This window comes from Entomomonas asaccharolytica, assembly GCF_016653615.1.
Classification (GTDB): domain Bacteria; phylum Pseudomonadota; class Gammaproteobacteria; order Pseudomonadales; family Pseudomonadaceae; genus Entomomonas; species Entomomonas asaccharolytica.
On the sequence record NZ_CP067393.1, the window covers coordinates 3,167,128 to 3,224,798 of the forward strand.

Below are 57,671 nucleotides of genomic sequence, written 5' to 3' on the forward strand. Positions count from 1 at the left end.
AAGTAAACACCTATCCATACTTTGATAATAAAACTTTGAGTGTTAATTTTGAAGAAATGGTAACTTGTATTAAACAAGCAGCAGCCAATGATATTATTTTGCTACACCCATGTTGCCATAACCCTACTGGTGCTGATTTAACCAACCAACAATGGGACACTTTAATTCCTATATTACAAGAACGCCAACTGATTCCTTTCCTAGATATCGCTTACCAAGGTTTTGCAGAGGGTTTGAATGAAGATGCTTATGCTATTCGAGCTATGGCTAAAGCTGGACTTTCTTTGTTGGTTTCCAACTCTTTTTCTAAAATCTTTTCGCTGTATGGCGAACGTGTTGGTGCATTAAGTGTAGTATGCAAAGACCAAGAAACAGCAGAGCGTGTGTTAGGACAACTGAAAGCAACGGTACGTCGTAATTATTCTAGCCCACCCTGTTTAGGCGCTACCATTGTTGCTCACGTATTAAATGATGAACAGTTAAGTAATACTTGGCGTATGGATTTACAACAAATGCGTTTACGTATTCTAAATATGCGTAAATTGCTTGTAGAAAAATTACAGCAGTACAATATTACTGATACTGAACATTTTATTAAACAACGTGGCATGTTCAGTTATACAGGCTTTTCCAAAGAGCAAGCGGTTAGTCTACGTAAAGATCATGGTGTTTATATTCTTGATAGTGGGCGGATGTGTATGTCTGGCTTAACTGAAAATAATATTGATTATGTAGCGAAGGCTTTTGCAGCTGTCAGTTAATTTTAATAAAACCAATCCAAAAAAATTGCTCCTTATATCATCAAATATAAAGGAGCAATTTTTGCTTAAGTACTATTAATTAACGTCTAATTTTCTTTGCTTCAATATCTATTTTCTTTGGTGTTGTTGTTTGAATTGCAGCCTCTTTAGCCTCTGCACTCTGCTGAGATTGATTACTTACTTCCTGCCAACCACCACCTAATGCTTTATACAGATTAACTTCACTGGTCAATTGCGCTAAACGTACATTAATTAAGTTTTGTTGTGAGCTAAATAGCTGACGCTGTGCATCCAACAAGGTAATATAGTTATCAATCCCTGCCTGATAACGTTGATCCGCTAAATCATAATAGGTCTGGTTAGCTTCAACAAAATTACTTTGAGAGATCACTTGCTCTCTATAAGTTTCACGATCTGCTAGACCATCAGCAACTTCTCTAAAAGCTGTTTGAATGGTCTTCTCATAGTTCGCTACATTAATATCCTTTTGTATTTCAGCATAATCTAAATTACCTTTTAAACGACCTGCTGTAAAAATAGGTAAATTAATTGTGGGCTGGAACAACCAAGTGCCTTGACCATTACTAAATAAATTAGAGAAGTTAGCACTCATTGTGCCCACATTACTGGTTAAAGAAATACTTGGGAAAAATGCTGCACGAGCCGCACCAATATTTGCATTAGCCGCCATCAACTGGTGTTCGGCAGAAATAATATCGGGTCGATTTTGCATTAAGTCAGAAGGAAGACCCGCAGGTATTTCTTTAACATATTGCAGTTTAAAACTATTATCTTTCATGTTCTTAATATTATCTGGTAAATCACTACCTAATAATAATGTTAATAGATTTAAATCTTGCGCAACCTGACGTTTATAGGTGGCTAAATTAACTTTAGCTCCCTCAACCGCGGTTCGTGCTTGTGCTAAATCTAAACTTGAAGAAACACCTACATCATTACTACGCTTAACAAGATCATAATTATATTCGTAGTTTTGTAATGTTTCCTCTGTTAACCTGAGTAATGCTCTATCAGCCTGCAACGTTAACCATGCATTAGCAACACTCGCTATTAAACTAATTTGGGTATTACGTTGTGCTTCTTGTGTGGCTAAGTATTGTTGTAATGCCGCTTCATTTAAGCTACGAATACGCCCAAAGAAGTCCAACTCATAAGAAGTAATCCCTAAGGTTACACCCCAAGTACTATTAACTCTAGACTGTCCTGTTCCAGATAAATCTCCTGGTAAATGCTGACGAGTACCTGTGCCTGTAGCATTAATATTTGGATAAAGCTCAGACCGTTGAATACGATACTGTGCTTCATAGGCAGCTACATTTAAAGCAGCTACACGTAAATCTCGATTATTTGCTAAGGACATTTCTATGAGTGACTGTAATTCTTTATCACTAAAAAACTCACGCCAACCTAAATCAACATATGCCCCTTGCTGACCTTTGGGATAAGCTTCGCCAGTTGGCCATGCATTAGTTACTGGTAAATTAGGCCGTTGATAATCAGGCATTAAGGTACAACCTGTTAAGGTAACCGTCATAACCATAATTGATAATAATGACTTTCTCATTCGTATTAATCCTTCAAATGTTCATGTCTAAGCTGTTCTTTTTCTTTGTTTGTTTTAATCCTAAACAATGAACTGACTAGCACATAAAATAATGGAATCCAGAAAATAGCTAAGGTCGTTGCTGATAACATACCACCCACAACACCTGTACCAATAGAATGCGCACTACCAGCACCTGCTCCACTTGTAATTGCCAGTGGCACAACACCTAAAATAAAGGCTAATGACGTCATTACAATAGGACGTATCCGCATACGACATGCCTCTAATGCTGCATCCACTAAATTTTTACCATTTTCATGGAAAGCCTGCGCAAACTCAACAATTAAAATAGCATTTTTCGAGACAAGTCCTATGGTTGTTAATAACCCCACCTTAAAGAATACATCATTGGTTAATCCTCTTAACTCCGTAGCAACAACTACACCTAAAATACCCAGTGGTGCTACTAAAATAACCGCAAACGGAATAGCCCAGCTTTCATAAAGAGCAGCTAAACAAAGGAATACAACCACACCAGCTAATGCATATAAGGCAAGCTCTTGCGCACCAGCCAATTTTTCTTCATAAGATAAACCTGTCCAAGAAAAACCAACACCTTTTTCAGACAATTGACCAACTAAACGTTCCATTTCATTCATGGCATCACCAGAACTATAACCTTCGGCTGGCTCACCTATAATTTCTACAGCTGGCACACCATTGTAACGTTCTAATTTAGGAGAACCTTTTATCCATTCACCTCTAACCAAATTAGCTAAAGGCACCATTTCTCCCTGATTATTACGAACATACCATTTTTTGAAGTCTTCAGGTGTCATCCGAGCATCAGCACTAGCTTGCACATATACTTTTTTGACACGTCCACGATCAATAAAATCATTAATATAACTACTACCCCAAGCTATAGATAATGTTTGATAAATATCAGACAACGCTATGCCATAGACGCTAGCCTGCTCTTCATCAATATATATTTTATACTGTGGTTCATCATCCATACCGTTAGGACGCACAGTAGCTGGGTTTAATATTTTACTTTTTCGTGCTAAGCCTAATAACTCATTACGTGCTTCCATCAAAGCTTCATGTCCAATACCACCTTGGTCTTGCAGGAACATATCAACACCACCAGAGTTACCTAACTCCATAACCGCAGGAGGAACAACAGCAAATACTTGGCCACCTAAAAATCTTTCGTCAGTAAAGAAAATTCTCATAAGACGACCTGATATTGCCTGAACACTTTGATCCGCACCTGAACGTTGATCCCAATCTTTTAGCATGACGAACGCAATAGCAGAACTTTGACCACGACCAGCAAAGCTAAAGCCCGTTACTGTAAATACTGAATCAACATTGTTTGCTTCTGTTTTTAAAATAGTTTCACGCATTTCATCCACTATTTTCTGTGTTTCCTCTGCAGGTGTACCCGCTGGCGTTTGTACCATTGCAAACAGGACTTTCTGATCTTCTTGAGGCAACATTTCTGTAGGTATTGCTCTAAACATAAAGACAATAACTACACACACACCTGCATAAAGCAACACAAACAACACTCTATTTTTTAATACTTTAGCAACCCCAGCCACATAAAGTTTAACTGACTTTTCAAAGGTTCTATTAAACCAACCAAAAAAGCCTTTTTTGTGCTCTCCATGCGCATCACCTTCTTTTGGAGGGCTAAGCATAGTTGCACAAAGGGCAGGTGTTAAAATTAATGCAACTAATACTGAGAGTACCATTGCGGAAACGATAGTGATAGAAAACTGCCGATAAATAATACCTGTTGCCCCACCCAGAAACGCCATAGGAACGAACACGGCTGAAAGCACCATTGCGATACCAACTAGCGCACCTTGAATTTCATCCATGGACTTTTTGGCAGCTTCTTTTGGCGGTAGTTTTTCTTCCTGCATTACCCGCTCAACGTTTTCTACCACAACGATAGCATCATCCACCAACAAGCCAATGGCTAATACCATCGCAAACATGGTTAAGGTATTAATCGAGAAACCAAAGGCTGCCAGCACTCCAAAAGTACCTAGTAATACAACAGGTACAGCAATGGTAGGTATCAGCGTTGCTCGGAAGTTCTGTAAGAATAAGAACATCACAAGGAATACGAGGACGATGGCTTCAAATAAAGTGTGTACCACCATGGTAATAGAAGCAGATATTACTGGCGTACTATCATAGGGATAAACAACTTTTACACCATCAGGGAAGAAAGGCTCTAACTCGGCAACAGTTGCGCGTACAGCCTTTGCAGTGTTTAGTGCATTTGCTCCTGTTGCTAACTTAAGCGCTATACCAGAGGCAGGATTGCCATTATACAAAGCTGTAACAGCATAGCTCTCACCCCCTAAGTTGATATCATCTGTTACATCTTTTAGGCGAACTTGTGAACCATCAGATTGCACTTTTAAGAGTATATTGCCAAATTCTTCTGGCGTTTGCAGTCTTGTTTTACTAACAATGGTTGCATTAAGTTGGGTACCTTGCAAGGCAGGCAAACCACCCAATTGCCCAGAGGAAACCTGAATATTTTGTGCTTTAATCGCATTACTAACATCAATAGGTGTTAATTTATAGTTATTTAATTTAGATGGATTTAACCAAATACGCATCGAATATTGCGCACCAAACACTTGGAAATCACCCACACCTTGGGTACGGGCAATACTATCTTGCATATTGGATACAATGTAGTTACTAAGGTCATAGTTGGTCATTGTTCCATTGGTTGACACTAAACCTACTACCATTAAAAAGTTAACGGTTGATTTAACAACACGGATACCTTGTTGTTGCACTTCCATTGGTAATAATGGTGTGGCTAATTGCAACTTATTTTGAACTTGTACTTGGGCAATATCTGGATCTGTACCTTGCTCAAAAGTAACCGTAATGGTCATACTACCATCAGAGTTACTCTGTGATGACATGTAACGCAGATTATCAATACCATTCATTTGTTGCTCAATAACCTGTACAACGGTATCTTGAACAGTTTCTGCTGAAGCACCAGGATATACAACAGAAACACCAATAGCAGGTGCTGAAATACTTGGGTATTGGTTCACAGGCATACTAACAAGTGATAAACCACCTGCCAGCATAATGACCAAGGCAATTACCCATGCAAAAATTGGGCGGTCAATAAAAAACTTAGACATAAATTATTTTCCTGAATTACCTGTGTTTTGCTCATTACCCATTGAGTCAGAGTTATCATTTTGTTTACTATCAGCCTGCCCTTGCTCAATGGGCTGAACTTTAGTACCTGGCTGAATTTTTTGTAAGCCTTTAACAATAATTCTGTCGTTTTCTTCTAAGCCTTTATTAACCAACCATTGGTTATAATTAGCTACTCGTGAAACATCTAATACACGTTGTTCCACATTATTTTCCTTATTTACTACCATTGCCACTGCTTCCCCCTTTACGTTACGAGTAACGCCCAATTGAGGTACAAGAATAGCTTGTTGGCGAACACCTTCTTTTAAACGAGCATGAACAAACATGCCAGGCAATAATTTATTATCTGGGTTTTTAAAGATTGCTCGCAGTGTGACACTACCTGTGGATTCGTTAACAGATACTTCAGAAAACTCTAACTCACCTTCATGCTCATAAATAGTGCCATCTTCTAAAATCAATACTGTTTTAGCAGCATTCTCACCCACTTTTTCTAATTGGCCCTTCGCTAATTCTTCGCGTAATTGCAGAATATCCTTAGAAGGCTGAGTAATATCTACATAAATAGGATCTAGTTGATTGATGGTAGCCAACGGATTCGCCTGCCCAGTGGTAACCAATGCACCTTCTGTAACTAAGGAGCGACTTATGCGTCCCGAAATGGGTGCCAACACTTTGGTATAGCGTAATCTTACTTGTGCTGTTTGCAAACTTGATTGCGCTTGTAATAAGGCGGCTTTAGCATCATCATATTGTTGTTGACTAACAGCCTTTGAAGAAACTAGTGACTTATAACGTTTTTCTAATGCTTGTGCAGACGCAGAGTTAGCCTGAGCACTTTTTACATCTGCTTCATAAATAGCTGGATCAATTTGATACAGTTGATCCCCCTCTTTAACCTCTCCACCTTCTTTAAAGAGACGCTTAAGAATAATACCTTCCACTTGCGGCCTGACTTCTGCCACACGATAAGCCGAAGTACGACCAGGCAAATCTCTTGTTAATGTATATGGCTGAGTCTTAATAGTAACAACTTCAACTTTTTGTGGTGGCTGCTCTTGTTGTTGTTCATTACCTTTACCACAACCTGTTAATAGCAATGTAGATAATGATAACGCCGAAATCCATATAGAAAGAGTTGGTTTTAGTTGCATAGAGAAAACCTCAGCCACAGAAGAGGACTAAAAAACAGAATTTGAAAACAAAAACAATAAAATGTTTGCTAACTTTACTTACATTCAGCAGTGTTTGTAAATAACTTCTTTTAATAATTCTCTGTTATTTTGCTAAAGAATATTTCAAATAGTTTCAAACACTAGTTAGAATAATAAATACAAAACATACAACAGTAGTTGATTCTACATTGTCTTATAGGAAGTTTACGCTCATTATAAACAATATTGTTTAAAAGCTTAATAGAATAACACTATTGTCTTAATAGATTTAGGAATTTTTACAAACTTGCTCAAACACCATTACAAAAAGTGGTACACTTAATTATAAAATGGCACTTCCTTAACAGAGCTATCTCATGAAATATATCTTAATGTTTGGTTGTATATTATTCGTTGCTGCTTGTTCACCACAGTCAACCAAACCCTCTACAGAAGATACTCAACTACTAGCAGAACAGTCTAATAACACCGATATGACTGTTATAACGTATCAACAAGGTGACAATACTATCGAAGAGCGTCGTATAAAAGGTTTTATTTATTCCGTTAAAGTTACTCCTAAACTTGGTAAACCTTATTATCTGGTTAATGCAGATGGAGATAACAACACTTTAAAAAATAGCCGCCCTCAAGAAAAAATCCCCTCATGGACATTATTTAGTTGGTAGAAAAATGACAAGGTTCCCTTATTTACTAATATTTTTTTTACTACTGCTCCATTTAGGAGGTTGTAGTTATTTAACAAGGGATAACAATTCCTCCAAAAACTTAAATATTGATCCAATTAATTGGCAACAACAACAAGCTGATTGCACAGCTTCAGCTCAAGCTGATAAATCTTGTCCTAGTTTCAAACTTTCCAGTATTTTCTTTAAAAAGATACCAGTCCTAAATAAATTAATTGAAACCCGTCTTTTAGATTTAATGAATGCTCCAGATAATATTACTTTACATGATTATTTAACTAATTTCTTAGCTAAAGCTAACAAAGGTGATCATTTAATAATTACGGTTGATTTATTAGAAGAAAGCAGTGTATTTATCGTATTAGAGCTTTCTGTTCAAACAACACACGCCACTAACCAATATAATCCTAAAAAATTTACCATTATTAATTTTGACAAGCAAAAACAACAGGATATTACACTAGCCAATGCGCTACATCCTGATAAGACACAAACTTTCTGGTCTGTTGCACAAATCTCGTATAATCAATGGCTTGAAGCTAACCAACTGCTCAATAATAAAATGTTTCAAGAAGATTGGCCATTCGTTGAAACCACACATATTGCGTTATTGTCTAAACAGGCAATACTTAAATACGATGCTAATACCTTAGCTCCATATGCCATGGGTGAACCTCAATTGTTTATTTCTTATGAGCGATTAAGAGATATTATCAAACCCATCTATACACCGCGCTAAATTAACTAATTTACTTAAGGTTTAAACTGTGACTCAAACAAATCCTCTGTTAACTAATTTTGATTTACCACCTTACTCAGCCATTAAAGCGGAACATATTGAGTCTGCTATTGATAGTGTCTTAGAAAATAATAGAAAGGCCATTAAAAAGTTACTAGAAAACCCAGCTACTGAATTAACTTGGGAAAATACCGTTTTATTATTGGATGAAATTGGCGAAAAACTAAGCCATGCTTGGAGTCCTATCAGTCATCTTAATGCGGTAATGAATAGCGCTGAACTACGCAACGCTTATGAAGCTTGCCTTCCTAAACTCTCAGAATACTCCACAGAAATGGGGCAAAATAAGCAGTTATTTGAACGTTATCAAGCGTTAAGTAATAGTCCTGTAGCTAAACAATTTTCCACCTCACAACAAACTATTTTAAAACATACCTTAAGAGACTTTCATTTATCAGGGATTGATCTACCTGATGATAAACAAAAGCGTTACGGTGAAATTCAAACAAAATTATCAGAACTTAGCAGTAAATTTTCTAATCAACTGTTAGATGCAACTCAGGCATGGACTAAACATATCTCTGACGAGCAAGAACTAGCAGGTATTCCTGCTTCAGCTAAATCACAAATGGCACAAGCAGCACAAGCTAAGAACTTAACAGGTTGGCTAATTACCTTAGAATTTCCTTGCTACTATGCCGTTATCAGTTATGCTGATGATAGAAAACTTCGTGAGGAGATTTATCAAGCCTATTGCACCCGTGCCTCTGATCAAGGACCTGTCGCAAATAAATTTGATAATGGTCCAATCATGCAAGAAATCTTAGCATTAAGATATGAACTAGCCGAACTACTTGGCTTTGCTAATTATGCAGAGCTGTCTCTAGCTGATAAAATGGCTGAGAACCCTCAGCAAGTACTAAACTTCCTAAATGATTTAGCTCAGCGCAGTAAGCCTTTTGCTGAGCAAGACTTAAAAGAATTACGTAATTATGTGGCGGAGCAAGGTATTACAGACATGCAAAGCTGGGATGTTAGCTACTATAGTGAAAAACTAAGAGAAGATCGCTATAGCATTTCTGATGAAACATTACGGGTTTATTTTCCCATTGATAAAGTATTAACAGGTTTATTTAAACTAGTAGAAACACTTTACAACATCCAAATTTCAGAATTACACAATTTTGACACATGGCACCCTGATGTAAGGTTATTCGAAATCAAAGAACAAGGCAAAACCATTGGTCGCTTTTACTTTGATTTATATGCGCGCTCTAATAAAAGAGGGGGAGCGTGGATGGATGGCGCCCGTGATCGTTATCAAAACAGCCAAGGACAGATGATTACACCTGTTGCCAATTTAGTTTGTAATTTTATGCCTGCTAGCGAAGGCAAACCAGCGCTATTGACACATGATGAAGTCACAACGTTATTTCATGAGTTTGGCCATGGTTTACATCATATGTTAACCCGCGTGGAACACTTAGGCGCTTCTGGTATTAATGGTGTCGCTTGGGATGCTGTTGAGCTACCTAGTCAATTTATGGAAAACTGGTGCTGGCAAGAAGAAGGATTGGCGCTTATCTCTGGTCATTATGAAACAGCCGAACCTTTACCTAAAGACCTACTAGACAAAATGCTAGCAGCTAAAAACTTCCAAGCTGGCTTAATGATGATACGCCAGCTAGAGTTTTCTCTATTTGATTTTGAGTTGCACACTTTTTATGGTGATAAAACTGTTGAACAAGTATTAAATGATGTTCGTGAGCGAGTTGCTGTATCAAAACCACCTGCTTACAATCGTTTTGCTAATAGTTTTGCACATATTTTTGCAGGCGGTTATGCCGCTGGATATTACAGCTATAAATGGGCAGAAGTACTATCCGCAGATGCATTTTCTCGCTTTGAAGAAGAGGGTATACTGAACCCAGAAACAGGCCGCTTATTCCGTGAAACAATTTTAGCTAAAGGTGGCTCTCAAGAGCCTATAGAGTTATTTATTGAATTTCGAGGTCGTGAACCAAGTATAGAGCCTTTATTGCGTCACTCTGGTTTTATAGAAGAGATTGCCTGATGAAAACACCTAAACGTTTTATTGCAGGGGCTGTTTGCCCCTCTTGCAAAGAAATGGATAAGTTAATGATGTGGTCAGAAAATAATGTACCCCATAGAGAGTGCATGGCTTGTGGTTTTATGGATACATTAGATGAGCAAGGGCTAAGTGTACCTTCTGAGCCCGCAACACGTATTGCTCAACCTATGCCTATACCGCAAGAGTCAAAACCTATTCGCTTTTTTCCCAATCCTAAGCTAACCAAGAAGTCACACTAGCCATCAGCAAGGAGGCATCAATGGGATTTTTTTCAAAACTGTTTAGCAAGACAAGTTCACAAGCAAAGCTAACTAAAAAAAAGCTTACAGAAGACCTTGTGGAACAACTTAAACAGTATATTCCTGAAATTAAAGCGACTATTAGCCATGCTGATGAGCCTGACAATATAAGTGTCAGTATTGAACGTCCTGAGGGCGACCCCATTATCTTTTATCCTGATAACCTATATTATGCCTATCTACAAGGTAATGAAGACTTCACTGCCTATAAAAATAATATTATTCAAAATATCTGTGATATATTCCATGCAGTTGATGAAGAGCCGATTTTGCTTCCTACTATTAAACCTATTAGTTGGCTTGATGAAGTCTATCGAGCCATTTATCAGGCTAACCCTAATGCCAAAGAAGATCCTTTAGTTTATCTTCCTCTGGCAGGAGATTTAATTATTGTTTTTGCTTTAGACATGTCTACCCGTATGTCCTATCTGTACCATAGCCAACTAGCAGATTATTCAGCAGATAATGATCTACAAGCCCTTTATCTACAAGCCTTAGAAAATTTCAAAACAAAGCTTGATCATATAGAAATATATAGCTCAGATATTGGTTACACCCTTACGCTGGATGGCAATTACGACGCCAGCTTAGTCTTAACGCTTGAGCAGCTACTACCAAGCCTAGAGCTAAAAGGTGAACCCATTATTGCTATAATTGCTCGAAATCAGTTGATTATTGCTGATAGCTACAACTCCCAACAAGTCTCTATGCTTAATCATTACGCTAAACAACAAATGCAAGAGGCCCCTTACGCACTCTCTGCCGAGTTATTTTGTCTAAAAGATAATAAGCTTAGCCTATATAACTCACTGCAATAAAATATAAATGATCTCTTTAATTCTAAAATGTATTATGGGCGTAATTGCCGTACTGCTAATCGCCCTTTTATCCAAATCTAAAAGTTTTTATATTGCAGGCTTAATTCCCTTATTTCCAACATTTGCATTAATTGCACATTATATTGTTGGAACAGAAAGATCACTAAATGATTTACGAGCCACTGCATTATTTGGTATATTCTCCCTGATTCCATATGCTATTTACCTACTAGCTGTATATTGGTTAAGCATAAAAACAACATTAGCTATAACACTTATTACAGCTACACTTTTGTGGCTAATCGCTGCCATTATTTTGTTATGTTTTTGGCAATATTTTCATTAGTTGAGATTAACCGGCATTAATTTCTAACTGATGTATTAAAAGTTAAAGAACTATTGCTAAAGGATTATTATATGTTGTGGCACATTTGTATCATTATTACAGCGCTTGTGATCTATACAGTTTTACTTTATGGCTCTAATATATATGGTTCAAGTCGTTCGTCATCTTTATCTCCAACACCAAGAAAATTACTCTACAGTTTATCTTTTACAGTATATGGAAGTGGCTGGATATACCTAGGTATTACTGAAAGTGGCAATAAGCATTTATGGGATTTTCTCCCCTTATTTATCGGACCCATTTTTATATTCGTTTTTTTTCATCGTGTGCTGGTTAAAATACTCGTTATTAGTCAGCAAGAGAATGTAACCTCTGTTCCAGACTTTATTGCCAAACGTTATGGTAATTGTAAACCATTAGCAATCATTGTTGCTATGCTCTGCCTCGTAGCCTTTATTCCTTATATTACCTTACAACTTAAAGCAACTATTACCATCATTTACGTTTTTTTTGAACAAAGCACTAATTATTCTTTTAGCACCCAAAACTATTTAGTTTTAATCATCTTACTGATTTTTGCCTTTCTCATTATTACTATTGCAGGTAAACAAGGAAATATTATTGAGGGACAATATAAAAGTTTACTATTTACTTCTACTGTGGGTGCCCTATTAAAAATACTTGCTTTTATTAGTGTTGCTATTCTTGCGTGTTATTTACTGGCTTCAGGTATTAATAATACGGGACAACCATTTGATCTTGAGCTATTTAAACAAGTTTTCCAAACACATAAATTAAATCCTACAGAGCTTGTACTACAAACAATGATTATTATGATGGCCATTGTTTGTATCACCTACCTATTTCAAACGGGCGTTACCAAAGCCCAAAAGCCTAAAGATTTAGATTCAGCACGTTGGATCTTTTCACTTTATTTGCTCATTATGGCTCTATGCGTAATTCCTATCATTATGGCAGGTTTTCTACTCCATGATAAAGTTGGTGAACAGTACTGGCTTATTACCATACCCATCTACGGCTCATCAAACTTACTAATCCTGCTCGTTTTATTAGGTGGCTTTTCTGCAACAGTTGGCTCAACCATTATTTGCTGTTTTTCTTTATCAAGAATAATTTCTAATCGTGTATTTTTAAATAGCCAATCATCTTTATCTAACTTTTCCGTCCAGCAATTACAAAGATTTCGTTGGATGTGCAGTATTCTTATTCTAGCTCTGGCAACAGCTTGTTATCTTTGCCTTTCCCCTAATAATAGTTTAAGTGATATAGGTTGGATTTCTTTCGCTGGTATTGTGCAATTATCGCCAGCCATGGTAGGGGCACTGTATTGGAAAGCAGCTAACAAGCAAGGTGTACTTGCTGGCCTTATAACAGGTACTGCTATCTGGTGTTATACCCTGATGTTACCCTTATTGTTACAACAGGATATCAGTAATTTCACCATCAATAGTTTATTAGCATGGTTACAATATCTTTTACCCATTAAGTTATCCTATATTACTTTCTGTACAGTACTTGCCTTATTAGTTAATTTTACCCTCTTTGTTTTCTTCTCTCTTATCTCTAAAAAACGAGTAACCGAGCATTGGCAAGCCACTAAATTTATCAATCAAAATATTAATATTGATGACAGTACCCTAGTAGTAAAACTTGAAGATTTAATTGCGCTTACTGCTCGTTTTATTGGTGAACGAAACACCTTAGAACTATTTGAAAGCTTTGCTGAAAAACAGCAATTATCGTTTGATTTAGCGAGCAATGCTGATCCTGAATGGATCTATTACACAGAACATGTATTAGCAGAAAGGCTAGGCAGCTCTACAGCTAGAGCAATGGTTAAATCAGCCATTGAAGGCCATGAAATGCAAATGGAAGATGTTTTACTGATTGTAGATGAAGCATCTGAAGTATTACGTTTTAATCGCTCATTATTACAAGGTGCTTTAGAACACATTACACAGGGCATTAGTGTTATTGATAAATCACTGCATCTTGTAGCATGGAATCAGCGTTATATAGATTTATTTGAGTATCCTGAAGGACTTATCCAAATAGGTAGACCTATTGGAGATATCATTTACTACAATGCTAAACGGGGTATGTGCGGTACTAATAATCCTGAAGAAGCTGTTGTTACACGTTTAAAATGGTTATCTTTTGGTACCCCACACAAATCAGAGCGTGTCTTTCCAAATGGTAGGGTTATTGAAATAATTGGCAATCCTATGCCTGGTGGTGGATTTGTAACCAGTTTTACAGATATTACCGCTTATCGCCAAGCCGAACGTACCTTACAAGAAATTAACGAACACCTAGAACAACGTGTAAATAAACGTACTAAAGAATTATCTAAATTAAATACTGCGTTAATTAAAGCAAAAAGTAATGCTGAACAAGCTAATGAATCTAAAACGCGCTTCCTAGCTGCTGTAAGTCATGACTTAATGCAACCTTTAAATGCTGCTAGATTGTTTGCTTCTTCGTTAACACAAGAACATCTACCAGCCACTGCTAAAGAGTTAATCCATCATTTAGAATCATCCCTACATTCTGCAGAAGAATTAATCTCTGATCTATTGGATATTTCTCGCCTAGAAAGTGGTCGTATTACGCCAAAAAATGAAACCATCGCATTAAATGACCTGTTTAAGACACTTAATACAGAATTATCTGCTTTAGCTCCAGAAGATATCACTTTTAAAGTACATCCTTGTAGTCTCTTTATAAGAAGCGATAGTAAATTATTGAGACGTATTATACAAAACTTCTTAACCAATGCTTTCCGTTATGGAGAGGGTAGAGTTGTTTTAGGTGCTAAACGTGTTAAGGGTCATGTTCGAATTGAAGTATGGGATCAAGGTAAAGGCATCCCTGAAGATAAGCAAAAAATTATCTTTGAAGAGTTTAAACGATTAGATAGCCATCAAACGCGAGCAGAAAAAGGACTTGGTTTAGGTCTTGCTATTGCCGATGGCTTTTGCAAACTCCTTGATCATCCAATTACTGTTCGTTCATGGCTAGATAAAGGGACTGTTTTTAGTGTCACTGTGCCTATTGAAGAAACGCCAATAGTGCTTGATACAGCACAAATTGATGAAATCTTGGCACCTGTAGCTAACACCCCAAAACCTTCAGCTGTTACAGTATTATGTGTAGACAATGAAGATACGATTTTAACAGGCATGAAAACCCTACTAACCCGTTGGGATTGCATAGTAAAAACTGCTCGCAATCAACAAGAATGCTATGAAATATTAGCTGAAGGTTTCAAACCTCAACTATTATTAGTTGACTACCATTTAGATCATGGGCACATAGGCACAGAACTAATAAAATGGCTACGGGAACAATTAAATGATCCTAAACTACCCGCTATTATTATTAGTGCAGATAATTCACAAGAACTTGCTGAAGAGTTACAAAAGGCAGGATTGGATTTCATTAAAAAGCCGATTAAACCAGCACAATTAAGAGCACTGATCAGCCTCCATGTAACCTTAAAATAATAAAATGTACAATAATAAAAAAGGCATGTATAAAACATGCCTTTTTATTTATAAATTGCTACATTATGGCTTAGGAAATGCCAAACGTCTTACATTGGCAATGTTCTCAACAATACGGATAACTTGCGAGCTATAACCGAACTCATTGTCATACCATACATAAAGAACAGCATGATTATCGGTACAAATTGTGGCTGCAGCATCAACAATACCTGCATGACGAGAACCCACAAAATCACTAGAAACGACTTCAGTCGAATCAATAAAATCTATTTGTCTATGTAGTTTTGAATGTAAAGCAACATCCCTTAAGAAATCATTTAATTCTTCTCTAGTTGTTGATTTACCAAGATTTAAATTAAGAATAGCCAATGATACATTAGGCGTTGGTACACGAATAGCATTACCAGTTAACTTACCAGCTAACTCAGGCAGTGCTTTAGCAGCAGCTGTTGCTGCACCAGTTTCGGTAATTACCATATTTAATGGCGCACTACGCCCACGACGGCTTCCTTTATGGAAATTATCAATTAAGTTTTGATCGTTAGTGTAGGAATGTACCGTTTCAACATGGCCATTCTCAATACCAAACTTATCATTAATAACTTTTAACACAGGTACGATTGCATTGGTTGTACAAGATGCCGCTGACAGAATCTTGTCTTCTTTAGTAATTAAGTTATCATTAACACCATAGACGATATTTTTTAATTTACCTTTACCAGGTGCTGTCAGAATTACACGAGAGACACCTTTACATTGTAAATGTTGGCTTAAACCTTCTTCATCACGCCATTTACCCGTATTATCAATCACAATCGCATTATTAATACCATATTGCGTATAATCCACTGTGCTTGGATCACTTGAATAAATCACCTGAATTAGGTTACCGTTTATTGATAAGGTATTATTTTCTTCATTTACTAATACCGTACCTTTGAAGGCACCGTGTACTGAATCACGACGTAGTAAATTAGCGCGCTTTTCTAAATCATCATCTGAGCCTTTACGTACCACAATGGCACGTAATCTCACACCATCACCACTGCCTGTTCTTTCAATCATGATACGCGCAAGCAAGCGACCAATACGACCAAAACCGTAAAGTACTACATCTGTACCACAATCCGTTTGCTTATCTGCTGGTTTATCTATGATATCAGCTAACTCTTTACGTAAGAATTGTTCTGGCGATAATGATTGTTCTTCACGGTATTTAACAGCTAATCGGCCAAGGTCAATAGAAGCAGAGCCCAAATTAAGCTCAGTCATAACCTTTAATAAAGGATAGGTTTCTTTTACAGATAGCTCTGCTTCCTTGCCAAAACGATAATGGGTAGCTGCATGGGTTTGTAAAATAGAGACAACAGACTGATTGATTAAGCTAAAACCATAAATTGAAGTAACAACATGATTATTACGATACAGTTGACCAACTAACGGGATCATTGTTTCAGCTAAGGCTTCACGATCCGTCCAATCAGTAAGACATTGTTGTGATGTTTGAGACACTAGGCACCTTCCATTTGTTGATTAGAGGATAAATGGTTACCATATTATGCCAAAAATAAGGCCATTCCATCAATGAAAAGCAATGGCCTTTACTAGGAAATTTAAATAATCCAGATAATCCAAACCACCAAGGCTAGTAATAGCCACTGTTCTAGATAATAACGGAAACGGTTTCTTTTCTTTAATTCTTTACCACGTTCACGAACCTTATAGAGAACTCCAAAGGCTTTATTAATAACCCCTAATTTATCACCTTCTTCATTGGGCGAGGCAGCAGCACCCACAATATTTTTGCCTACCCATCGATTGAACTTAGTCGCCCATTTATATTTTAAAGGTCGTTCCATATCACAGAAGAAAATTAAGCGGCGATGATCTGTCATATTTTCAGCATAATGAATATAGGTTTCATCAAAGATAACACCTTCACCATCACGCCATGAGTAACGCTCACCATCTACTTCGATAAAGCATTTATCGTCATTGGGCGTATCAAGCCCTAGGTGATAACGTAAAGAACCAGCGTATGGATCACGATGGGTTACTAAACGAGCGCCAGGCGGTAACTCTGTAAACATGGCTGCTTTAACCGTAGGTATATCTTTTACCAATGCAGTAGTATACGGACATAACTCCATCGCAGAAGGATGGCTATCACCATACCATTTTAAATAAAAACGTTTCCAGCCTTTACGAAAGAAAGAATTAAAGCCAGCATCATCAAGCTTATCAGAACCTTTTACTTTACCCGCCTCTAATAAACGCTCACCTTCCTCTTTAATTTTCTGCCAATTTTCTTCAAAAACCTTTAATTCAGGATAAATATCTGTTGAATAATAGGGCTGACTGGGCAATTTAGACGTTAAATAAATAATAGAATTTAGTGGTGCTAAAAAAGTTGAATGATCTTTTATTTGTCGCGACCACTTATGACGAACACGACCACGATAATGAACAAATAGAACGCTAGCTATTAACAATCCTACGATGATTATTTTCAATTGTTGTACCCACCTACTACTTTAATCAAAATATAATAAGCTACTTCTATAGTACTTTAAATAAAGCATTATACTAATAGCGAATAAACTGTCCTCTGACTTTCTCAAATAGAACAACAAACAACTGTTAGATAATATGTGACTCTTTTGCTAATGCATTAAAAACAACCAGCTGTTTAGAAAAATCACCATATTGCTCTTTATCAGCATAATAATTGGCTTGGTGATCGGCTACATACTTAGCTATCTCAATGAGTTGTGGATAAATTTCTTGTACATCCATAGGGCTGATATGTAGTTTATTTTCTAATAGCGTAAACAAGCCTGCCGCCGCGCGAGCCCGATCTTCTGTCTGTAAGCCAGGTAGTTTCTCTGCTTGTAATACATAATCAGCAAAAATACAGGCATAATAATGAAAAACCTTTGGCGGCATAAAATGCAATCCATCTACACAACGCCCCACAGACTCCACAAAAACTGACTTTAAACTTTCAGCATCTTTTCCTGCATATAAGTCATACGCTTCTTGACAGTCCACTTCTGTTTGATAATCAGCCCAATCAGCTTCTGTTGGTATGGTAGTGTTAGTCACTATGACATCCTCAATCAATTAAATTATTACAAAACACGATATTAATTAAAATTCATTACTTATTTACAGGCGTAAATCAATGATAAAAACTAAACATCTAATAAAAAAGTCACTGGACCATTATTTATCAAATGAATTTGCATATTAGCACCAAAACAGCCCGTTGCAACAGGTGTATGTTGCTGTTGAGCTCGTACTAATAAATAATTAAATAATTCCTCACCTAAAATAGGAGAAGCAGCTGTAGAAAAACTAGGTCGTAATCCACTTTTAGTATCTGCCGCTAGCGTAAATTGCGATACCAACAACAAGCCACCCTTAATATCCACTAACGAACAGTTCATCTTATCATTTTCATCAGCAAAGATACGATAGTTTAATAACTTATGTAGCAACTTATCAGCTTTTGCTGGTGTATCATCTGGTTCAATTCCTACTAATGCAAGAATACCGATGCCAATTTCACCTATTATGTCATTTTCCACTGCCACACTGGCTTCAGTTACTCGTTGAATTAAAGCCTTCACTCACATATCCCTTATTTTTCAGTTAATAGCTTTTCAGCCATAGCATGTGTAGCTTTTACTAAGGCATCCACTGTACCCACCTCAAAGGCTGAATGACCTGACTCTCGAATAATATTAAGCTCACTACTTGGCCAGAGTTTATGAAGTTGCCAAGCATTATCAAGAGGACAAATCACATCATAACGACCATGCACTATAATGCCTGGAATATGGGCTATTTTGTGCATATCTCGCAGTAATTGATTGGGTTCTAAAAATGCGTTATTTACAAAATAGTGGCATTCTATACGTGCCATAGCTAACGCTTTTTTAGTTTCTAAAAAACTTTGGCTAATTTTAGGATTAGGCACTAAAGTTATCGTACTACCCTCCCAACCCGACCAAGCTCTTGCTGCATTTAATTGAGCAATTTCATCAGTACCTGTTAAACGCTTATAAAAAGCTTGTACTAAATCATCACGTTCAGCTTCTGGAATAGGCGCAATATAGTCTTCCCAATAGTCTGGAAATAAGTAACTAGCCCCTTTTTGATAAAACCATTCAATTTCAGCAGCTCTACATAAAAAGATGCCTCGCAAAATTAACCCTAAGACTTGTGCAGGATGTTTTTGAGCATAAGCTAATGCGAGCGTAGAACCCCACGAACCACCAAACACCACCCATTTATCAATAGCTAACTCTTGCCTAATAAGCTCAATATCTGCCACCAAGTCCCAAGTAGTATTATACTGCAAAGAGGCATGAGGTTTGGAGCGACCACAGCCTCGTTGATCAAAGGTAATAATTCGATAAATAGTAGGATCAAAAAAACGAGCGCTATTTTCGTCACATCCTCCACCAGGCCCACCATGTAAAAATAATACAGGCAAACCTGTTATAGAGCCACTTTCTTCAATATGCAGTACATGGGGCGCCTGAACAGCTAGTTTATGCGTTGCATAAGGCTTTATTTCTGGAAATAGCGGATGCATGATTTTTATTAGTCCCTTATAAATCCTACTGAGCTAAATACTTCTCAACAGCAACTTTGCCGTCTTCACCCTTCGTACTCTTAATACCCACTAGCCAATGATTAAGTACTTCTGGATGTTTCTTTAAATACTCTTTAGCCGCTTTTTTGGCAGGCACTTTATTTTCCAAAATCTCTGTCATTAATTCGCTTTCCATTTGCACTGTAAAACGAATTTGGCTAATTAAATTAGCTTCTGTAGGGCAGCGTTTTTGAAACTCAGGGGAAATAATAGTAAATACTTTAGCACTGCCATAATTAGGGCCAAAAACCTCATCTCCATCAGCCAAATATTTCAATTCAATTTGACTATTCATTGGGTGAGGTTCCCATGCCAAAAACACTATTGGTTTTTTAGCAGTAACCGCTCGTTTTACTTGGCTAAGCATAGCAGCTTCACTTGACTCTCTCAGTTTAAAATCACTTAAATTGAATAGATTTTCTTTAATCATTTTTTGAATCAATAAATTGCCATCATTGCCTGCTTCAATACCAAATATTTGAGCATTTAAATCTTTTTTAAACTTAGCAATATCCTTAAATGATTGCAAACCAGCATCATACGTATAAGCAGGTACTGCTAAGGTGTATTTAGCCCCTTCTAAATTCGCTTTTTCAGGAATAATGATGGTTTTATCTTTAATAAAAGGTGCTGCGATACCATCCATGGAAGGAGACCAATAACCTAAAAAAGCATCAACCTTGCCCTTAGCCACACTAGTAAAAGCAATAGGAACAGAAATAATGGGAGCACTCACCTCATAACCTAGCCCCTCGGCAACTACAGAAACCATAGCAGTAGTAGCACTAATATCCGCCCACCCTGTTTCAGCTAACTTAATATTCTGACAAGCCGAAACATCTTCTACGGGTTCATCTGCCCAACTTATTAAACTGGTTGCTAACCCTAATAATCCTACACTTATTATTTTACTGAGCTTATTCATTCTCTCTCCCCTGCTATCGCAGCAACTTAGTTAATGCTAAAACAACCATACTATGATTTTGGGTAAATAGCAAAATGGTCGGTATTAATTTAATATATACTTTAGATCATCAATCTTGTATTTTAACCTATCACTCTTACTAAACTGTGCTAATACTATGATCCATAATACTCCACCCTCAAGACCTATAGTCCTTTGTTTATCTGGCCATGATCCTAGTGGCGGAGCAGGTATTCAAGCTGATATTGAAGCTATTTTGGCACAAAATTGTCATGCGGCTCCAACAGTAACAGCCCTCACAGTACAAAATACAGTGGATGTTACTGATTTTAGAGTATTAGACAGAGAATGGGTATTAGCACAAGCCAATGCTGTGTTACAAGATATGCCCGTTTCCTCTATTAAATTGGGTATGTTGGGTAATATGGAAATGGTAGATACTATTATTGAAATAGCTAACCAACACCCTCACTTACCTTTATTGTGTGATCCTGTATTAAGAGCAGGTGGTGGTGGAGCATTAGGCAAAGGAGATATTGCTTACGCTATTCGTGAAAAACTATTGCCACTAGCAACAATTACAACCCCTAATTTGCCTGAAGCACGTATTTTAGCCGAATTACCTGATGGCTCCGCAGATGAGTGTGCTGAGAAACTATTAAAATACTGTAAGAATTTATTGATTAAAGGTGGCCATGAGTCAGATCCTGTCATCTCTAATCGTCTTTATACTCAACAAGGCGAAAAACATGTTTTTACCTGTGCGCGTTTACCAGGTAATTATCATGGTTCAGGTTGTACCCTAGCAAGCGCATTAGCAGGACGTTTGGCACTCGGAGAAGAATTAATCAGTGCTGTTAAATCCGCTCTTGATTATACTTGGCGAACACTTCGTGATGCAGAGGCACCAGGGCAAGGGCAATATATTCCGCGGCGTATTCCGTTGGATTTTTGTTCATGATATTAGCGGGACTGTATGGAATTACTGATAACCAGTTATTGGCTGGTGGTCGTTTACTACCCTATGTAGAGGCTGCTCTACAAGGGGGTATGAAAGTCTTACAATACCGTGATAAAACAAGAGATACACAACGTCGCCACCACGAAGCAAGTGCTTTACTAACACTTTGTGAACAATACCAAGCTCAGTTAATTATTAATGATGATGTACTGTTAGCGAAAGAATTAGGTGTGGGCGTGCATTTAGGGCAAGAAGATGGTTCCATCCAAAAAGCGCGAGAGTTACTGGGTAATAAAGCTATTATTGGCGCAACCTGTCATGGCAGTATAGAGTTAGCTCAACAAGCAAAAACAGAAGGTGCTAGCTATGTAGCTTTTGGTCGCTTCTTTGCCTCCAAAACCAAAACAGACGCTCAACCTGCTGATATTAGTGTATTACCTCAAGCAAAAGTTTTGGGTTTACCTATTTGTGTTATAGGCGGTATTACTTTACAAAATGCCCCTATTTTACTTAAACAAGGGGCTAACTTATTGGCTGTTGTTAATGAACTGTTTGCAGTCGAGTCACCCAAACAAGTTAAAGCCATTGTGGAACAATTTGTCCAGCTTATAGACCTTTCAAATTAAAGGTTAGACACCTGTTAACATTTTTTCTGCATGGGCTAATGATTCTTTGGTTAAATCAACCCCACCTAACATTCTTGCAAGCTCTTCGACACGTTGTTGTTTAGTTAAAGAAGTTACTGCTGTTTGAGTAGAGTTTTTAGTACGTTCTTTATGCACAAATAAATGATGATGTCCTTGTGCTGCCACCTGCGGTAAATGGGTTACCGTTAACACCTGTCCTTGCTCACCCAATTTTCGTAATAACTTACCGACAATCTCTGCTGTAGGCCCACCAATCCCTACATCTACTTCATCAAAAACTAATGTAGAAACACGGGATGTTTGGGCAGTAATTACCTGAATAGCAAGGCTGATCCTTGATAACTCGCCACCAGAAGCAACTTTATTTAACGCTCGAACAGGCTGCCCTGGGTTACCACTGACTAAAAACTCTATTGTTTCTAAGCCATGTAACTGTGGTTCAGAAGCCTTTATGGTTGTTAACTCTATAGTAAATTGGCCTCCTGGCATACCAAGTGTTTGCATTTCTTGCTGTACCGCTTTTGCCAATTTTGCTGCTGCTTTTTTACGTAATACAGAAAGTTTTTCAGCCGCTTGCTGATACTCATTAGCTAATTGTTGCAAGGTATTAGCTAATTCTTCTAACTTTTCATCTCCTGCTTCAATATTGGCTAATTCATCTTGTAATTTCTGAGTAAGCCCAGCCAACTCTGTAGGTTGGATATGATGTTTTCTTGCCAGACTATAAATGGCATCTAGCCTATCTTCTACTTGTTGTTGGCGTAGAGGATCCATATCAAAATGGTCTACAAAACGATTAATCTCCGCCACCGCTTCTTCCAATTGAATCTGTGCATTACTTAATAAATTAGCAGCATCTACCAAACCCGCCACTGGCTCTTTAAAACTCGCTAAACGACGCACACTCATATTAAGTGCTGATAAAACATTCGCCTCATCATTGCTGCAAATATCCAATACTTGCTGGCAAGCACTTAAAATAGTATCTGCCTGACTTAAGTTTCTTTGCTCGGTTTCTAACTGTTCTACTTCATTATCAACTAAAGCAAGTTTGTCTAACTCCTCAAGTTGATAACTTAATAATTGTTGTTTAGCCTGCTGTTCTTCACTATTACTGGATAATTTTTGCAGGGTTTGCTGTGTTTGTTTCCACTGTTGAGCTAATTGCTTAACCTGTTCAGCTAATACTCGACTGCCTGCATAATCATCTAGTAAATGGCGATGTGTTTCTAGCTTTAATAACGACTGGTGTTCATGTTGGCTATGGATATCTATCAGTAACTCACCTAATAGTTTCAGATGGGATAACGGGCAAGGTGTACCGTTAATATAACCGCGTGAGCGGCCATCTTGATTGATTACTCGACGTAATATACAAATTTCATCACTTACCAGATCATGATCAACCAACCATTGTTTAGCTTCTGGAATATTAGTTAACTCAAAACTTGCTAAAATATCTGCTTTATCTGCCCCTTGTCTAACCACACTGTTGTCACAGCGATCACCTAAGGCTAAGCCTAATGCATCTAACATAATAGACTTACCTGCCCCAGTTTCTCCTGTAATTACTGTCATTCCAGATAGTAACTCCAGATCCAGATGATCAACAATGGCATAATTTTTAATAGACAAATGCACTAGCATGAATAATTAACCTATGGATAATGCTATAAATACAATAAAGAAATTATTATAAGCTATTAGTCAACAAAACGTGATCCATAGCCCATAATTCTTTAGTAAATGTTAAAATAATAACAGTGATTAAAAACAAGAGTATTATTTGTGAAAAAATTTAAAGGCAAATTGGCGGTTGGCTTTCTTCGTTTACTCGCCTTATTACCTTGGGGTGGTATACAAAAAGTTGGTGGTTTTGTAGGCTATCTTATGTGGCTATTTCCTAATCGTTCCAAGCAAGTAGCCCTGATTAATTTAGCAAAATGCTTTCCTGAACTTTCTACAATAGAAATAGAAAAACTAGCTAAACAAACCTTAATTAACCAAGGTAAAACAATGGCAGAAAGTGCCTGCGCGTGGTGTTGGCCACCAGAGAAAACACTTAAATATATTAAACAAGTTGAAGGCTTAGATGTTTTACTAACGGCTATTAACTCAGGTAAAGGGGCTGTCGGTATCACTAGCCATTTAGGTAATTGGGAAATCCTCAACCATTTTTATTCCAGTTATTGTAATCCCGTTATTTTTTACCGCCCACCTAAGTTAAAGGAGCTGGATGAATTTTTAAAAAAACGTCGTGTTCAAATGGGAAATAGAGTAGCTCCCTCCACTAAAGAGGGAATTTTGAGCGTTATTAAAGAAATTCGTAAAGGTGGTTGCGCTGGTATTCCCGCAGATCCTGAACCCGCTAGATCAGCTGGTGTTTTTGTACCTTTTTTTGCTACTCAAGTGCTGACCAGTAAATTTGTACCTAGTATGGTGGCAGCTAAAAAAGCAGTTGCTTTCGTTGGACATGCCATTCGATTAGAAGATGGTTCAGGTTATAAAGTAATTTTTGAAAATGCTCCTGAAGAAATCTACAGTAAGGATACTGATGAAGGTGTAGCTGTTATGGGACAAATTATTCAAGGCTGTGTAAAAAGATGGCCTACTCAATATATGTGGAGTATGAAGCGTTTTAAACAGCGCCCAGAAGGTGAAGCCCGCTGGTATTAATTAACTTAATCTTACATTTTTTAATGATGCTAACACGTTGTTTATAAAAGACTTTATAAAAAATTAGCATTAAGTCTCATAGTATGCATACTATTTGTATTACTTATAATAAAAACTGATCTTTCAATTTATAAGGTATTATCATGTCTTTAACAGATATTATTTCACAATACACTAAACTCGCTGGACAGCACGCTTCTAATAATGAAGCAGATGGTGGCTTGTTAGGTATGGCTAAAAGCTTACTTGGCAATGAAGTTTCTGGAAATCTTATCCAAAAATTTTTAAGTAACCTTTCACCTGATATTATTCAAAAGTTATCCGCCCTAAAAGCACTAGGTAGCAATGAAACCAGTAATCCTGAGTCATCAGAAAATTTTGTAGCCATGTTTAAACAATTGGCTGGCCAGTTTGCTACAAAAGATACCGACCAACAAGTTTCTGAGTTAGCTGAACCTGATAATGCTAACCTTGTAGCAAAAGCATTAGATATGGCGAAAGGGTTTGGTATTAATTTAGATAAATTATTATGATCTGTAAACAGTAAGTAGTTAGCTGCAAGCCTGACTACTTTCTGTACTACTCACAAAAGTAGCTTTATCTTAACTTAGCCTCTAATTTATCATTGAAAATTCTACTTATTAATGATAATTCCACTATTCGCTAATAACCCTATGTCTCATATATTTTATTTGCTGCCTCTTTGTAGAATTGGGTACACAAACTGATTGTTTTAATCGTTGTTTTGAATAAATAGACATTGATTATTAACTAAACGTATGAGGAATTATTTATGTCTCAAGAAAAAATTGTAACCCTATTTAATAGTCCAGCTATTGCAAGACATGCTGTGACAGAATTAATAGAAGCAGATTTTGCAGAACACGATATTCAGTACCTTGATAGAGAATATTTAAAAGAAAGAGAACAAGCCATCCAAGAAAAAAATATTTGGGATGAGCTATTTGGTTATGATGTGATGGAAGAAAATGTTGATATCTATCGTCATGCAATCGAAAATGATGCGGTGATATTAATATTACTTACTGAAAACACCCTATTAGATAAGGCTATGCAAATCCTTGAGCACTATCACCAACTAGACAAATCAAAACTGCCTGAAGGTGCAAAAGATGTGAGTATAGCTCCTGCTTTACAGGGTTCACCCAACCAATCAAACCCAACAACAACCGTTCATCGATAAGCAATTACGGTAATCTTCATTGGTTTTATCAACGAAATTAATACAAGGGCTTAAAAGCCCTTTATTGATTAAATTTTTTTAGGCTTTTGCCAATTATCTTTTTGCACTTGATAGGCACGACTTATTGCTAATGCATTCGGTGCTACATCTTTTGTAATCGTTGAGCCTGCTGCTGTGGTAGCTGCATCACCAATAGTAACAGGAGCCACTAGTGAGTTATTAGAGCCTATAAATACTTCATTGCCTAAAATAGTTTTAAATTTATTAACACCATCATAGTTACAAGTAATAGTTCCTGCGCCAATATTACAATAGTTACCAACCTCTGTATCACCTAAATAAGTTAAATGACCTACTTTAGAGTACTCTCCTAAAGAAGTATTTTTTAACTCCACAAAATTACCCACATGAGCTTTTGCGTGAAGCACAGTACCTGGACGTAAACGAGCGAAAGGTCCTGCATCACTTTCTTCTTCTAAAATAGCGCCTTCAATATGACTATTTGCTTTAACCTTAACGCCCTTTTTTAAGATACTGTCTTTAATAATACAGTTAGCACCTATCGTTACCCCGTCCTCAATAACTACTTTACCTTCTAAAATAACATTGATATCTATTTCAATATCAGAACCTATCTCTACCTCTCCCCGTAAATCAAAACGGCTAGGATCAAGTAAAGTAACACCTTTTCTCATCAGCATTTGAGCCGCATTATATTGATAATAACGCTCTAATTGGGCTAACTGTATACGATCATTAGCACCCTGCACTTCCATTTCTGTTGCTGGTTGAGCTGTTGCTATAGCAAAACCGTCATTAACTGCCATGGCAATAATATCGGTTAAATAATATTCACCTTGCGCATTTTGATTGGATAATTTTGATAACCATTTTCTTAATGGTTCGCTAGATAAAGCCAGAATGCCTGTATTACCTTCTTTAATTTGTTTTTGCTGTTCCGTAGCATCTTTTTGCTCAACGATCGCTGTAACATTACCTACTTCATTACGAATAATACGCCCATAGCCAGTAGGATTAGCTAAATTAACAGTTAATAGCCCCAAAAATAACGGCTGTATAAACCCAAGTAGATTTTCTAAGGTTGTGGTTTCAATTAATGGTACATCACCATAAAGAATTAATACTTTTTCACTTTCCACAAAAGGCATCGCAGCAGCAACTGCATGCCCCGTACCTAATTGTTGTTCTTGTAGAACAAAATGTATATCATCAGCTGTTAATAATTGTTTTACTTGTTCAGCACCATGACCGATAACCACATGTATTTTTTGAGGTTTTAATCTTCTAGCAGTATCAATCACATGGCCTAGCATAGTTTTACCTGCTACTTTATGTAAAACTTTAGGGAGTGTTGAACACATGCGAGTACCTTTGCCCGCAGCAAGAATAATTACTTCTAATGACATAATTAATACCCCAAAAAAACAAAGGGCAGCCTAAGCCACCCCTTTTTATAAACTAAACCACTTCCCCAACAATTATTTAAACTTTCTTCTAAGTTCAGTAATTGTTCGTAATTGTGCTGCTGCTTGCGCAAGACTAGAAGCTGTTTTACTGTAATCTTGGTGCGATGATTTATCATTCAACTCATGTTCAGCACTAATCATGGCAGCTTTTGCTGCTGCTTCATCAAGGTCTTCTGCACGAATACCTGTATCAGCTAGTACCACTACTTCTAAGGGTTGAACTTCCAAAAATCCACCTGAGATATAGAAAATCTCTTCTGTATCATCTTCTTTAACAACACGCACAGGGCCTGGTAACAAACTAGTTAATAGCGGTGCATGGTTAGGTAATATACCTAGATCACCCATACTACCATGAGCTACTACTCGTTTAACAGTACCAGTAAATAATGATTCTTCTGCACTGACTATGCTACATTTAATCATTGCCATATCTATAATACCCTCTACTTTATGCCCATAATACCATTATGGGTACACCCATTATAGGGTCTTAGCCTTTTCAATGACTTCGTCGATAGTACCTACCATATAGAACGCTTGTTCTGGTAAGTGATCATAATCGCCATTTAAAATGCCTTTGAAAGCACGAATTGTTTCTTTAAGTGGTACATATTTACCTGGAGAACCAGTAAACACTTCCGCAACGAAGAATGGTTGAGATAAGAAACGTTGCATTTTACGAGCACGAGCTACTAATTGCTTATCCGCTTCTGATAGCTCATCCATACCTAAAATAGCAATAATATCTTTTAATTCTTTATAACGTTGCAATACATATTGTACACCACGTGCTACTTCATAATGCTCTTGGCCAATTACATGTGGATCAAGCTGACGTGAAGTAGAATCCAGTGGGTCAACCGCAGGATAAATACCTAATGATGCAATATCACGTGATAATACAACTGTCGCATCCAAGTGAGCAAAGGTAGTTGCTGGTGATGGGTCAGTTAAGTCATCCGCAGGAACATATACTGCTTGAATAGAGGTAATAGAACCTTTCTTAGTAGTAGTAATACGCTCTTGTAATACACCCATTTCTTCCGCTAGCGTTGGCTGATAACCTACCGCTGATGGCATACGACCTAAAAGTGCTGATACTTCAGTACCTGCTAAGGTATAACGATAAATATTATCAATAAATAATAATACATCGCGGCCTTCATCACGGAATTTTTCTGCAATGGTTAAGCCTGTTAACGCTACACGTAAACGGTTTCCTGGAGGCTCGTTCATCTGTCCGTAAACTAGCGCCACTTTATCAAGTACGCTTGATTCTTTCATTTCGTGATAGAAGTCGTTACCTTCACGAGTACGCTCACCCACGCCTGCGAATACAGAGAAACCACTATGCTCCATCGCAATGTTACGGATAAGTTCCATCATGTTAACGGTTTTACCAACACCAGCACCACCGAACAGGCCTACTTTACCCCCTCTTGCGAAAGGACAAATCAAGTCAATAACTTTGATACCTGTTTCTAATAGGTCACTACCACCTGCTTGCTCTTCAAACGAAGGTGCTTCACGGTGGATACTCCAACGCTCTTCTTCGCCAATAGGACCAGCTTCATCGATAGGGTTACCTAATACATCCATAATTCGACCTAAGGTTTTTATACCTACAGGTACAGAAATTGGAGCGCCTGTATTAGCTACATCAAGACCACGCTTTAGACCTTCAGTAGATCCCATTGCAATGGAACGGACAACACCATCACCTAACTGTTGTTGAACTTCCAGCGTTGTCTCAACGCCTTGTACTTTTAATGCGTCATAAACTTTAGGTACATTGTCACGTGGAAATTCCACATCAATAACAGCACCGATAATTTGAATGATACGTCCGCTACTCATAGCTGGATATCCTCTGAATTTATAAACCTTTCTTACGATACAGCAGCTGCACCGCCAACAATTTCGGAAATTTCTTGGGTAATGGCCGCCTGACGAGCCTTATTGTAAATTAACTGCAATTCACCAATAAGATCTTCGGCATTATTAGTCGCATTCTGCATTGCAATCATACGTGCTGCTTGCTCTGCTGCCCCATTTTCCACCACCGCTTGATACACTAGTGACTCAATATAACGTATCAATAATGTATCAAGTAATTCTTGCGCATTGGGTTCATAAATATAATCCCAATTACTTTCAACAATTTTTTGATGTACTGCAGCATCATCTTTTGCTGTGGAAGTAGTTGGCAGTGGTAATAGTTGCAATAGCCTTGGTTTTTGAGTCATCGTATTAACAAACTCATTACCTGCTAAATACACTCTGTCTAAACGCCCTTCATCAAAGGCATCTAACATTACCTTAACACCACCCACTAATTCTTTAATAGAAGCTTGCTCACTAATATTGGTTATTGCGGCAGTCACTTTCGCACCAAAATGATGGAAAAAACTAATACCTTTCGATCCCACCACACAAAGCTCGACTTCTACACCTTCATCATGCCATTTTCTATAATCTTTGATTACTTCTTTAAACAAGTTAGTATTCAAACCACCACAAAGACCACGGTCAGTAGATATAACAATATATCCAACTCGTTTAACAGGTCTTTCTGTCATAAATGGATGATGATACTCAGCAGCATTAGCATTAGCTAAATGAGTAATTACTTGATAAATGCGCTCAGCATAAGGACGACCTGCCGCCATTAGTTGTTGCGCTTTACGCATTTTACTCACTGCTACTTTTTCCATAGCACTGGTAATTTTCTGCGTACTTTTAATACTCGCAATTTTTGTGCGAATTTCTTTTGCGCCTGACATATTACACCTTTAGCATTAGTTAACAGGTGTTATTACAACACCTGCATCGTCTTACCAAGTATGGGTAGCTTTAAAGCTCTCAATACCTGCTTTAATCTCAGCATCAATCTCATCGTTAAAGTCACCTTTAACGTTAATTTTTGCCATAAGATCTGCTTTATCTCTGTTGAAGTATTCTAATAATGCCTCTTCAAAAGCACCAATCTTATCTAACTCAATATCCTGTAAATAACCACGTTCAGCAGCATAAAGAGAAACAGACATTTGCGCAACTGAGAATGGAGCATATTGTTTTTGCTTCATTAACTCTGTTACACGCTGTCCATGCTCTAATTGCTTACGGGTTGCCTCATCAAGATCCGAAGCAAACTGTGCGAACGCTGCTAACTCACGATATTGAGCAAGTGCAGTACGAATACCACCCGATAATTTTTTGATGATCTTAGTTTGTGCTGCACCACCCACACGAGATACCGAAATACCCGCGTTAACCGCTGGACGGATACCTGAGTTAAATAATGATGCTTCTAAGAATATCTGACCATCTGTAATTGAAATTACGTTTGTTGGTACGAAGGCAGAAACGTCACCTGCTTGCGTTTCAATAATTGGTAACGCAGTTAAAGAACCCGTTTGGCCTTTCACTTCACCATTAGTGAACTTCTCAACATATTCTTCTGATACACGAGAAGCACGCTCTAATAAACGGCTGTGTAAATAGAATACGTCACCAGGATAAGCTTCACGTCCAGGTGGACGACGTAGTAATAATGAAATTTGACGATAAGCTACCGCTTGTTTTGACAAATCATCATAAATAATTAATGCGTCTTCACCACGATCACGGAAATATTCACCCATGGTACAACCAGAATAAGGTGCTAAATATTGTAATGCAGCAGATTCAGAAGCACTGGCTACTACTACAATAGTATTTTTTAACGCATCATTTTCTTCTAATTTACGTACAACGTTAGCAATCGTTGATTGTTTTTGACCGATAGCGACATAAACACACTTAATGCCACTGTCTTTTTGATTAATGATCGCATCAACAGCTAAAGCGGTTTTACCAATTTGACGGTCGCCAATAACCAACTCACGTTGACCACGACCAATTGGAATCATCGCATCAACTGATTTATAACCTGTTTGTACAGGTTGGTCTACTGATTTACGCCAAATAACACCAGGTGCTACCTTTTCAATAGCATCAGTTTGGCTAGTACCTAGAGGACCTTTACCATCAATAGGATTACCAAGCGCATCAACAACACGACCTAATAATTCACGACCAATAGGTACTTCTAAGATACGACCTGTACATTTTGCACTCATGCCTTCAGAAAGGCTTAAGTACTCACCTAATACAACGGCGCCGACAGAGTCTTCTTCCAAGTTAAGTGCCATACCATAAACACCACCTGGGAACTCAATCATTTCGCCATACATTACATCAGCAAGACCGTAAATACGTACAATACCATCAGAAACACTAACGATTGTACCTTCATTACGAGCTTGTGTTGAAACATCAAGTTTAGCGATACGCTCCTTGATAATTTCACTTATTTCAGAAGGATTTAATTGCTGCATGCCATGCCCCTCAAATCAGGAATTCATTGCTTCGGCGAGCTTATCTAGCCGACCGCGAACCGAACTATCTATTACCAAGTCACCTGCACGAATTGTTAACCCACCAATTAATGCAGCATTTACTGTTTGCTTAGCTTTTACTGTTCGCTCAAGCCGCTTTGATAAGGCGGCAGTTATTTTTTGAAGCTGCTCATCAGATAATTCAAAAGCAGTTTCTATCTCTGCATCTACTACACGCTCAGCTTCTAGCTTATAGTCTTCGTAAAGCTCACAAATAGTAGGTAATAAAGATAAACGATCATGTTCACCCACTATATGTAAAAAATTACTAAAGGTTTCGTCTATTTTGCCCGCCAATAAATTGGATAATAAATCAGCTTTTTGAGCACGCGTTAATGTTGGTTTACCCAGTTCTTGAACAACTACAGGTTGCTCCAAAGCACAAGCAGCCAGTTCTAACATAGTAAACCAAGCGTCAACTTGGTTTGCTGTCTTAGCAAACTCAAAAGCAGCTCTTGCATAAGGTCTGGCAAGCGTATGGGTATTTATCATTGCTTGCTCCGCTTACAGTTTAGAAGCTATTTTATCAACCAGATCACTGTGTGCATTGGCATCTACAGAAGATTCTAAAATCTTCTCAGCTCCTTGCACAGCCAAACTTGCTACTTGAGAGCGAAGTTGGTCTCTGGCACGATTTACTTCCAGATCAATTTCAGACCTAGCACTAGCAATTAATTTTTCGCCTTCAGTACGAGCTTGTTGTTTTGACTCTTCTATAATAGATGAAGCTGTTTTATTAGCTTTATCAAGAATGTCAGCTGCTTGCTCTTTACCTTCACGAAGTATTTGCTCTACTTGCTGTTGGACTTCTTGCAATTCGCGCTCAGCACGACCTGCTGCATCCAAACCTTCCGCAATTTTTTTCTTGCGTTCTTGCATAACCTGATTAATAGGAGGCCATACATATTTCATACAAAACAAGACAAAAATAGCGAAGGCAATAGTTTGACCGATTAATGTCAAATTTATATTCATAGCGACTTACCTCATGCTATCCCAGTTGATTTGGCTAGTTTCATTAAATTAAGCATCAAAATGCTCAACATCTTTAACTAGCGTTAGGCAACTACGAAGATAAGATACATAGCAATACCTACACCAATCATTGGTACCGCATCAAGTAAACCAGCCATTAAGAAGGTTTTAGTTTGTAAGGTAGAAGCTAACTCTGGTTGACGAGCTGTTGATTCAAGTAATTTTCCACCTAAGATAGCGAAACCGATACCAGTACCTAAGGCACCTAAACCGATCATTAAAGCTGCTGCTAAGTAAACCATATAAACTCCTAAAAGTAATATAATAAAAAACCAAAGTTAATAAAAAACTATCTCACACACCAATTATTTATTATTAGTGATGTTCGTGCGCTGCACTCAAGTAAACCACTGACAATACCATAAAGACAAATGCTTGCAATGGAATAACTAGAATATGGAAGATTGCCCAAGGCACATTAAGCACCCATTGAATCCAGAATGGTAACAATGCAATCAGAATAAAGATCACTTCCCCTGCATACATGTTACCAAATAACCGGAGTGCTAAACTTAGTGGTTTAGTTAACAATCCGATAATTTCTAAAAACAGATTAAAAGGTACTAATAACCAGTGGTTAAATGGTGTAAATGCTAACTCTTTAGTAAAGCCGCCTACCCCTTTAATTTTGAAACTATAATACAGAATAAGGATAAACACACCAATAGAAATACCAAACGTACCATTAGGATCTGCTGTAGGAACAATTTTCCAATAGGGAATGCCAATAGCATGTGCAAGACCTGGAATATAATCAACAGGAATCCATTTCAAACTATTCATCAAGAAAACCCAAACAAAGATTGTTAGGGCAAGAGGGGCAATAAGTGGATTATTACCTTTAAAGACATCTTTTACAGTGCCATCAATAAATTCAACAGTCCATTCAACTAAACACTGTAATTTACTAGGGTTATCAATAGAGGCTTTTTTCGCGATAGAACGAAACAACCATAAGAATAAGACACCCATTAAAACGGAGAAAAACAGAGTATCAACATGTATTGACCAAAAACCCATTTGTTGTACTTGCTCATGGGTTTTTGCAAACATCCAACCTTCAGGAGTTTTGCCAAAAACTAGATTTTGCAGATGGTGCTGAATATAACCTGCTGCCGTTTGTCCTTCGCCTGCTGCCATAATTGCCTCAACCGTTAATATTTTTTAAAACTTTTTTTAACTAATAACAACCCTAAGGATGAAACTATTAGCACTATAAAGTAACTAACGAATAGCGCTATTAAATTTGTTGGCTTAATCGCCAAAAACACCAGCACAAATAAAGCTGCTGTTAAAATATACTTGCCCATTTCGCCAGTCCATAACGACAGAGTAATGGCCATGGCTGACTGAGCACCAAAATAGCGAAATGTTTTTAGTGCAAAATAGATATTAGGTAATAAGGCAATTAAACCACCTAATAATGCACAAAAACTTGCATTTACATCTTTAAATAAGAATGCTAATGCTAAACCTATTGCTACTAAAGCTTGTATTACTAGCACCTTAAACGCTGGTAACTGGTAAATAGGCATTTTATTACGAAAAGCCACTGTATTAGCCTGACTATTTTAAACCAATAAAGTTATTTTTCATTAACTTTAGTCATAATTATTTAATTTGGCGCAAAGTATAGGGATATCCAAGCAAAGCTTCAACACAAAGTTACATTATTTTTTACAAATTTCCTATAAGTCAGTGAATATGCTTTAAAACACCTTGTAATTCATCAAGTGAATTATAGCGTATCACCAATTCTCCTTTACCTTTTTTATTATGCTTAATTGCTACAGGTGATCCTAACCGCTCGGCTAATTTTTGTTCAAGTCTTTTAATATCAGGATCATTAGTTACCTTAGTAGTTTTCTTTGATGTTTCATTTAACCACTGTCTAACCATGGCTTCTGCCTGACGTACCGACAAACCTCTTGCGACAATAAACCGCGCACCCTCAATTTGTCTTTCTACAGGTAATCCTAGTAAAGCACGTGCATGTCCCATTTCTAAATCACCATGGGAAAGCATAACTTTTACATCTTCTGGCAAACTAATTAAACGTAATAAATTGGTCACCGCAGTACGGGACTTGCCCACTGCATCTGCTACTTGTTGCTGTGTTAATTCAAACTCTTGCTGTAAACGTTGTAATGCTATTGCTTCTTCAATTGGGTTTAAATCTTCCCGTTGAATGTTTTCAATTAACGCTAAAGCAATGGCTGTTTCATCAGGAATATCGCGCACTAACGCGGGTATTTTATCTAAACCTGCTTGTTGACTAGCCCGCCAGCGTCTTTCACCTGCAATAATTTCATAACGACCTTTAGCGATTGGACGCACCACAATTGGCTGCATTACACCCTGTGCTTTAATAGATTGTGCTAACTCTTCAAGACTTTGCGGATCCATATCACGACGTGGTTGATATTTACCACGCTGAATAATTTCTAAGGGTAATTGTTGTAGTTCACTTTGTGGAGTATTAGCTGCTTGTTCTTGGACAGCAGCTACCGTATTGCCACCTAGCAATGCGTCTAAACCCCGCCCTAGACCTCTTTTCTTTACAGCCATAATAGTTCCTTATGAAATAGTATGTTTTGCATTACGTTGTCTTTTAATCAACTCTTTAGCCAAAGCTAAATAAGCTTCTGCACCTTTTGATTGCTTGTCATAAATAATCGCAGGCAATCCAAAACTAGGCGCTTCGGCCAAACGAATATTACGTGGAATCACCGTATCATATAGCTTATCACCAAAATGCTGTTGTAGTTGCACAGAAACATCATTGGTTAGACTCATTCTAGCATCGTACATAGTACGCACTAAACCCTCAATATGTAGGGTTGGATTTAACGATTGAGCAATTCGCTCAATCGTATTTAATAAATCTGTTAAGCCTTCTAATGCATAATACTCACATTGCATAGGAATAATCACACCATCAGCAGCCACTAAAGCATTAACAGTTAACATCGACAGAGAGGGGGGGCAATCAATCAAAATATAATCGTAATTATCACGAATAGGCGCTAAGGACTCTCTTAAACGATTTTCTTTATGAGCCACTTCCAACAGCTCTACTTCTGCTGCTGTTAAATCTCTATTAGCAGGCAATAGTTGATAACCTGCTTGTTCAGAAAAATGCATAGCCTCCACAAAGCTACACTCGCCAACCAGCACATCATAAACTGATCGCTCTAATGCCAACTTATCTACACCGCTCCCTGTGGTAGCATTACCCTGTGGATCTAGATCGATAAGCAATACATGTTTTCTTGAAGCAACCAAGGAAGCAGCAAGGTTGATACAGGTAGTTGTTTTACCCACCCCACCTTTTTGGTTAACAATTGCATAAACCTTGGCCATGTATTTACCTTTTACTGGTGATGTTTTATAACTAATAAATGACGTTGCCCTTCACAATTTGGCACCATCAATTGATAATCAGATTCTACCTTAAATTCACTTGGTAGTGTTTGTAACTCTTCTTCTGGATAAACACCTTTCATAGCAAACCACATTGTTTGTTGATTTGCTAAATGCTTCGTTAAATTAACAAAATCTGCTAATGAGCTAAAGGCACGAGACACAATACCAGAAAACGGTTGTTCCACGTGAAACGATTCGGCTCGTTGATTAACCACCTGTACATTAGTTAATTTTAGCTCAAGTACCACTTGGGTTAAAAATCTAGTTTTCTTACCATTGCTATCAAGCAACGTAAAATCATTATCAGGAAACATAATAGCCAGTGGTATACCAGGCATACCACCACCACTCCCCACATCTAACCAATTTTTGCCTGTTATATAAGGAACGATACTTAAACTATCTAATAAATGGCGAGATACCATTTCATTAATATCTCGCACTGCCGTTAGATTATAAGCTTTATTCCATTTTGCCAATAATTCTAAATAACCAAGCAATAACTGTTGCTGTTGTTCTGTAATCGCTAACCCTAGTTGCTTAATACCTTGCTTGAGCAACTGAGCTTGTTGATCTGTGACCAAGCTCATTAAGCTTGCTCCAACTTACGGCTAGCATTACGCTTTTTCAAATAAACCATTAACAATGAAATAGCCGCAGGCGTTACACCTGATATTCTGGATGCCTGTCCTAATGTTTGTGGCCGAACTGCCATCAGTTTTTGCTGAATTTCCTTAGAAAGCCCAGAAATAATGGTGTAGTCGATATCTTCAGGTAGGCTAATTTCTTCACTTTCCCGTAACTTAGCAATCTCTTCCTGTTGACGATCAATATAACCTGCATATTTGGTTTGAATTTCTATCTGCTCTGCCACTTGCTCATCTATATTTTCAAAACCAACAATAGCTACTAATGATTTAAAATCAATCTCAGGACGTGCTAACAAATTTAACAAGTTATACTCATGGGTTAATGCTGTATCAAATTGTTTAACTATTGCATCGCCTTTTGGAGTATTAGGTAATATCCAAGTAGATTTTAAACGCTCTGTTTCCTTTTCGATTTGTTCACGCTTACGGCAAAATGCATCCCAACGAACATCATCAACTAAACCTAACTCTCGACCTTTTGCTGTTAATCGTAAATCCGCGTTATCTTCTCTTAAAATTAGGCGATACTCAGCTCGAGAAGTAAACATGCGATATGGCTCTTGAGTACCTAAGGTAATTAAATCATCTACCAATACACCTATATAAGCTTCATCTCGACGTGGACACCAAGGCTCTTTTCCTTGCGCTTGCAAAGCGGCATTACAGCCTGCTAACAAACCTTGTGCACCTGCTTCTTCATAGCCTGTTGTACCGTTAATTTGACCTGCAAAATATAGGTTATTAATATGTTTAGTTTCTAAGCTAGTTTTTAAATCCCTAGGATCAAAATAATCATACTCAATGGCATAGCCTGGGCGCAAAATATGCGCATTTTCTAAACCTTTCATGGTATGAATAAAGGCTAGCTGTACATCAAAAGGCAGCGATGTAGAAATACCATTAGGATACAACTCATTAGTATTTAACCCTTCTGGCTCTAAGAAAACCTGATGGCTTTCTTTATCAGCAAAACGGTGTATCTTATCTTCGATAGAAGGGCAATAACGTGCGCCCACACTTTCAATCACCCCTGAATACATGGGTGAACGATCAAGATTCGCTGCAATAATTTCATGAGTTCGAGGGTTGGTAGTGGTAATCCAACAACTCACTTGCTCTGGATGATCTGCTACGCTACCTAAAAAAGACATAACAGGCGACGGGAAATCACCCAGCTGCTCTGTCATTACTGAAAAATCAACAGTTCTTGCATCTATACGAGCAGGCGTACCTGTTTTTAAACGACCCACGGACAAGGGTAACTCTCTTAAACGGCTACCTAAAGCAATAGCAGGAGGGTCACCTGCACGCCCTGCTGAATAGTTTTGTAAACCAATATGAATTAAACCATTTAAGAATGTACCAGCAGTAAGCACTACAGTATCAGAAAAAAAGCGCACTCCCATTTGGGTAACAACGCCTTTTACTGTATCTCCTTCAACAATTAAATCATCACAGGCTTGCTGGAATAACCAAAGGTTCGCTTGATTTTCTAATTTATAACGAATAGCGGCTTTGTATAAAATACGATCTGCTTGGGCACGTGTTGCTCTAACTGCTGGTCCTTTCCTGCTGTTTAAAATACGAAACTGAATCCCTGCCTTATCTGCTGCATGAGCCATCTCACCGCCTAGCGCGTCAATCTCTCGCACCAGATGACTTTTGCCGATCCCACCAATTGCAGGATTACAACTCATTTGGCCTAATGTTTCAATATTATGAGTAAGCAGAAGAGTCTTAACGCCCATTCGCGCAGCAGCTAATGCAGCTTCTGTACCTGCATGACCACCACCGACAACAATGACTCCAAAACGACTAGGAAAGTCCACCATTAAACCTCTTAGAAAAAAACAGACGAATGCCTGAAAAATAACCGTATATTATAGTTATTTTACTTATAATATTAAAGAAGTTATATATTACTTCGTCGCTGCTACTAAAAAATATATAATCTTTTTTAAAATGTATGGAGATAAAAATATGATAATAAATAGCCATTCATCAGCTAAAACTAAAAAAATAATTCTTTTTATTTTATCGCTATCACCATTGGCTTAATTATTATTTTTTTTTATATAACATTTTCTGATAGCTCACTTGATGGTTTTTTCTTCGCTAACAGTATAGAAGAAGATGGAAATTATTGGGATGAGGTTGCAGGGAGTAGTGGCAATGATAGTAGTGATGGTAGAGACTAATTTATAATAAAGTGTTTTCAACAGGCTTAATTAATTTATTAAGCCTGCTATTATTTTATGAAAATTTTTACTTATGTTTAACAGCAAATTCTTCGGTTAATGTACCAGGTTCACCAGGCGCTTTGGGGGCGTAATCTCTCGGAATATCATTATACGCTGTAACTGTAACAGCCTCCCCTACATTCTCTTCCTCAGCACCTTCTGCTGAATAATCTAAGGCTTTTTGATCATTCGCTTTAATTTCTGATATTAATCTTGCACGTAGCTCACTATCTGCTACTAGAGACTCAACAGAATGCTCCAAATGTGCTTGCATTTCTTGATAGCCTTGAGAAAGCTTCTGTGCAATATTAGCGGTTGTATTAAAATGGCTAGCTACTTCATTTTGATAATCGTTAAAGCGTTCTTCTAAACTTTCCATTTGATTTTTTAAATTGCCAGAGCGATCACCGCCTGTAGCCTTGCTGACTAAAAAGCCACCAAACATGCCTACTAAAAATGCTACGATAGCAATAATTACAACTAACCCCATCTCCATCATTGTGCCTCTCTTTCAGTATAATTAGCCATACAGGGAAATATTACAAAGTAATGCTATAAAACAAAAATGCTTTGCTTTAAAATTTATTCTTTATATAGTCTACCAATATATTAATGTTTTGGACACGGAGTTTAACGTTGTCAGCTCAAGAAATTGTATTATTTATTGACGGGCCTGCTGGTAAACTGGAGGCTTTATACCTTGAACAGCCTGATGCTAAAGGTATTGCTTTAGTATGCCATCCGCATCCATTATACGCAGGAACAATGCATAATAAAGTGGTGGCTACTTTGCAGCGTACCGCCAGAGATAACGGGTGGAGTACTTTACGCTTTAACTTTAGAGGTGTGGGTAAAAGTGAAGGCAGTTATGGCGAAGGCGAAGGTGAAATTGCTGATGCCAAAGCAGCTTTTGAATGGCTACAAGCAAAAAATCCTAAGCAACCTATTATCATAATGGGCTTTTCTTTTGGTTCTTGTGTAGCCGCTTGTTTAGCTGGTGAACTAGAGCAACAAACTATTTCCATTAAACAACTTGTAATGATTGCCCCTCCTGTAGAACGTTTTAATATTGATGGTAGGTTACCTGAGCAAAGCCCTCTATTAATTATTCAGCCAGAAGCAGATGAGGTCGTTGATCCACAAACTGTTTATGATTGGGCTAATTCCTTAACTATACCCCATAAATTATTAACTGTGCCCGAATGCAGTCATTTCTTTCATGGTCGTTTAAATGATTTAAAAGAACTAGTAACCCCTTATCTTCAATAATTTAATTACAGTAAGCGATAATATTATGACAACTCGTGTTCTTACAGGTATTACAACAACAGGTACTCCTCATTTAGGAAATTATGCAGGGGCTATTCGTCCAGCCATTCAGGCTAGTCGCCAAGCTGATGTTGATTCATTTTACTTTTTAGCTGATTATCACGCGCTAATTAAATGTGATGACCCTGCACGTATTCAAAAATCCCGCTTAGAATTAGCTGCTACTTGGTTAGCCAGCGGTCTTAATCCTGAAAAAGTCACTTTTTACCGCCAGTCAGATATACCTGAAATACCCGAATTAACTTGGCTATTAACTTGTGTATCTGCCAAAGGCTTACTCAATCGGGCCCATGCTTATAAAGCTTCTGTCGATAAAAACTTAGAGCAAAATGAAGACCCTGATGCAGGTATTACGATGGGGTTATTCTGCTATCCTGTATTAATGGCTGCCGATATTCTTATGTTTAATGCCCATAAAATTCCCGTGGGTCGAGACCAAATTCAGCATGTGGAGATGGCTAGAGATATTGCACAACGGTTTAATATGCTATTTGGCCAAGGCAAAGAGTTATTTACTTTACCAGAAGCACAAATTGAAGAAGCGGTAGCCACGCTTCCTGGTTTAGATGGCCGCAAAATGTCTAAAAGTTATGACAACACAATTCCTTTATTTAGTTCAGAAAAACAACTAAAAGAAGCTATCTTAAAAATTGTGACTGATTCAAAACAACCAGGTGAGGCTAAAGATCCTGACAATTCGCATTTGTTCACCATTTATAAAGCATTTGCCACGCCAGAACAAACCAATACTTTCTATAAGGAATTAAAAGACGGTCTTGCATGGGGTGAAGCTAAGCAGCAACTATTTACAGTGATTAATAATGAACTAGCAGAGCCTCGAGAACGCTATCAAGAGCTTATTACTCAACCTGAAAAAATTGAAGAAATCCTCCAAGCAGGCGCAGCTAAGGCTAGAAAATTAGCCACTCCGTTCTTACAAGAGTTAAGAGAGTCGGTAGGTTTACGTAGTTTTAAACAACAGCTCACAACCACTAAAAAAGAAAAGAAAAAATCATCTAAAACTGCTCGCTTTGTTAGTTTCCGAGAAAAAGATGGTAATTTCCATTTCCGTCTCGTGGCTGCTAATGGTGAAGAATTATTATTATCTAAAGGTTTTGCTAACCCAAAAGAAATTGGTGAGCTTACTAACCAAATTATTAACCAGCAACATGAAGTTAACATTGAAATTAAAGATGCTGAAGGGAAACGCTGTGTACTTTATTGGAATGCCGAAATAATAGCCGAAAGTGAGAGTTATTCTAGCATAGAACAAGCAGAAAATAGTTGTTTAGCTATTAAACATGCTTTACAAGAGCTTGCTGAACAGGAGTAGTATGACTTTACCCAGTTTTAAACAACAATTTAGACAGTTGCTACAAGCAGCCTCTGTCAGTTGTACCCAAGCACATATAGATCAAAGCAATAAAACGATTATTGATCTATTAGCAACATGGCTAACAGAACTGGGATTTACTTGCGAAATATCACAAGTGACCAAAGGTAAATATAACTTACTAGCACAATATGGTTCAGGCTTAGGTGGTCTTGTGTTAGCGGGTCATACTGATACCGTTCCCTATGATGAATCACTGTGGAATAGTAATCCATTAGATTTATTTGAAGCAGACAATCGCTGGTACGGTTTAGGTAGCTGTGATATGAAAGGCTTTTTTGCTATTGCTATTCAAGCCTTACAACCTCTACTTGAGCAATCGTTTAAAGCCCCTCTCTTTATTCTTGCTACCTGTGACGAAGAAAGTTCAATGAGTGGTGCAAGAGCGTTAGTAGCCAATCAACAAAAATTTGGACGTGCTGCAGTTATCGGTGAACCCACCAACCTACGCCCTATTCGTCTACATAAAGGTATTATGATGGAACGAATAGAATTACTAGGACAAAGTGGTCATTCTTCAAATCCCGCGTTAGGTCATAGCGCGCTTGAAGCAATGAATGATGTTATCACTGAACTCATCAAACTACGTAAGCAGTGGCAACAAGAATTTCAGAATCCATTATTTACTGTTCCCTACCCTACTTTAAATTTTGGTTGTATTCATGGTGGTGATAATCCTAATCGGATTTGTGGCCAATGTGCTTTAGAATTTGATTTAAGACCTTTACCTAATATGTCGGCTGATGAACTTAGAATGGCTATAAATAATAAACTAAAACCTATTGCTGAACAGCATCAGGTAAAAGTTGACTACAAGCCATTATTTAGTCATGTACCAGCCTTTGAGCAAGGGGCTAATTCTGAGTTAGTGAAGCTTGCTGAAAAACTAACAGGCCATCAAAGCGAAGCGGTTGCTTTTGCTACAGAAGCACCTTATATTCAACAAGTAGCAGGTGATACCATCGTATTGGGTGCTGGCTCAATAGATCAAGCTCATCAGCCTAATGAATACTTATCTCTTTCCCAAATAGAACCTTATACTTTATTATTACGCCAATTAATAGCATACTATTGCTTATAAATTAATCAGGAGCCTAACGCAGTGAAACGACGATAAAACGAACTAACTCATGAATATAAGTTAACTCTTTTCGTTTTAACAATAGGTTCTTATTATGTTTGATTTTGATTACGTACAATGGCTTCGGCAAGCATCCCCTTATATTAACGCCCATCGGGAAGGTACTTTTGTTGTTATGCTCCCTGGTGAGGGCATAGAGCATCCTAATTTTAATAATATTATCTATGACTTAGTTTTATTACATAGCTTAGGCGTGCGTTTGGTTTTGGTACATGGTTCAAGACCCCAAATTAATAAAAAAACTGCAGAAAAACAGATTACTCCAAAATATCATAAAGGCTTACGCATTACCGATACGGCAACATTAGAATGTGTAACAGAAGTAGTTGGAAGGCTGCGCAGTATTTTTGAAGCAAAACTTTCTATGGATTTAGCTTCATCGCCCATGCAAGGTTCAAGATTACGCGTTACTAGTGGTAATTTTGTCACCGCTAAACCGCTTGGCGTGGTAGATGGTATTGATTACCAGCACACAGGTGAAGTAAGAAGAATTGATCGTAAAGGTATTATCCGCCAGCTTGATGAAAGAAATATCGTACTTCTTTCACCTCTTGGTTACTCTCCTACAGGCGAGATTTTTAATTTATCCTGTGAAGATGTAGCAATGGCCACTGCTATAAAACTACAAGCGGACAAACTGATTCTTTATGGAGAGCAAAAAGGTATTTTCAATGAGCAAGGTGAGCTTATTCGTGAATTACGCCCCAATGAAGCCTTACCCCATATTACAAGGCTTGCCAATGATTACCAAGCAGAATTACTGAATGCTGCTGTTGAGGCCTGTCGGCAAGGTGTGCAACGCTCACAAATTGTTTCCTATGCTGAAAATGGTGCTTTATTAGCAGAACTATTTAGCCGTGATGGCAATGGAACGCTAGTAGCCCAAGAACAGTTTGAAACCATTAGAGAAGCCACAATTGAAGATATTGGTGGTCTAATGGAGCTTATTCGTCCCTTAGAAGAACAAGGTATATTAGTACGTCGCTCCCGTGAAGTACTAGAAAGAGAAATTAACCAATTCTCTCTAATTGAGCGAGAAGGAATGATTATTGCCTGCGCTGCGCTTTATCCCATTGCAGACTCAGATGCAGGGGAGTTAGCTTGCTTAGCAGTTAACCCAGATTATCGCCATGACCATAAAGGTGATAGCTTATTATCTAGAATAGAGCAACGTGCACGCCAACAAGGTATTAAAACCTTATTTGTACTTACAACCAAGACCGCCCATTGGTTTTTAGAACGTGGTTTTAATCCAAGTAGCGTTGAGCAGCTACCAGCTGCTCGTGCATCTCTATATAATTTTCAGCGTAATTCTAAGGTGTTTGAAAAGACTATTTAATATAAAAATAACAAGGTAATACAATGAAAACAAAAGCAGTTTTAACACAACAAGAAGTACAAAAAATATTAACTGCTGCTCGTGAAGAGGCATTAAAAAACAATTGGGCAATGGCAATTGCCATAGCAGATGATGGCGGTCATTTATTGGCGTTAGAACGATTAGACGATTGTGTGCCTATCTGCTCTTATATTGCGATGGAGAAAGCACGCACTTCTGCATTAGGCCGCAGAGAGTCCAAAGCTTATGAAGATATCATCAGTGATGGTCGAAACTCATTTATGACTGTACCTGTACTTTCTGCCATATTAGAAGGTGGTGTACCTATTATTTATGAAGGCCAAGTAATTGGTGCTATAGGTGTATCTGGTGCTAAATCCTTTCAAGATGCTCAGGTTGCCAAAGCAGGGGCTAGTGCGCTTAGTTAGCCATTAAATTATCATATTATTTTACTGGGTTTTCATTATATAATAGTGGGATTTTTAACATTAATTATATAGAAATAACTGAAAACTATTTCCCCATTAGTTTGCAATCAGTTACTTTATTCCCTAAAGAATGCTTTTAAAATACCTGCTAAGCAAGGTATGGAGTTTTTTATTAAATGATTGTATTGGATCAGGTTTACAAGCGTTATGCTCATCCCGAAAAGGGACAGTGGTTTGATGCAGTACATCCTACCTCTCTTACTATCAATCAAGGCGAAATTTTTGGGTTAATTGGTTTTTCAGGGGCTGGAAAATCTACTTTATTGCGTTTGATTAATCTGTTAGAGCGTCCTGATGGCGGTATAGTAGAAGTAGATGGGCAAGACCTTACCAGACTACCAAGCCCACAATTACGTAAAGCACGCCAAAATATCGGTATGATCTTTCAACAATTTAATTTATTAAGCAATTTAACGGTTGCTCATAACGTAGCTTTTCCCTTAAAAATTGCTGGTTGGTCAAAAGCAGAAATTACCAAACGAGTAAAAGAATGTTTAACTATCGTTGGTTTAGAAGACCGTATTAACCATTACCCTGCTCAACTATCGGGTGGACAAAAACAACGTGTTGGTATTGCCCGCGCTTTAGCACCTAGCCCACATGTTATTTTAGCTGATGAACCCACCAGCGCCTTAGATCCTTTTACTACCCGCAGTGTTTTAGATTGCCTAAAAGATATTAACCAACGTTTTAATGTCACTATTGTTATTGTAACTCATGAAATGCAGGTAATCCGCAGTATATGCAATCGTGCAGCACTAATGGAGCATGGTCGAATTGTAGAAATAGCAGAAGTTAAAGATAAGCAAATTTTAGCGAACTCTGAACTGGCTACAAAACTCATTGAGGATTTATAAATGGAGTACAGCTCTAACCTCCTCTATTACCTAGAGAATATCTGGTCCATAAGAAGTGAGATTTGGTTAGCCAGCCAACAAACTTTTATTATGGTTGCGATTTCAACAATCGTGGCTGTAATATTTGGTTTAACAATAGGTATTTGTTTACACCTAACTAGTACTAATCAGCTTTGGCAAAATAAATGGTTTAATAAAATCTTAGGCACATTAGTTGATTTTTTAAGGGCTTTTCCTTTTGTTATTTTAATGGTTGCCATCAGCCCTTTCTCTACACTATTAACAGGTGCTCGCATTGGCCCTTATGCTGCCTCTGTAGCTTTATCCATTGCTGCTATTCCTTATTTTGCCCGATTGGTTGAGCAAAGTTTAAGAGAAATTCCCAAAGGAATTATTGAAGCAGCCCAAGCAATGGGCGCTTCTAATGCCACTATTATTTTCCGTGTGTTGATTACTGAAGCACGTGTAGGCATTGTTTCTAGTACCACCGTATTAATCATTAGTATACTTTCTTATAGTGCGGCGGCTGGTATGATTGGCGGCGGAGGCTTAGGTGATTTAGCTATTCGCTATGGTTATAATCGTTATCAAACAGATGTGATGGTAGCTGTTGTTATTTTACTATCAGTCATTGTTATTATGATACAAGCATTGGGTAATCTTGTTACTCGTAAACTCGATAAACGTTAAAGTTGGATGGGATATAATAATGCAAAATAATATTGTGTTAAAGATTTTAGGTTCTGGGCTATTAGCCGCTTGCTTAGGTTTAACTGGCTGTGATAATAAAAAACCAGAAGATCATTCTTCTCATAATGCTGAGTCAACTGTAAAACGAACTATCGTATTTGGTACTACTGTGGGTGATTTTGGTGATATGGTTAAATTTTCGATTAAACCTATCTTAGAAAGAAAAGGTTACGAAGTTAAACTCACTGAATTTACTGATTATGTACAACCTAATCTTGCCTTAGCTGAAGGAAGTATTGATGTAAATATTTTCCAACACAAGCCTTATTTAGATACTTTTAAACAAGAAAGAAAGTTAGATTTAACACCTGTATTCCAAGTACCTACTGCTCCACTGGGTATTTATTCTGGTCGTTTAGGGAAACTAGATGAAGCCAAACAAGGTATGACGGTTTCTGTACCAAATGATCCTAGTAATTTTGCTCGTGCGTTAGTAATGATGGATGAGTTAGGATGGGTAACGCTTAAAGATAATATCAACCCATTAACTGCCTCTGAACGTGATATCCAAGAAAATAAATATGATATTAAATTAGTACAATTAGAAGCAGCTCAAATTCCTCGTGCTCGCAACGATGTTGACTTTGCTATTATCAATGGTAACTATGCGGTCAGCTCTGGCGTAGATTTAACAACAGCTCTCTATAAAGAGCCTAGTTTTGCTTATGTCAATTGGGGCGTAATACGTACAAAAGATATTGAGACCCCATGGGCAAAAGATATTATTGCAGCCTATAATTCTGATGAATTTAAAGCTTACTCTCATAAAACATTTGCTGGTTACAAATGGCCTGCTAATTGGAATGAGAATCAGCCAACCAATACCACTTCAGCAGAAGATAAACATGAGCAAGAAAACTCAACAGAAGAAGTTGCTAAATAATAATTTTTAATTAGTAAAAAGCCCTTCGTTTGAAGGGCTTTTTTATTGCTTTACTGTTATTGTTTTCTAATAAGAGCCATTAAGTCTAATGGGTAGTCTACGTAAACACGGACTTCATTATTATCGCCATAAGAGAAATCATTATTTGCACGATAGATAGTTGTACGTAATTTAAAGGCTAAATCTTTCGCAGGCCCTTCTTGAATAGTATAGGATACTTGATTAAATAACTCGCGCTCTTTACCCTTTTTACCACCACTATAACCTGCTGTATCAGCATCCCAGCCATAAACATAAGCTGATTTAAAAGCTAAACCAGGAACACCTATACCAGCTCCATTTAATTCATAACTCACTTGCAATGATTTTTCATCTTTAGCATTAAAGTCTGACTCATAAGAGTTAGCTAACCAAATGGTACTACCACCATCATTGGTACCATAACCTGAACCATAGTCGAAACCATGGCCATACCAACCACCTTGTGATTGCTGATAGGCTAAGATAAATGAATGAGCATCATAGCTATACTTACCCGCTAAACTCCATGTTGTATTATTAATACTCTTATCAATATCACCATTACTGGTCCGACGCACATATTTTTTGTCATAATCAGTATGATAAATATTAAAATCAAAATTTAAACTTTGTTTTTTATCAATAGGATACGTATAGTTCATATTACCATAGGCACGTTTTGCAATATCCTTATTCCAAGCGTAATAAAGGCTAGAACTAAAATTATCTGTAAACTGATAAACACCACCTATTAAATCTAATCGCTTCATACCAACAAAATAAGCATCTGGATAACCTGAGTTATCACGGCCTGTACTATGAGCGCCACTAATAGCAGTAAAGTGTCCTGCATGTATAATTAGATTTTCAATTTCTTTACTGGTAATCAAAGTACCTGTTACTGATTCTGTCAATAACCTTGTAGCATCTGTAGTTAAAACAGGTAAGTTTACAAATTGATTACCATATTTAATCGTTGTATTAGATATTCTTGCTTTAACTGCGCCACCAAGCTGACTCCAATCATGGGCTGCACGCCCAGAATTACCTACAGGTGTAACATCCATTGCAGCATTAGCATGACCTCTACCACCATCTAGACGAATACCTTGTAAACCCCATGCATCAAAACCAAAGCCAACAGTACCCTCAGTAAAACCAGACTCAAAAATAGTACTTAAACCAAGCCCCCATGCCATACGTTTACTTTGACCTGTATAATGGCTACTTTTAAAATCTCGGCTAAAATAAAGGCTTCGAATATGTGCATTCCAATTGCTATCTTCAATTAAACCTTTACTTTCACTTTGCTCACTTGCCAATGAAAACGGTGGAACAGCTAAACAGGCGGCTACAAATAAGACACCTTTTTTGGACGGACGCATTTATAGAGGACTCCCAAAGTCTAGTTAACTATTATTTTTCAGACATATTTTGTTATAAATGAGCCTTATTATACATAAACTTAATGATTATGCTTATACAAAAATGTAAAGGATTAACTTAATGAATACAGCAGAGCAATTTTTCAATAAAAATGGTTATTTACTATTAGAATCAATACTAACTACAGAAGAATTAACAGCTATTGAACAAGAGTTACATACTATTAATATGGAGGGTGCAGGTAGTTGGGAATTATTAACAGAAGACTGGTGCAAAAACCTAGCGAATAAACTTAAAAAACATCCTTTATTAAGACCTATATTGCCTACAGAACCCTCAGCAATCCAATGTACTTTTTTTCGCAAATCATCAACAAAGAATTGGTTAGTACCTTTACATCAAGACCTTAGTGTGCCTGTTAAAGAACGTCTTAATGAAACAGGTTTTACTGGTTGGTCAGAAAAACAAGGTTTTCTTTTTGTACAACCACCCTCTTCTATTTTAGAACAAATTGTAGCTGTTCGATTACATATAGATGACTGCCAACAACAACATGGCCCATTAAAAATTGTTGCTGGAACCCATCAAGTTGGACGTATACCCGAAAAAGACTGGATAACTATTAGAGATCAAAAAGGCGAGCAAGCATGTATTGTTAATGCAGGTGGCGCTGTTATTATGCGACCACTAATTTTACACTCATCTTCAAAAGCAACAGAAGCTAATGGTCGACGCGTTTTACATTTCTTATTTGTACCTAATAAGCTAACTAAAGAGATACCTTTTTTATTTACTGTATAAAATTTAATGCAATGGTTTACGTAACCTATCATTACGACGACGTAAATACTCAATGCTTAACAGTAATGCAGCAGAAGAAATCAACATAATGGTAGCTGCCGCTGCAATGGTGGGTTCAATATTTTCTCTTATGCCACTAAACATTTGCATTGGTAAAGTACGTTGACTGGAGCTAGCTAAAAATAAAGTAACCACCACCTCATCAAAAGAAGTAGCAAAGGCAAATAATGCGCCAGAAATAACACCTGGCGCAATCAAAGGAAAAGTCACTGTTCGAAAAACTATAAACGGTGAAGCGCCTAGACTAGTAGCTGCTCGTGAGTAGTTTTCATCATAACCACGCAATGCCGCACTTACTGTAATCACTACAAAGGGAATACCTAACACGGTATGCGCTAAAATAAGCCCTAGATAACTATTGGTTAGTTTGAGCTGAGCAAAGAAGAAATAAAGCCCCACAGCAATGATTACAATTGGAGTAACCATAGGCGACATAATAATACTCATAAACAGCATTTTGCCCCTAAAGTTATTCTTAGCAACTCCTATTGCAGCAAACGTCCCTAGTACAGTTGCCAATAAAGTGGCAATAGGTGCAATAATAAAGCTATTTTTTAATGCCCCTATCCATGCATCAGAAGCAAAAAAGGCCTTATACCAGTCCAATGAAAAACCATCAATTGGATAAGTTAAAAAAGAACTTTTATTAAAAGAAAGGGGAATAATGACTAATACAGGTGTAATCAAAAAAATTAATATTAATACAGCAAAACTGTTAAACAGAAAACGAGCTATTTTCCAATTATTAGAACGATAATAATGTTTAAACATATTAGGCTTTCCGTCTTCTATAAGAGATTTTACTGTATATCCAGCTAAGTACAATTACTATTGCCATCAGTTGCACACTTAACGCTGCCGCTAACCCCCAGTTATTAGTTTCATTGGTATAGTAGTTAATAAAATAACTAATCATTTGGTCCGCAGGGCCACCTAATAAAGCAGGTGTGATGTAATAACCAATAGCCATAATAAATACTAATAAGATCCCTGCCCTTAAGCCTGCATAGGTTTGTGGCACATAGGCCGTAAAGAAAGCATAAACAGGGTGAGCACCTAGTGATATAGCTGCTCGCAAATGGCTAGAAGAAATCCCTCTCATTACTGCATAAAGGGGTAATACAATAAAGGGTAATAAAATATGAATCATCGCAATATAAACAGCAAAACGCCCAGGAATAAACGATGTCGGATGATCCACAATATTTAAAAACTGTAATAAGTAATTAGCTAAACCATTTGACTGCAATAAGATATACCAACCTGTAGTGCGTACTAATAACGATGTCCAAAAAGGTAATAAAACCAAAATTAAAAATAAATTAGCTCGTTTTGTAGGCTGACATGCCAACCAATAGGCGAGTGGATAACCTATTACTATACAAAAGAAGGTGATAATAAAAGACATCCATAATGTACGAAATAGTATTTTCACATGATAGTTAGCGACTTCTTCATTATGAATTTTTATTGTTATTGGTGTTAACTTTCCCGTCTGCGGATCTATTTTATAATCAAATGACTGGAGTAAATAACGACTGGTTAAAACACTTGATGACCATTGTATGGTTTGCCACGTGCTTGGTTCTTGCCATAAAGGTGAAGCTTTTATAACAGTACTTTTAACATCTGTTACTTGTGGTGCAGGCAATCTACGTAATGTAGCACTAATCATCACCCTATATTTATCATCTTCATAACCTAGACGTCTACCTATCGCACCTGCTACACCTTGCTTTCTAGCTTCTCGTAAGTCGTTGACTAATGCTCTAAAAACCTCTTCATCAGGTGTTGATTTTCCATCCCAATTTTTTAATGCTTCAAGGGTAGTTGGTAAGTTTTTATGAATTTCTGGGTTAATAATACTTTTACAAAGAATATCGCCCAAGGGTATTAGAAAAAAGAACACTAAAAAAGCAATCGCTGGTATTACTAAAAAGCGTGATATCCAACGTTTTTTTCGACCTGATTTATTAAGTCGTTTTTTTAGCCTTTGCTGATGTTCTAGGGTTTGTTCCATTGTAAATTCCACTACTGAGAGGCCCAAACATTAAAACGTTGTTCTAATAGTTCGCCTTGTTCAACCCAAAACTGAGCATTTATTTTATAAGAGTGTTGCATCGTTTCTGGATTATTGGGTAATTGTTTAAGCAGTTCTGGATTAATAATAGGTACTGTATGGTTATTAACAAAACCATACTTTGAATATTCTGAAAACTCTTTTTGTGCTTCTGAAGAAACAGCAAAAGCTATAAATTCTTCTGCCAAGTTTTTATGTTGGCTACCTTTGACAATGGCAAAATTATCCACATCATAAAAACTATCTCGCCAAATTAAACCAACGGGTTTACCTTCTTGCTGAGCTATAACCCCTCTGCCATTAAAGGTGGTAGTCATTACTACATCACCGGCTAATAACATTGGCAATGGTTGAGAACCTTTTTCCCACCATTTTATATAGGGTTTTATTTCATTTAATTTTCTAAATGCCCTATCCACGCCTTCTGGGGTTTCTAATAGCTGATAAAGATTCTCTGGCTGTACACCATCAGCTAATAGGGCTGCTTCCATAGCAATCATTGCTGTTTTTTGTAAACCTCGATAACCAGGAAAATCTTTTACATTCCAAAAATCTTGCCATGTTTTTGGGGTTTTTGAGAGTTTATTAGTATTGTAAGCAACAATAATAGACCAACTAAAAAAACCTACACCACATTCTGAGAAATTACCTTTAATAAAGTCATCTGGATTGCCTATCACTGATTCATTGATAGGTTCAAAAAGCCCTTCGCTACAACCACGTATTAAGCTAGGTGTTTCTACTTGCACAACATCCCAATCTATTTGTTTGGTTTCAATCATTGAGCGAATTTTTGCCATACCCCCTGTATAACTACCCGCAACAATAGAAACATATTTCCGCTCAGCAAATGGTTGATAAAAAGCTACCTGTTGTGCTTTTGCGTGCACTCCACCTAAAGAAATCACTGTTAATGAGTCATCCTGCTGCTGACATGCCATCAATAAGCTAGTGATAACAACCAAGACTATTCTTTTTATCACACTATACAGCTCCAGCTAACCTCTACGTTACTCAACATATCATGCTAATTATTTAGAAGCCCAAACATTAAAACGTTGTTGCAAGGTTTCCCCATAATCTATCCAAAAATCAGGATCTAATTTATGGGCATTTTTCATATGCTCAGGTGCAGTAGAGAGATGATTAAGCGTTTTCGCATCTAGCAATTGTGCTGTTTTCTTATTGGAAAAACCATAACCCGCTACTTCTGAATAAACTTTTTGATATTCAGGTTGCATGGTTAATTCAATAAAACGCTCAGCGGCTTGTTTATTTTTTGTGCCTTTAATAATGGCAAAGCTATCCATGTCATAGAAACTATCATTCCAGACAATTTCTACTGGCTTACCCTCTTGTTGAGCATCATAAACACGTCCGTTATATGTAGAAGTCATTACCACACTGCCTGAAATTAACCACTGCATAGGTTGTGAGCCTGACTCCCACCACTGTACATAAGGTTTGATTTCATCTAATTTCTTAAAAGCTCTATCTACACCCTCAGGTGTCACTAATACTGTATATATATCTTCTGCTTTTACTCCATCTGCTAACAACGCTACTTCTAAAGCAAGAATAGGGCTTTTTCTTAATGCTCTTTTACCAGGAAATTTTTTTACATCCCAAAAATCTTTCCAATCTTTAGGTGCTGTTGAAAATTTAGAGGTGTCATAAGCCATTACAATAGACCAAATAAAAAAGCCTGCGCCACATTCAGAAAGAGATCCATCAACATAATCACTTTCACCATCAACCTTTAGTTTTGACCAATCAAGCTGTTCAAATAAACCCTCACTACAACCTCGATAAAGATCGCCCGTTTCAACTTGTAGTACATCCCAAGAAGTACGCCCTGTATCTACCATAGATCGTACTTTAGCCATTTCACCGTTATATTCACCTGTGATTATTTTGGTATCATATTTTTTTTCGTAGGGTTTATAAAAAGCCTCTCCCTGTGCTTTTACATGCAGACCACCATAAGAAATAACAGTTAATGGTTCTGCTTGAACTTGTGTAAAAACACTTGTTAGCAATGTAACGGCTAAAATTTTCTTTATCACAGTAAACCTCTTATTTAAAAGAATAGCTTTTTACAACGGATTAAGTGCGCAAGCATCTTCACCATACCAACTGACAGGAACTGTAACACCCTCTGTCCAGTGACTTTGCATCGCTGAAATAGGGATTTTTGCTGTAAATTCGGTGTTGTTGGCTACTTTTAATCGAACACGAACATGATCGCCTAAATAAATAAGCTCTTCTATTATGCCTGTTAAACAATTACTTTCTGCTTGAGCTAAAATCACTCGCTCAGGTCTTATTGATAGAGAAGTAGCATCACCAATAGATAATGGCATTCCCATTCGAGCCACAATTTCTGCATTATTCGCTAAACGAATGCGACACTTATTTCCCTCAACAGCTATCACCGTACCAGGTAGTTCATTATTTTCACCAATAAAGTGAGCAACAAAAGAATTACAAGGCTGTTCATAAAGTTTTTGGGGGGTATCTACTTGTTGAATAATGCCATCATTAAACACTGCTACTCGATCTGACATAGTCAATGCCTCTGACTGATCATGAGTAACAAAGACAATAGTAACGCCTAACTCTCTATGCAGATGTCTTATTTCTAACTGCATCTGTTCCCGTAGCTGTTTATCTAATGCCCCCAATGGTTCATCCATTAATACCAATTGTGGTTGAAAAACTAATGCTCTCGCTAAGGCTATACGTTGTTGTTGTCCACCTGATAGTTGCGCTGGATAACGAGCGGCCAAATTTTGCAACTTAACGGTAGCTAACGCTTGTTTCACTTTTTCTTCAATGACTGCCTTAGCTACTTTTCTAACTTTTAAAGGATAGGCTAAATTTTCTGCTACTGTCATATGTGGAAACAACGCATAGTTTTGGAATACCATGCCTATATCTCGCTTATGGGGTGGTAATGTATGCAAAGGCTTATTTTCTAAAAAAATCTCACCTTTGGTTGGCATTTCAAACCCTGCCAATAACATTAAACAGGTTGTCTTACCTGAGCCAGAGGGGCCAAGTAAGGTTAGAAACTCACCTTTCTCTATCTCTAAATTAAGATTTTTTACTACCAGTTGTTCACCATCATAGGTTTTTTGAACATTATGAAAGCGTACATACGGGTGAGAAACTGCTACCATATTTTTAAGCTCTATCTATTGTTTAACTAATCACATTTAGTTAATCAGCGCCATAATGACACTTTATCATTTAAAAAAACATTATTATTATCGCATATTAAGACACTTATAGTTAAACATCTCTTGACTTATTAACAATAGTTATTAATGATAATTAATAACATTTAATTGGATACCTAACTATGGCTGAAACAACCCCTAAAAAAACACTGTTATTAACAGGTGCTAGCCGTGGCATTGGGCATGCAACCGTAAAACATTTTAATGCGGCAGGTTGGAATGTAATTACTGCTGCACGAAATAACTGGAATAATGATTGTCCTTGGTCACAAGGCTTAGAGAACCATATCAATTTAGATTTGGAAGATATTAGTAGTCTTGATGAAGCAATCGGCTTAATTAAAGAAAAACTACCTGAAGGCAAATTACACGCACTGGTTAATAATGCTGGAATTTCCCCCAAAGGAGAAAACAGTAGCCGTTTAGGTGTTTTAGAGACAGATTACAATACATGGATTAATGTATTTAATGTTAATTTGTTCTCCACTGCATTATTAGCAAAAGGATTATTTAATGAGCTAAAAGCCGCAAAGGGCAATATTATTAACGTCACCTCTATCGCAGGCTCTCGTGTACACCCTTTTGCAGGCGTTGCTTATGCGACTTCTAAAGCAGCTTTAGCAGCGTTAACACGAGAAATGGCACATGATTTTGGGCCACATGGTGTCAGAGTTAATGCCATTGCACCAGGTGAAATAGAAACCTCTATACTTTCACCAGGAACACAGGAAATAGTAGACCACGATATTCCATTACACCGTTTAGGAAAACCTGAGGAAGTAGCTACCCTTATTTACTTTCTATGTACTGCTGGCGCTTCTTATATTAATGGTGCAGAAATTCATGTTAACGGTGGACAACATGTTTAAGCCTATCATTAAGATAGGCTTTAAACACTGTTAAACTTTATCTTTTTGCTCTTTTAATAAATCTCTAATTTCAGCTAATAATTCTTCTTGGCTAGGTTTAGCTGGCTCTTCTGGTTTTTCTTCTTCTTTATGGGTCAACTTATTCATTGTTTTAATACCCATAAAGATAGCAAAAGCAATAATAGTAAAATCCACTACCGTTTGAATAAATTTACCATAGGCTAATACTACTGCTGGCGCACCATCAGAGGCATCTTTCAAGGTAATCGCTAAATCTGAGAAGTCGACGCCTCCAATTAAGATACCAAGGGGAGGCATAATAATATCGCCAACAAATGAAGAAACAATTTTGCCAAACGCAGCACCAATGATGATACCCACCGCCATATCAATAACATTGCCGCGCATTGCAAATTTTTTAAATTCCTGCAACAAACTCATAGAAATACTTCCTCAACTAAAAATTATTCTTTTTTATAATGCTATAGTTAATAATCCTTTACAATAACCATTTTGGTTAATAGTTTACGTATTTAGAATGAGGGCTGTATGGCTAAAGCTAAACGTTTATATGGCTGTACTGAGTGTGGTGCGACTTTTGCTAAATGGTCTGGCCAATGTGCAGAATGTGGCGCATGGAATACGCTTGTAGAAACAGTGGTTGATAATTCCCCAATGGCAAGTACCAACCGTAGTTGGACAGGCCAAGCGGCACAGGTAAAAACCTTAGCGGAAGTAAGCACTGAAGAAACGCCTCGTTTTACTACCCATTCTTCTGAGCTTGATCGCGTATTAGGTGGTGGTTTAGTAGATGGTTCTGTGGTATTAATTGGTGGTGATCCTGGCATTGGTAAATCAACCATTTTATTACAAACTCTCTGTAATATAGCCAACCATTACCCTGCCCTTTACGTAACAGGTGAAGAATCACAACAACAAGTGGCCATGCGGGCTCGTCGTTTAGGTTTGCCAGAGGATAAACTTCGGGTGATGACTGAAACCTCTATTGAAGCCATTATTAGTACCGCTAAACAAGAACACCCTAAAGTAATGGTGATCGATTCCATTCAAACCATTTTTACTGAACAACTACAATCAGCACCTGGTGGCGTTGCTCAAGTTAGAGAAAGTGCTGCTTTATTAACACGCTATGCCAAACAAAATAACACCGCTATTTTCTTAGTCGGCCATGTGACTAAAGAGGGGGCATTAGCAGGCCCTCGTGTACTAGAGCATATGGTTGATACTGTACTTTATTTTGAAGGTGAATCAGATGGTCGATTACGGTTATTACGGGCGGTAAAAAATCGTTTTGGCGCTGTTAATGAATTGGGTGTTTTTGCTATGACAGATAAAGGATTAAGAGAAATCTCTAATCCTTCTGCTATTTTCCTAAGCCGCACGCAAGAAGCTGTACCTGGCAGTGTTGTAATGGCAACATGGG

General features: G+C 37.5%; 56 protein-coding genes (2 of these 56 only partly in view). 24 read left to right on the forward strand and 32 right to left on the reverse strand.

Annotation, left to right across the window (positions count from 1 at the left end):
• On the forward strand, positions 1 to 761 hold the 3' portion of the coding sequence (locus JHT90_RS14850) for an amino acid aminotransferase (protein ID WP_201092427.1). 433 nt of this gene lie to the left of the window's left edge; 761 of the gene's 1,194 nt are visible here — the last part of the coding sequence; the start codon falls outside the window, past its left edge; the stop codon is at positions 759 to 761.
• 79 nt (positions 762 to 840) lie between these two features.
• On the opposite strand, the gene adeC is transcribed toward JHT90_RS14850, so the two are convergent.
• Genes adeC through JHT90_RS14865 form a run of 3 tightly spaced genes read right to left on the reverse strand, consistent with a single transcriptional unit; the run spans position 841 to position 6,701 of the window.
• Entirely contained in the window at positions 841 to 2,346 is a 1,506-nt protein-coding gene (adeC, locus tag JHT90_RS14855) for an AdeC/AdeK/OprM family multidrug efflux complex outer membrane factor (protein ID WP_201092429.1), read from the reverse strand.
• Positions 2,347 to 2,351: 5 nt separating this feature from the next.
• Entirely contained in the window at positions 2,352 to 5,525 is a 3,174-nt protein-coding gene (locus JHT90_RS14860) for an efflux RND transporter permease subunit (RefSeq protein ID WP_201092430.1), read from the reverse strand.
• 3 nt (positions 5,526 to 5,528) lie between these two features.
• Positions 5,529 to 6,701 carry an efflux RND transporter periplasmic adaptor subunit gene (locus JHT90_RS14865; protein WP_201092432.1) on the reverse strand — a complete coding sequence of 391 codons (1,173 nt, stop codon included), beginning with the start codon at positions 6,699 to 6,701 and terminating at the stop codon, positions 5,529 to 5,531.
• 377 nt (positions 6,702 to 7,078) lie between these two features.
• On the opposite strand from JHT90_RS14865, the gene JHT90_RS14870 reads away from it, so the two are divergent.
• The 7 genes from JHT90_RS14870 (at position 7,079) to JHT90_RS14900 (ending at position 15,229) form a co-directional block, all read left to right on the forward strand.
• Positions 7,079 to 7,390, forward strand: a complete 312-nt coding sequence (locus JHT90_RS14870; RefSeq protein ID WP_236253984.1) for a DUF2782 domain-containing protein — start codon at positions 7,079 to 7,081, stop codon at positions 7,388 to 7,390.
• Positions 7,391 to 7,394: 4 nt separating this feature from the next.
• The gene (locus tag JHT90_RS14875) at positions 7,395 to 8,147 is read left to right on the forward strand and encodes a DUF3298 domain-containing protein (protein WP_201092434.1); all 753 of its coding nucleotides are present in this window, start codon (positions 7,395 to 7,397) and stop codon (positions 8,145 to 8,147) included.
• A 28-nt stretch (positions 8,148 to 8,175) separates the two neighbouring features.
• A complete protein-coding gene (prlC, locus tag JHT90_RS14880) occupies positions 8,176 to 10,221 on the forward strand; it encodes an oligopeptidase A (RefSeq protein ID WP_201092435.1) in 2,046 nt (681 codons plus the stop codon).
• Complete coding sequence (locus JHT90_RS14885; RefSeq protein ID WP_201092436.1) at positions 10,221 to 10,478, forward strand: YheV family putative zinc ribbon protein; 258 nt, start codon at positions 10,221 to 10,223, stop codon at positions 10,476 to 10,478. The genes prlC and JHT90_RS14885 overlap by 1 nt, the downstream gene beginning before the upstream one ends.
• A gap of 20 nt (positions 10,479 to 10,498) precedes the next feature.
• Positions 10,499 to 11,356, forward strand: a complete 858-nt coding sequence (locus JHT90_RS14890; protein ID WP_201092437.1) for a hypothetical protein — start codon at positions 10,499 to 10,501, stop codon at positions 11,354 to 11,356.
• A 10-nt stretch (positions 11,357 to 11,366) separates the two neighbouring features.
• Entirely contained in the window at positions 11,367 to 11,702 is a 336-nt protein-coding gene (locus JHT90_RS14895) for a GlpM family protein (RefSeq protein WP_379971669.1), read from the forward strand.
• A gap of 71 nt (positions 11,703 to 11,773) precedes the next feature.
• The gene (locus tag JHT90_RS14900) at positions 11,774 to 15,229 is read left to right on the forward strand and encodes a hybrid sensor histidine kinase/response regulator (RefSeq protein WP_201092443.1); all 3,456 of its coding nucleotides are present in this window, start codon (positions 11,774 to 11,776) and stop codon (positions 15,227 to 15,229) included.
• 63 nt (positions 15,230 to 15,292) lie between these two features.
• Here JHT90_RS14900 and JHT90_RS14905 read toward each other — a convergent pair whose 3' ends face one another.
• From JHT90_RS14905 to choX, 6 genes are all read right to left on the reverse strand, one after another.
• Positions 15,293 to 16,744 (reverse strand): glyceraldehyde-3-phosphate dehydrogenase, encoded by a 1,452-nt coding sequence (locus JHT90_RS14905; RefSeq protein ID WP_201092445.1) that lies wholly within the window; start codon positions 16,742 to 16,744, stop codon positions 15,293 to 15,295.
• Between the two features lie 101 nt (positions 16,745 to 16,845).
• A complete protein-coding gene (gene lpxO / locus JHT90_RS14910; RefSeq protein WP_201092450.1) occupies positions 16,846 to 17,745 on the reverse strand; it encodes a lipid A hydroxylase LpxO in 900 nt (299 codons plus the stop codon).
• Positions 17,746 to 17,872: 127 nt separating this feature from the next.
• Entirely contained in the window at positions 17,873 to 18,337 is a 465-nt protein-coding gene (locus tag JHT90_RS14915) for a hypothetical protein (RefSeq protein WP_201092452.1), read from the reverse strand.
• 89 nt (positions 18,338 to 18,426) lie between these two features.
• Positions 18,427 to 18,864, reverse strand: a complete 438-nt coding sequence (gene dtd / locus JHT90_RS14920; RefSeq protein ID WP_201092454.1) for a D-aminoacyl-tRNA deacylase — start codon at positions 18,862 to 18,864, stop codon at positions 18,427 to 18,429.
• A gap of 11 nt (positions 18,865 to 18,875) precedes the next feature.
• Positions 18,876 to 19,835 (reverse strand): prolyl aminopeptidase, encoded by a 960-nt coding sequence (gene pip / locus JHT90_RS14925; RefSeq protein ID WP_201092456.1) that lies wholly within the window; start codon positions 19,833 to 19,835, stop codon positions 18,876 to 18,878.
• 25 nt (positions 19,836 to 19,860) lie between these two features.
• A complete protein-coding gene (choX, locus tag JHT90_RS14930) occupies positions 19,861 to 20,820 on the reverse strand; it encodes a choline ABC transporter substrate-binding protein (RefSeq protein ID WP_201092458.1) in 960 nt (319 codons plus the stop codon).
• A gap of 157 nt (positions 20,821 to 20,977) precedes the next feature.
• On the opposite strand from choX, the gene JHT90_RS14935 reads away from it, so the two are divergent.
• Positions 20,978 to 21,781, forward strand: a complete 804-nt coding sequence (locus JHT90_RS14935; protein WP_201092460.1) for a bifunctional hydroxymethylpyrimidine kinase/phosphomethylpyrimidine kinase — start codon at positions 20,978 to 20,980, stop codon at positions 21,779 to 21,781.
• Positions 21,778 to 22,407 carry a thiamine phosphate synthase gene (gene thiE / locus JHT90_RS14940; RefSeq protein ID WP_201092462.1) on the forward strand — a complete coding sequence of 210 codons (630 nt, stop codon included), beginning with the start codon at positions 21,778 to 21,780 and terminating at the stop codon, positions 22,405 to 22,407. Before JHT90_RS14935 ends, thiE begins: the two co-directional genes overlap by 4 nt.
• Positions 22,408 to 22,410: 3 nt before the next feature.
• On the opposite strand, the gene recN is transcribed toward thiE, so the two are convergent.
• Entirely contained in the window at positions 22,411 to 24,075 is a 1,665-nt protein-coding gene (recN, locus tag JHT90_RS14945; protein ID WP_201092464.1) for a DNA repair protein RecN, read from the reverse strand.
• A 141-nt stretch (positions 24,076 to 24,216) separates the two neighbouring features.
• On the opposite strand from recN, the gene JHT90_RS14950 reads away from it, so the two are divergent.
• The 3 genes from JHT90_RS14950 (at position 24,217) to JHT90_RS14960 (ending at position 26,308) form a co-directional block, all read left to right on the forward strand.
• Positions 24,217 to 25,104, forward strand: coding sequence for a lysophospholipid acyltransferase (locus JHT90_RS14950; protein ID WP_201092466.1), 888 nt, complete (start codon positions 24,217 to 24,219; stop codon positions 25,102 to 25,104).
• 143 nt (positions 25,105 to 25,247) lie between these two features.
• A complete protein-coding gene (locus JHT90_RS14955; RefSeq protein WP_201092468.1) occupies positions 25,248 to 25,637 on the forward strand; it encodes a hypothetical protein in 390 nt (129 codons plus the stop codon).
• 260 nt (positions 25,638 to 25,897) lie between these two features.
• Positions 25,898 to 26,308 (forward strand): hypothetical protein, encoded by a 411-nt coding sequence (locus JHT90_RS14960; RefSeq protein ID WP_201092477.1) that lies wholly within the window; start codon positions 25,898 to 25,900, stop codon positions 26,306 to 26,308.
• Between the two features lie 68 nt (positions 26,309 to 26,376).
• On the opposite strand, the gene glmU is transcribed toward JHT90_RS14960, so the two are convergent.
• From glmU to JHT90_RS15035, 15 genes are all read right to left on the reverse strand, one after another.
• On the reverse strand, positions 26,377 to 27,735 hold the full coding sequence (glmU, locus tag JHT90_RS14965; RefSeq protein ID WP_201092479.1) for a bifunctional UDP-N-acetylglucosamine diphosphorylase/glucosamine-1-phosphate N-acetyltransferase GlmU: 1,359 nt from the start codon (positions 27,733 to 27,735) through the stop codon (positions 26,377 to 26,379).
• Between the two features lie 72 nt (positions 27,736 to 27,807).
• Entirely contained in the window at positions 27,808 to 28,227 is a 420-nt protein-coding gene (locus JHT90_RS14970) for a F0F1 ATP synthase subunit epsilon (protein WP_201092481.1), read from the reverse strand.
• 51 nt (positions 28,228 to 28,278) lie between these two features.
• Positions 28,279 to 29,655 carry a F0F1 ATP synthase subunit beta gene (gene atpD / locus JHT90_RS14975; RefSeq protein WP_201092483.1) on the reverse strand — a complete coding sequence of 459 codons (1,377 nt, stop codon included), beginning with the start codon at positions 29,653 to 29,655 and terminating at the stop codon, positions 28,279 to 28,281.
• A gap of 32 nt (positions 29,656 to 29,687) precedes the next feature.
• Positions 29,688 to 30,581, reverse strand: coding sequence for a F0F1 ATP synthase subunit gamma (atpG, locus tag JHT90_RS14980; RefSeq protein WP_201092485.1), 894 nt, complete (start codon positions 30,579 to 30,581; stop codon positions 29,688 to 29,690).
• Between the two features lie 51 nt (positions 30,582 to 30,632).
• The gene (gene atpA / locus JHT90_RS14985) at positions 30,633 to 32,177 is read right to left on the reverse strand and encodes a F0F1 ATP synthase subunit alpha (protein WP_201092487.1); all 1,545 of its coding nucleotides are present in this window, start codon (positions 32,175 to 32,177) and stop codon (positions 30,633 to 30,635) included.
• 15 nt (positions 32,178 to 32,192) lie between these two features.
• Positions 32,193 to 32,729 (reverse strand): F0F1 ATP synthase subunit delta, encoded by a 537-nt coding sequence (locus JHT90_RS14990; RefSeq protein WP_201092489.1) that lies wholly within the window; start codon positions 32,727 to 32,729, stop codon positions 32,193 to 32,195.
• A 12-nt stretch (positions 32,730 to 32,741) separates the two neighbouring features.
• Positions 32,742 to 33,212, reverse strand: a complete 471-nt coding sequence (locus JHT90_RS14995; protein ID WP_201092491.1) for a F0F1 ATP synthase subunit B — start codon at positions 33,210 to 33,212, stop codon at positions 32,742 to 32,744.
• Between the two features lie 83 nt (positions 33,213 to 33,295).
• Positions 33,296 to 33,514 (reverse strand): F0F1 ATP synthase subunit C, encoded by a 219-nt coding sequence (atpE, locus tag JHT90_RS15000; protein WP_201092493.1) that lies wholly within the window; start codon positions 33,512 to 33,514, stop codon positions 33,296 to 33,298.
• A 73-nt stretch (positions 33,515 to 33,587) separates the two neighbouring features.
• Positions 33,588 to 34,412 carry a F0F1 ATP synthase subunit A gene (gene atpB / locus JHT90_RS15005; RefSeq protein WP_201092495.1) on the reverse strand — a complete coding sequence of 275 codons (825 nt, stop codon included), beginning with the start codon at positions 34,410 to 34,412 and terminating at the stop codon, positions 33,588 to 33,590.
• A gap of 14 nt (positions 34,413 to 34,426) precedes the next feature.
• Positions 34,427 to 34,825 carry an ATP synthase subunit I gene (locus tag JHT90_RS15010; RefSeq protein ID WP_236253986.1) on the reverse strand — a complete coding sequence of 133 codons (399 nt, stop codon included), beginning with the start codon at positions 34,823 to 34,825 and terminating at the stop codon, positions 34,427 to 34,429.
• A 142-nt stretch (positions 34,826 to 34,967) separates the two neighbouring features.
• The gene (locus JHT90_RS15015) at positions 34,968 to 35,840 is read right to left on the reverse strand and encodes a ParB/RepB/Spo0J family partition protein (protein WP_201092497.1); all 873 of its coding nucleotides are present in this window, start codon (positions 35,838 to 35,840) and stop codon (positions 34,968 to 34,970) included.
• A gap of 9 nt (positions 35,841 to 35,849) precedes the next feature.
• Positions 35,850 to 36,635, reverse strand: coding sequence for a ParA family protein (locus JHT90_RS15020; RefSeq protein WP_201092499.1), 786 nt, complete (start codon positions 36,633 to 36,635; stop codon positions 35,850 to 35,852).
• 11 nt (positions 36,636 to 36,646) lie between these two features.
• Complete coding sequence (gene rsmG / locus JHT90_RS15025; protein ID WP_201092500.1) at positions 36,647 to 37,288, reverse strand: 16S rRNA (guanine(527)-N(7))-methyltransferase RsmG; 642 nt, start codon at positions 37,286 to 37,288, stop codon at positions 36,647 to 36,649.
• On the reverse strand, positions 37,288 to 39,177 hold the full coding sequence (gene mnmG, locus JHT90_RS15030) for a tRNA uridine-5-carboxymethylaminomethyl(34) synthesis enzyme MnmG (protein WP_201095936.1): 1,890 nt from the start codon (positions 39,175 to 39,177) through the stop codon (positions 37,288 to 37,290). The genes rsmG and mnmG overlap by 1 nt, the downstream gene beginning before the upstream one ends.
• 436 nt (positions 39,178 to 39,613) lie before the next feature.
• On the reverse strand, positions 39,614 to 40,087 hold the full coding sequence (locus JHT90_RS15035) for a YhcB family protein (protein ID WP_201092501.1): 474 nt from the start codon (positions 40,085 to 40,087) through the stop codon (positions 39,614 to 39,616).
• Positions 40,088 to 40,224: 137 nt separating this feature from the next.
• Here JHT90_RS15035 and JHT90_RS15040 point away from each other — a divergent pair, with 137 nt between their 5' ends.
• From JHT90_RS15040 to JHT90_RS15075, 8 genes are all read left to right on the forward strand, one after another.
• Complete coding sequence (locus JHT90_RS15040; protein ID WP_236253988.1) at positions 40,225 to 40,857, forward strand: alpha/beta hydrolase; 633 nt, start codon at positions 40,225 to 40,227, stop codon at positions 40,855 to 40,857.
• 25 nt (positions 40,858 to 40,882) lie between these two features.
• Positions 40,883 to 42,250 carry a tryptophan--tRNA ligase gene (locus JHT90_RS15045; RefSeq protein ID WP_201092503.1) on the forward strand — a complete coding sequence of 456 codons (1,368 nt, stop codon included), beginning with the start codon at positions 40,883 to 40,885 and terminating at the stop codon, positions 42,248 to 42,250.
• A 1-nt stretch (position 42,251) separates the two neighbouring features.
• Complete coding sequence (gene argE / locus JHT90_RS15050) at positions 42,252 to 43,391, forward strand: acetylornithine deacetylase (protein WP_201092504.1); 1,140 nt, start codon at positions 42,252 to 42,254, stop codon at positions 43,389 to 43,391.
• 94 nt (positions 43,392 to 43,485) lie between these two features.
• The gene (gene argA / locus JHT90_RS15055) at positions 43,486 to 44,790 is read left to right on the forward strand and encodes an amino-acid N-acetyltransferase (protein WP_201092505.1); all 1,305 of its coding nucleotides are present in this window, start codon (positions 43,486 to 43,488) and stop codon (positions 44,788 to 44,790) included.
• Positions 44,791 to 44,813: 23 nt separating this feature from the next.
• Entirely contained in the window at positions 44,814 to 45,218 is a 405-nt protein-coding gene (locus JHT90_RS15060; protein ID WP_201092507.1) for a heme-binding protein, read from the forward strand.
• 176 nt (positions 45,219 to 45,394) lie between these two features.
• Positions 45,395 to 46,135: a methionine ABC transporter ATP-binding protein gene (locus JHT90_RS15065; RefSeq protein WP_201092508.1), complete on the forward strand. Its 741-nt coding sequence runs from the start codon at positions 45,395 to 45,397 to the stop codon at positions 46,133 to 46,135.
• Positions 46,136 to 46,825, forward strand: coding sequence for a methionine ABC transporter permease (locus JHT90_RS15070; protein WP_201092509.1), 690 nt, complete (start codon positions 46,136 to 46,138; stop codon positions 46,823 to 46,825).
• 19 nt (positions 46,826 to 46,844) lie between these two features.
• A complete protein-coding gene (locus tag JHT90_RS15075; RefSeq protein ID WP_201092510.1) occupies positions 46,845 to 47,768 on the forward strand; it encodes a MetQ/NlpA family ABC transporter substrate-binding protein in 924 nt (307 codons plus the stop codon).
• A 56-nt stretch (positions 47,769 to 47,824) separates the two neighbouring features.
• On the opposite strand, the gene JHT90_RS15080 is transcribed toward JHT90_RS15075, so the two are convergent.
• Complete coding sequence (locus JHT90_RS15080; protein ID WP_201092511.1) at positions 47,825 to 49,174, reverse strand: OprD family outer membrane porin; 1,350 nt, start codon at positions 49,172 to 49,174, stop codon at positions 47,825 to 47,827.
• Positions 49,175 to 49,295: 121 nt separating this feature from the next.
• On the opposite strand from JHT90_RS15080, the gene JHT90_RS15085 reads away from it, so the two are divergent.
• On the forward strand, positions 49,296 to 49,976 hold the full coding sequence (locus JHT90_RS15085; RefSeq protein ID WP_201092512.1) for a phytanoyl-CoA dioxygenase family protein: 681 nt from the start codon (positions 49,296 to 49,298) through the stop codon (positions 49,974 to 49,976).
• Positions 49,977 to 49,979: 3 nt separating this feature from the next.
• Here the strand turns inward: JHT90_RS15085 and JHT90_RS15090 are convergent, their stop codons facing one another.
• Genes JHT90_RS15090 through JHT90_RS15110 form a run of 5 tightly spaced genes read right to left on the reverse strand, consistent with a single transcriptional unit; the run spans position 49,980 to position 55,298 of the window.
• Positions 49,980 to 50,807 carry an ABC transporter permease gene (locus tag JHT90_RS15090; RefSeq protein WP_201092513.1) on the reverse strand — a complete coding sequence of 276 codons (828 nt, stop codon included), beginning with the start codon at positions 50,805 to 50,807 and terminating at the stop codon, positions 49,980 to 49,982.
• A gap of 1 nt (position 50,808) precedes the next feature.
• The gene (locus tag JHT90_RS15095) at positions 50,809 to 52,056 is read right to left on the reverse strand and encodes an ABC transporter permease (protein ID WP_201092515.1); all 1,248 of its coding nucleotides are present in this window, start codon (positions 52,054 to 52,056) and stop codon (positions 50,809 to 50,811) included.
• Positions 52,057 to 52,067: 11 nt separating this feature from the next.
• Positions 52,068 to 53,099 (reverse strand): polyamine ABC transporter substrate-binding protein, encoded by a 1,032-nt coding sequence (locus JHT90_RS15100; RefSeq protein WP_236253990.1) that lies wholly within the window; start codon positions 53,097 to 53,099, stop codon positions 52,068 to 52,070.
• Positions 53,100 to 53,147: 48 nt separating this feature from the next.
• Positions 53,148 to 54,182, reverse strand: coding sequence for an ABC transporter substrate-binding protein (locus JHT90_RS15105; protein WP_201092516.1), 1,035 nt, complete (start codon positions 54,180 to 54,182; stop codon positions 53,148 to 53,150).
• A gap of 30 nt (positions 54,183 to 54,212) precedes the next feature.
• A complete protein-coding gene (locus JHT90_RS15110) occupies positions 54,213 to 55,298 on the reverse strand; it encodes an ABC transporter ATP-binding protein (RefSeq protein WP_201092518.1) in 1,086 nt (361 codons plus the stop codon).
• A gap of 182 nt (positions 55,299 to 55,480) precedes the next feature.
• Between JHT90_RS15110 and JHT90_RS15115 the strand changes: the two genes are divergently transcribed.
• On the forward strand, positions 55,481 to 56,227 hold the full coding sequence (locus tag JHT90_RS15115) for an SDR family NAD(P)-dependent oxidoreductase (protein ID WP_201092520.1): 747 nt from the start codon (positions 55,481 to 55,483) through the stop codon (positions 56,225 to 56,227).
• Positions 56,228 to 56,257: 30 nt separating this feature from the next.
• On the opposite strand, the gene mscL is transcribed toward JHT90_RS15115, so the two are convergent.
• A complete protein-coding gene (gene mscL / locus JHT90_RS15120; protein WP_236253992.1) occupies positions 56,258 to 56,668 on the reverse strand; it encodes a large-conductance mechanosensitive channel protein MscL in 411 nt (136 codons plus the stop codon).
• A 108-nt stretch (positions 56,669 to 56,776) separates the two neighbouring features.
• On the opposite strand from mscL, the gene radA reads away from it, so the two are divergent.
• Positions 56,777 to 57,671: the 5' portion of a DNA repair protein RadA gene (gene radA, locus JHT90_RS15125; RefSeq protein WP_201092522.1), read on the forward strand. Its footprint extends 467 nt past the window's final position; only the first 895 of its 1,362 coding nucleotides appear in the window; its start codon is at positions 56,777 to 56,779; its stop codon lies off the right edge, out of view.

Excerpts from the sequence above, each read along its gene's own strand:
- adeC (WP_201092429.1), bottom strand. The coding sequence starts at position 2,346 with ATGAGAAAGTCATTATTATCAATTATGGTTATGACGGTTACCTTAACA.
- JHT90_RS14860 (WP_201092430.1), bottom strand. The coding sequence starts at position 5,525 with ATGTCTAAGTTTTTTATTGACCGCCCAATTTTTGCATGGGTAATTGCC.
- JHT90_RS14865 (WP_201092432.1), bottom strand. The coding sequence starts at position 6,701 with ATGCAACTAAAACCAACTCTTTCTATATGGATTTCGGCGTTATCATTA.
- JHT90_RS14870 (WP_236253984.1), top strand. The coding sequence starts at position 7,079 with ATGAAATATATCTTAATGTTTGGTTGTATATTATTCGTTGCTGCTTGT.
- JHT90_RS14875 (WP_201092434.1), top strand. The coding sequence starts at position 7,395 with ATGACAAGGTTCCCTTATTTACTAATATTTTTTTTACTACTGCTCCAT.
- JHT90_RS14885 (WP_201092436.1), top strand. The coding sequence starts at position 10,221 with ATGAAAACACCTAAACGTTTTATTGCAGGGGCTGTTTGCCCCTCTTGC.
- JHT90_RS14890 (WP_201092437.1), top strand. The coding sequence starts at position 10,499 with ATGGGATTTTTTTCAAAACTGTTTAGCAAGACAAGTTCACAAGCAAAG.
- JHT90_RS14900 (WP_201092443.1), top strand. The coding sequence starts at position 11,774 with ATGTTGTGGCACATTTGTATCATTATTACAGCGCTTGTGATCTATACA.
- pip (WP_201092456.1), bottom strand. The coding sequence starts at position 19,835 with ATGCATCCGCTATTTCCAGAAATAAAGCCTTATGCAACGCATAAACTA.
- choX (WP_201092458.1), bottom strand. The coding sequence starts at position 20,820 with ATGAATAAGCTCAGTAAAATAATAAGTGTAGGATTATTAGGGTTAGCA.
- JHT90_RS14935 (WP_201092460.1), top strand. The coding sequence starts at position 20,978 with ATGATCCATAATACTCCACCCTCAAGACCTATAGTCCTTTGTTTATCT.
- thiE (WP_201092462.1), top strand. The coding sequence starts at position 21,778 with ATGATATTAGCGGGACTGTATGGAATTACTGATAACCAGTTATTGGCT.
- recN (WP_201092464.1), bottom strand. The coding sequence starts at position 24,075 with ATGCTAGTGCATTTGTCTATTAAAAATTATGCCATTGTTGATCATCTG.
- JHT90_RS14955 (WP_201092468.1), top strand. The coding sequence starts at position 25,248 with ATGTCTTTAACAGATATTATTTCACAATACACTAAACTCGCTGGACAG.
- JHT90_RS14960 (WP_201092477.1), top strand. The coding sequence starts at position 25,898 with ATGTCTCAAGAAAAAATTGTAACCCTATTTAATAGTCCAGCTATTGCA.
- glmU (WP_201092479.1), bottom strand. The coding sequence starts at position 27,735 with ATGTCATTAGAAGTAATTATTCTTGCTGCGGGCAAAGGTACTCGCATG.
- JHT90_RS14970 (WP_201092481.1), bottom strand. The coding sequence starts at position 28,227 with ATGGCAATGATTAAATGTAGCATAGTCAGTGCAGAAGAATCATTATTT.
- atpD (WP_201092483.1), bottom strand. The coding sequence starts at position 29,655 with ATGAGTAGCGGACGTATCATTCAAATTATCGGTGCTGTTATTGATGTG.
- atpG (WP_201092485.1), bottom strand. The coding sequence starts at position 30,581 with ATGTCAGGCGCAAAAGAAATTCGCACAAAAATTGCGAGTATTAAAAGT.
- atpA (WP_201092487.1), bottom strand. The coding sequence starts at position 32,177 with ATGCAGCAATTAAATCCTTCTGAAATAAGTGAAATTATCAAGGAGCGT.
- JHT90_RS14990 (WP_201092489.1), bottom strand. The coding sequence starts at position 32,729 with ATGATAAATACCCATACGCTTGCCAGACCTTATGCAAGAGCTGCTTTT.
- JHT90_RS14995 (WP_201092491.1), bottom strand. The coding sequence starts at position 33,212 with ATGAATATAAATTTGACATTAATCGGTCAAACTATTGCCTTCGCTATT.
- atpE (WP_201092493.1), bottom strand. The coding sequence starts at position 33,514 with ATGGTTTACTTAGCAGCAGCTTTAATGATCGGTTTAGGTGCCTTAGGT.
- atpB (WP_201092495.1), bottom strand. The coding sequence starts at position 34,412 with ATGGCAGCAGGCGAAGGACAAACGGCAGCAGGTTATATTCAGCACCAT.
- JHT90_RS15015 (WP_201092497.1), bottom strand. The coding sequence starts at position 35,840 with ATGGCTGTAAAGAAAAGAGGTCTAGGGCGGGGTTTAGACGCATTGCTA.
- JHT90_RS15020 (WP_201092499.1), bottom strand. The coding sequence starts at position 36,635 with ATGGCCAAGGTTTATGCAATTGTTAACCAAAAAGGTGGGGTGGGTAAA.
- rsmG (WP_201092500.1), bottom strand. The coding sequence starts at position 37,288 with ATGAGCTTGGTCACAGATCAACAAGCTCAGTTGCTCAAGCAAGGTATT.
- JHT90_RS15035 (WP_201092501.1), bottom strand. The coding sequence starts at position 40,087 with ATGATGGAGATGGGGTTAGTTGTAATTATTGCTATCGTAGCATTTTTA.
- JHT90_RS15045 (WP_201092503.1), top strand. The coding sequence starts at position 40,883 with ATGACAACTCGTGTTCTTACAGGTATTACAACAACAGGTACTCCTCAT.
- argE (WP_201092504.1), top strand. The coding sequence starts at position 42,252 with ATGACTTTACCCAGTTTTAAACAACAATTTAGACAGTTGCTACAAGCA.
- argA (WP_201092505.1), top strand. The coding sequence starts at position 43,486 with ATGTTTGATTTTGATTACGTACAATGGCTTCGGCAAGCATCCCCTTAT.
- JHT90_RS15060 (WP_201092507.1), top strand. The coding sequence starts at position 44,814 with ATGAAAACAAAAGCAGTTTTAACACAACAAGAAGTACAAAAAATATTA.
- JHT90_RS15065 (WP_201092508.1), top strand. The coding sequence starts at position 45,395 with ATGATTGTATTGGATCAGGTTTACAAGCGTTATGCTCATCCCGAAAAG.
- JHT90_RS15070 (WP_201092509.1), top strand. The coding sequence starts at position 46,136 with ATGGAGTACAGCTCTAACCTCCTCTATTACCTAGAGAATATCTGGTCC.
- JHT90_RS15075 (WP_201092510.1), top strand. The coding sequence starts at position 46,845 with ATGCAAAATAATATTGTGTTAAAGATTTTAGGTTCTGGGCTATTAGCC.
- JHT90_RS15080 (WP_201092511.1), bottom strand. The coding sequence starts at position 49,174 with ATGCGTCCGTCCAAAAAAGGTGTCTTATTTGTAGCCGCCTGTTTAGCT.
- JHT90_RS15085 (WP_201092512.1), top strand. The coding sequence starts at position 49,296 with ATGAATACAGCAGAGCAATTTTTCAATAAAAATGGTTATTTACTATTA.
- JHT90_RS15090 (WP_201092513.1), bottom strand. The coding sequence starts at position 50,807 with ATGTTTAAACATTATTATCGTTCTAATAATTGGAAAATAGCTCGTTTT.
- JHT90_RS15095 (WP_201092515.1), bottom strand. The coding sequence starts at position 52,056 with ATGGAACAAACCCTAGAACATCAGCAAAGGCTAAAAAAACGACTTAAT.
- JHT90_RS15110 (WP_201092518.1), bottom strand. The coding sequence starts at position 55,298 with ATGGTAGCAGTTTCTCACCCGTATGTACGCTTTCATAATGTTCAAAAA.
- JHT90_RS15115 (WP_201092520.1), top strand. The coding sequence starts at position 55,481 with ATGGCTGAAACAACCCCTAAAAAAACACTGTTATTAACAGGTGCTAGC.
- mscL (WP_236253992.1), bottom strand. The coding sequence starts at position 56,668 with ATGAGTTTGTTGCAGGAATTTAAAAAATTTGCAATGCGCGGCAATGTT.